Genomic DNA, 56,897 nt, shown 5'->3' with positions numbered 1-56,897 from the left:
TGTCGTACCAGGCCGCGCGTTCCAGTAACGCCATGGTGATGTCTCCTTGTTGGGATGGGAATTGCGCCTGCCCGAAACAACGTCCGTTGCACCGGGCGGTTCCTCTCAGAGCAAGGTGGATGCCAATGCGCGGGGCGCGCTCGCAAAGATGAGGGAAAATCCCGAGATTTTTGGCGCTAGAGCCCTTGTGTGCGCGATGTTGGTGAGACCCAATCGATCATTTTCCGAGGCGTGGTCGCGTCCTTTTGATCGTCTGGTTAAATACTGACGCTGCGTATGAACGAGCAGCGCTTAACCAATTGGTAAAAATATCGATATTCTGTTGTTTTAAACATACCAAACATTAGACTTCCGCATTCATCAGTCGCTTGATGCGAGGACATTACGGCTGGCGGATTCCTTGAATGATTCGGAGTGCGATATAAGTGTTGCGTGGGCTGGAGTTCGTCATGAGCCTCTCGACATCGGCGCAGCCAGCAGGGGGCCGCAGTTGATCCGCATCGCAGAGGTTTTGCCCTGCATACGTCCCAGCGCGAAAGCGGGAAACTGCTGCGAAGGAAGGCAGCCCCGAGAGTGAGCGCGGGTCACCCCGTTGTCGCAACTGCGACACCCCAGCCAACCAGCAGCGCCGCACCCGCGAAAGGAAGCCATCGCGTTTGCGGCAAGATCTTTTCGAGCATCACGTAGATCGACAGCGCAGCCACCCAAAACAGGTTCATGACGCCGAACACAAAGAGCAACGCCATGAGTAGCCCGCAACAGCCAACGCAGTACGCCCCATGGCGGCATCCCATGATCCAGGCACCGAGGGCGCCGTCGCGCCATTCGCTCAAAAGAAAACCGAACGGGGAAGCACACTTGCCAAGGCACGCGTGCTTTAACGGTGTCAGCTGGAAGATTCCGGCAAGGATCAGGAGAGCGCCACCAAGCAGCGGAGTTGCGCTCACCATCATGGGAGTCACGAGGCGGGCCTCGAGCAAGCCCCACTGCGCGAGCGTCGCCAACAGGCCGAAGCCGGACCACACGGCCAGGTAGCCGAGAACAAATACGCTCGTATTGACATAAGGCAGGCGTTGCGCACGCCTCTGGCGGCTCAGGAACGCGAAACTCAGAACCATCGGTACGATCGACGGGAGCATCATGGCGGCCATCATGATGGCCCACATCGCCAGCACCAGCAGCAGATCGAAGGCGCCCCAATGCGTCATGCGCGGCATGATGGCCATAGTTGCGCCCGCGTCCATGTGCTTCATGCCCCAGCTCATGTAAAGCAGATAGGTCCACGCGAGCGTTGCGGCGGCCGTCAATCCCGAAAGTACGATCAAGCGGTCCCACACCGGTAGCCCTCGCGTCACAAACCCGCGGCGAAACCCAGTCTCAGCCATGGTAGGCAAACGGAGAATAAAAGCCGTTTCGGTCTGAGACTTCTCTGGTAAAGCCGTGATCGGTGAAGCTAAAACGCTTCGACTTCCCGACCACCGCCGCGAATCCCGGGACAGGGGTAAACGGGTGGTTGCTGATGGTGACGTCACCTCCATCCTGACCAGACAACGCTTCGATTTCCATGTCCGCGACATCGGGTATGCGAAGGCTACGACGCTTCCCGTCGAGGTGGTAGTCGATCGCGGCTGGCTTGACGCCCATCACTTCACCGATCATTGGACCCAGCGCGGAGAGCGGGCCGCCGGCTTGACCGGAAAAGATCTTGCCCAATGCCTCTTGCTGCACCGGTGTCCCGCGTTCGTCGAGATATAGGGCCACTCTCCACTTGTTTTGCAGCATGTGGCCTGGCGAATACGCGAAGAGAGCGACGTTGAGTCCGTCCAGCGTCACGTCGGCGAACTCGCCCTGATCGACGTGCCAACCGATCAGCACTGCGCAGTCTCCGTCCGATGGGGGACTGACACAAACGCAACTGCACGGGGCATAGCAGTTGCAGCTTTCGAAATACGTACCGGCAACCTTCCAGCTCTCGGCCATGGCATGACCTCCATCGTTTGACACGAGCAGGGCGCGCGCATAGGGTATTCGAGCACGGCTCGTTTGCAGGCGTCTGTGGCGATTCGGGACGCCGAAGCTGGCGAGCGAATCCATTCAAGTCTAGGTCGGAATGGCTGGCGCGTGGGCCGCACTCATTGTGTCAAAGCACCTGCTTTGCGCACCGCACGCGTTTGCAAGGCGGCTTTCGCGGCTCAAAACGACAAAAAATGGTTGAATAATCGCGACATCAATTGCTGAACCCTGCACAACAACAGTATTCGCCCTCGAACCCTGACTTTCACGTCGCGATATCCCCATGACTATCGATTCCGCTGTCGTCAAAACCTTCGCGCCCACGGGCACGTTGCGCGCCTCCATCAACCTCGGCAATCCGATACTCGCGAATCGTGATGCGGCATCGGGTGAACCGTACGGCGTTTCCATCGATCTTGCGCGCGCGTTCGCGCAGCATCTGGGTGTGCCGCTCGAACTCGTCGTGTTCGATGCGGCGGCCAGGTCCGTCGAAGCCGTGAGCGACGGGCGCGCGGACTTCGGTTTTTTCGCCGTCGATCCGAAGCGAGGCGAGACGATCGCGTTCACGGCGCCTTATGTGTTGATCGAAGGCTTCTATATGGTTCGCCACGATTCGCCGGTGCGCACGAATGCCGAAGTCGATCAACCGCATAACCGCGTGGTAGTGGGCAAGGGGAGTGCATACGATCTTTTTCTCACGCGCGAATTGAAGCACGCGCAGATCGTGCGCGCACCGACGTCTCCGACTGTCGTGCAAACATTCCTCGACCAGGGGCTCGAAGTGGCCGCGGGCGTGAAGCAGCAACTCGAAGCCGACGCCGCGAGAGTGGGCGGCCTCCATCTGCTCGACGAGCGCTTCATGGTGATTCGCCAGGCGATGGGCGTTGCGAGGAGCCGGGGAGAAAAGGCCGCAGAAACGTTGCGTGTCTTCGTTGAGGAAATGAAACGCTCGGGGTTCGTGGCGCGCGCGCTCGAGAACCACCGTATCGCCGGTGCGTCAGTCGCGCCGTTGGAGTGACCGTTTGCGGTTCTCAGTGTGCGAGCCTGCAGGGGAAACAGCTGAACAAGCGGTTCCCCGGTGCCTTGTTTGAAGGTTCACTCTATTTTCAAACAGTATATTTTCATATAAACTATAAAAATGTAGATTGAAGGCTCCGCCATGGACCGTCCTCCCTCCATCGTCGACCTCGCCACCATGCAGGCCGCCGCAACCAACGCCTGCGCGCTGCTCAAGGTGCTCGCCAATCCTGACCGTTTGCTGCTGATGTGCCGCCTCTCCGAGGGCGAGCTGTCCGTGGGGGAACTCGAAGAGGAACTCGGCATCAGGCAGCCGACGCTATCCCAGCAGTTGAGCGTGCTTCGCGAAAACGGCCTGGTGGCCACGCGCCGCGAAGGCAAGAACATCTTTTATTCGGTCGCGAGTCCGCAAGCACTCGCTGTCATGACCGTGCTCTACCAACAGTTCTGTACCTAGCTTCAGGGGACGAATCATGCTGATTGACCTCGCCCATTTCACTCCCGGACTGTCCTTGACCGGCGGACTCATCATCGGCGTGGCGGCCGCCGTGTTCGTGATGTTCAACGGCCGCATTGCCGGCATCAGCGGCATCGTCGGCGGCCTGTTGAGCCTGCCGCGCAACGACATCGGCTGGCGCCTCGCGTTCGTCGCAGGGCTTGTCGGCGCTCCCGTCATCGCGGCCCTGCTCGGCAAGCCGGCGCAAGTCGATATCGAGGCGAACTGGAGCATCGTTCTGGTTGCAGGCTTCCTGGTGGGACTCGGCACCCGCTATGCAAGTGGCTGCACCAGCGGTCACGGCGTGTGCGGCCTTTCGCGCGGCTCGCTGCGATCGCTCGTCGCCACGCTGACCTTTATGGCGGCGGGATTCTTGACCGTTTTCGTCCAGCGACACCTCATTGGAGGCTGACATGGCAATCCTCACAGCACTGCTTTCGGGGCTGATCTTCGGCCTTGGCCTGATGGTCTCCGGCATGAGTAATCCGGCCAAGGTCCTTGGCTTCCTCGACATCGCCGGCAGTTGGGACCCGTCGCTCGCGTTCGTGATGGTCGGCGCCATCGTCGTGGCTTCGCTCGCGTTCTTCATCGCGAGACGCCGCAAGCGCTCGTTGCTGGGCTTGCCCATGCAGCTCCCAACGAGCACGGCGATCACGCCGAGACTCATCCTCGGCAGCGCTGCCTTCGGTATCGGCTGGGGCCTCGCAGGCTTCTGTCCGGGGCCCGCGCTGGTCGCCCTGGGTGCGGGCTATCCGAAGGCCATTGGATTCGTGGCAGCCATGGCGGCGGGTATGGCCGTCTTCGAACTCGTCGAACGGGCGAAAGCTGGCGTGCAACGGGCGTAAGCGAGGGGCCGGGCGACAGATCGGCGCCGCCCCGTTTACGGCCCGGGACTCGTTGCCGGCACGGGGTTCATGGAACGTATTGACGCCACCTCGAAAAAATCGCGATACGCACGGCGTCATAGGCGTCGGCCTCGCCTAAAGTTCGCGTAAGCGTTGCCGAAATACCGGTTATGGCGCGCGACCTCCCTGACTATCCCGACAAACTCCCGATCTGGGCAGAGGCGCGCGCGCTCGAGGCCAGCATTCGCGCGATTCGCCGGGCACAAGGCAAGAAAAATCCCGAGGATTTCCCGGCAGGCAGCCCCGAATGCACGGCCGCCATGAACGAGTTCGTGCGCGATGTCTGCCGCGTGCTCGAGATCGATATCGACACACTGGGCAAGCGCGACGACGAGCTTTAGGCTCCCCTGATTTTCGCGGGCGATGCGGCGCAACGCGCTGTCGAACAACCTCCGTTCCAACGACTCCTGGGCACGACGCCCTGGCAAACCTCGCCGGACTAGCCTCGTGCCGGGAATATCACTTGCGCCCCCCCGGACGATCGATGACGAGTCCACGGGGTGCTTCAGTACTGCTTTCGATCGGCATCCCACAATGTGAACGCGCCTTTCGTATCGCGCCGCGACCGACTAGTCTTTAGCGATATCAAATGGACCGGCACGTGACTGACCCGCAGGAAGCGCGGCGCCGGCCTCAAAGGAGACACATATGGAGCTTGAAACCCGCACCATGGCGCGCGTGACCGCAAGGCTCGTGCCGTTTCTGATCGTCTGCTATTTCGTGGCGTATCTCGATCGGGTCAATGTCGGCTTTGCCGCGTTGCAGATGAACAAAGCACTCGATTTATCCGCGAGCGCGTTCGGATTTGGCGCCGGGATTTTCTTCATTGCCTATTTCTTCTTCGAGGTGCCCTCGAACCTGCTGCTCGAACGCTTCGGCGCACGGCGCTGGATCGCGCGCATCATGTTCACCTGGGGCATCATCGCGGGGGCGATGGCGTTCATCCCCGACATCGCCCGCGTGACCGGCATGTCGAACGCGCATGTGTTCTATGGGTTGCGCATCCTGCTCGGGATCGCCGAGGCGGGCTTTTTCCCCGGCATCATCTTTTTGCTCACGCTCTGGTTTCCCGCGAAATACCGCGCGCGCGTGGTGGGCTATTTCATGGCGGCAATTCCCTTGTCAACGGTGATCGGCGGCCCGATTTCCGGCTCGCTGCTCTCGCTCGACGGGAGAGGCGGGCTGGCCGGCTGGCAGTGGGTCTATCTGATCGAAGCGCTGCCCGCGCTCGTGCTCGCGGTGGCCGTGCTGTTCTACCTGACCGACAAGCCCGCGGACGCAAGCTGGCTTGCCGCCGACGAGCGCCGCTGGCTGGTCGATCGTCAGGCGATGGAGCGCCGGCATCGCGAAACGGTGCGTACGTTCAGCGTTCTCGAGGCGCTGATCAATCCGCGCGTGCTTGCCGTCGCGCTGATTTATTTCGGTGCGAACGCAACGAATTACGGACTGAGCTTCTTCCTGCCGCAAATCGTCAAAGCGTTCGGACTCACGAATCTGCAAACGGGTTTCGTCACGGCGCTGCCTTACGCCGTGGGGGTGGTATCGATGGTGCTGTGGGGCCGGCGTTCCGACCGCCGCCTCGAGCGCAAGCGGCATGTCGCGTTCGCGCTTGCCGTCGCCGCGGCCGGCATTGCGGCGTCGGCCGGGCTCGCGAATCCGGTGCTCAAGATGCTGGCGCTCTCCATTGCAGGATTCGGCATCTTCGGATGCTTGCCGGTGATCTGGACGCTGCCTGCCGCGTTTCTCTCGGGCGCGGCGGCTGCCGGCGGCATTGCCGCTGTCAATTCACTCGGCAATCTTGCGGGCTTTTTCGGCCCCTACGCGATGGGCTGGATCAAGGACAGTACGGGCGGCTTCGGCGCGGGCCTGCTTTGCCTGGCGGGAGCCGGGCTCGTGGGTGCGGGCGCGGCGCTTCTCCTCCATCACGACCCGGCGCTTGAAACGCTCGACGAATCCGCTTATAAAGACTCGCGCGACGAGGGCGGCGTGGTCAGGCAGTGAAGATCGCGTCCGCTCACTTCAGGCGGGCAATTGCAACCGTGGCGGCTTTGCGATAAACCCGCTTGACCTGTGCCCACGTGAGCGGAAACTCGATCAGCCGCCCGCGCGGATTGACCACCACGAAACGCGATTCGTGCTGCGTCTCACGATCCGCCCAACGCGCTTTGTACTCGCCGTACAGCGGGCGAAAATCGAAGTCGCGGCCATTGGCGTGGGCCCATCGCGCGAGATATTCGATCAACTGGTTGCCGACTGAATAGGCGCGGAACGCCTCGTCATAGGTGGTGATCAAATATTCGACGGTTCGCGTGTGGACGAGATTGACCGAGGCCGCCACCGGCTGCCCGTTGACCTGCACGCAGGCGACGAGTGGCGTGCTTGCGAGGTCGATGCGTCGCGCGAGGCCGATGAAAAAATCGCGGACGCGGTCATCCATCAGATAGTGCGATTCGATGCCGCGTTTGAGCGCCCATTGGCGTTTGTTTGCGAATAGCCACATGAGCATGCGTTCGCACTCCTCAGGACTCTCACACCATCCCACACGGACTTCGCCTTCGCGCCGCAGCCGCTTCGCGCTCGAACGCAGCGCAGCGCGCAGCGTCGAGCGCCGCGTGGCGAGGTAGTCATTCCATGTCGGGCATGCACGCAGTTTGATCGAATAGCCGGGCATCACACGCCAGCGCGGCGGCAGGGCGGTCTGGATCCACGACTGCGGCGCGGCGTCGAGCGCGCGCTGCAGCATGCCGCCGTTTTCGAGCAACGGAATGTGAAGCACGTCGGCATGAATTCGCATGATCGCGTTGACGGCCGCATCATAAAGCTCGGCACGCCGGCGATCCGCGATCAACGGGCCGCCGTATTCCTCGCCGCATCCGCAGCCCAGCGCCTGCGCGCTTCGCAACGCGCCATTGCGCACGATCGCAACCGGCCATAGCACGAGCGGGCCGTGTGCGTCGTGCACGCTCGCGACTTCAATCCTCGCGCCACATTTCACCGCCGCCTCGACGGCGGCTTCGCAATACGCAAAGCTGATGAACGGCGAATGCGCTTCAGGTGCGGACAAAAGCGTGCGCCATTGCGGCTCGAACATGCGAAACGCTTCGACGCTCTCGCAGGTGTGCAGTGCGTACATGAGGGATGGGGCCGGCAACGACTCGCGCATTGCGGCGAGGGAAGTCGGCACATGCCTTGCCTTCGTAGTTTGTGATTCAGCCATCAAGGGAGGCGCTGAGGCAGTCCTTTGTCGTGATGCGGCGATTGCGGTCCGCGAAGGCATCGGGTCGGGCGCCGCGTGTGCTTTGCCAGATGACGACGGCTTCCTGATCTTCGGGACCGAAGCCCATTTCGTCGCTCGAGCGCGCGGCGGATGATGGTCGGCTGCGAGCCCATATACGGCCTCAACTGACCGGCGAACTGTGCGCCGCCCTTCGGCGCGACGGGCTCGACGAAGCCGCTCGTTTCCGTGCCGTAGTGGAGGTCGATTGGATGGCGGCGCAGGCAGCCGGTGTAAACCGCGCGCACAACCGGCAGGCTAATGCAGACGCTGCGTACGGGTCGCGCGAACATGGCGCGCAGCACGCTGTCGGGCAGCCGCGCCATCGCGTTCAGCAATTGTTGCCTGAGCGCGCGTGCGAGTGTCGATCGCGGGCCGCCGTATGTCGTCGTTTGTATGGATTCGTGGGTCGTGAACATTCCCGGGAACCGTTGTCTTCCATCGCATCATCGCGCCCTTCGCCGCGCGAGCAACGCCATTCATCGGTTGTAATGCGACAAAAGGGCGCGAAGGGTGGCGTTTCGAATGTCCGTCATATAAACAGACTAATATGGGTGGCCGAAAAACGAGGTAGCCATCACGGGTGACTCCGCGCCATACCGTGAAAGCCCTTTCAATCGGCTTGTTTTCGCGATATCCCTGATTTTTCCGCGGATCGTTTCGTGTCTTAATGGGCCTCACCGGAAATCTGCACATGGGCATTTCAGGCTTTGATCTGCGCAATATTCAACCGGACGAGGCGAGACGATGATCGCGCGAGCGGACACTGAAACGCGCCATAAGCGGTATGCCATGCACCGCCTTTGCCAGGCGATGAAGCGGCTGATGAATGCCGAAGGCGTAGCCGAGCGAATGATGGCTACGCGCTGGGTGAATGCCTGGAGCGCCGCCGTTGGCGAGCGCTGGTTCGCGATGAGCGGATATGGTGGTCTGGGCCATGCCGCGAGGGGGCGTGCCTCATTCAGGGGGCACGCCGGCCGGCCCATGTGATGAGTTGCAATCGGGGTGGCAATCGCGGTTGCAATCGGCGATATGAAACAAAACGCATATTTAATTGACCAGAGGCGGTGCGACACGATATTGTCATATTTTAGATAATATCGCGCTCCCCCTTGGCTCTAGCAGAATACGAAACCACGCATCCCATGAGTGTCGAAGTGGACGGCGTGAGATACGCGGGTTCCTACCGCGTGATGGCCGGTAGCGTCATCGTCTACTTCGAGAACGAAATCAAGTTCGCTCAGTACGGAACGAATCGCCCTGAAATCATTGCGCGCTGGCTGTTGACCGATCTGTGCCGCAAAGGGGAATCCCGCAAACGCAAGGCCGGCAAGCGCTGAAGAGCCGTGCGCGTGCGTGGCAGGCACGCTCGCTTTCTGCGGCATTTGTATTGCCTTCCCAAGCGCCTTCACGACCTGTTCGGCGGCTGGCCGCTTTCATCAACGTTCTGCTGGCACACCAAATCGCCCGGTCGCTACTGGCCGGCAATGGGTTTGCGAACGTCGTCGCTTTTATCGTCGTGCCATTGCGTGCGGATTTTCGTCACGACGGCGGCAGGTAGCGGAATATAGTCCAGTGCCTCGATGGTGGGCTCGCCGTGCATGAAGGCCCATTCGAAGAATTTCAGCGTTTCCGCATTGCGTGCCGGTTGATCCGGCGTGGCTTGCAGCAGTACATAGGTCGCACCCATCACCGGCCATGCGTCCTTGCCCGGCTGATTGGTCAGCACGCGAAAGAGCGAGCCGGACCAGTCCGCGTTGGCGGCCGCGGCGCTGAATGTCCGCAGGCCTGGCTCCACGATAACGCCGGCCGCATTGGTCATGGCCGTGTAGGTCAGACGGTTCTGCTTCGTGAAGTCCCAGGCGATATAGCCGATCGCGCCGGGGAGATAGCCCACGAACGTGGCGACGCCTTCATTGCCTTTACCACCTATCCCAAGCGGCCAGTGAACGCTGGTGCCTTCGCCCACCTTGCGCTTCCATTCGGGGCTCACCTGGGAGAGGTAGTGCGTCCAGATCAGCGTCGTGCCTGAGCCATCCAGGCGCCGCACCACGGCAATCGGCGTGTCAGGCATCTTGATGTCCGGATTGAGACGCGCGATTGCCGCGTCGTCCCAGTACAGAATCTTGCCGAGAAAAATCTGGGCGAGCACCTCGCCGGTCAGCATCAACTGGCCGGCCTTGATGCCGGGAAGATTCACGACCGGCACCACGCCGCCAATGGCAACAGGAAACTGGCGCAATCCTTCCTTGCTCAATTGTTCGTCGGTGAGTGGAGCATCGGACCCGGCGAAGTCGACCCTGTGGGCGGCGATTTGCTTGATGCCATCCGTGGAGCCGGTGCTCTGGTAGATGACTTTTCCGCCGCCGGACTTGTGGTATTCGGCGGCCCAGCGCGTGTAGAGCGGCGCGGCCAGCGAGCTGCCGCACCCGGTCACAACTTCGGCGCGGGACGTCACCGCGCAAATGCCGAAAATAAGCGCGACTATCAGAGGGCGCAAGGGTCTCACAGGCCTCTCCCGTTTTTTAGTTGCTATGGGATATCACGAAGCCCGATGGCCCGCAATTTTTCAATTACACGACGATGGCAGCCAGGATTCAAATTGAATCATGCTATCGCGTGGCGGTTGGAGCATGAAATATGGCGCGATTGGCCATTGAATCATTCAATATCGTCCGGACAGACGGCGAATGAATGATGAGGATAACAAACAAAATAATCGAATGCGTCCGGCGTTCGGCATGCAATGACCGGGGATGATAAGCGTGCTCAGCGCCGCATAGGTGCAACGAATCTTTCACAAAATATCGCTACGGTAAGCGGGATTGACCGGGTGTCCGTCTTGACAAAATGCTTTTAACCTCTTACGGAGACGTTACGAATGGCCATCACCACGCTTCGCAGCACATTTTGCGGCCCTCGTTTAGCCGCTCGACCCGCATGTCTTTCCCTTGCCGTTTTTCTCGCCTTTGCCGGTGCAGGCGCGCCTGCGCAAGCTGACGATTCGTTCTTCGGCGATTCGGGTCTTCTCGTCGTGAGTCGCAGTGTTTATGACAATGCGTCGAGTACCGTCACGCCGGGCATGGCCCTGCCGCCCAACTGCAATAGTGCGCAGGCAAGCTGCCCCACGGGCGGCGCGCCCGATGACGGCACCTATCCGACCGTCTGGAACAACGCACTCTACGATGCGAGCTTCGGCATCGCGTCGCGCATTTTCCTCGACGCCATCACGCCGGGCGGCCATGTCGTCCGCACGCTGGAAGTGCCCAATAGTCTGCACCCGGGCCATGACCATGATCAGCTCGTGACGAGCTTCAGTTCCAAGTCCGAACTCTCGCTCAATCTGTCGAGCGACGGTCGTTACCTGACGTTCATGGGCTACGTTGCGCCGGTCAACACGATCGACGTGTCGAACTCGAACACGCCAGGCGCGATCGACCCGACGAATCCGGACGGCCAGGCGTTCTATCGCGCCGTCGCGCGCCTCGACGCCGAGGGGCACTTCTCGTTCACCGAAACGAACGCGTATAGCGGCAACAACGGACGTAGCGCGCTGCTCAACAACGGCAAGGACAACGGCAAGGGCAACGGCTTCTACTACATGGTCGGCAATGCGGGCAACGGCGCGAATCCGCAGCCGGTGGACGTGATTCTCGGCGCAGGTGCGCAATTCATCGAAGCGACGAAGCAGCAAGAGGCGCAGCAAACCCCGGGTACGCCTACGCCGCTCGCGAGTTTCTCGGTCACTCAACTCGGCGCAAAGGCCGACAAGGTGGGCAAGGACGACAACTTCCGCGGTCTCACCGTCTTCAACAACGTGGTGTACTTCACGAAGGGCAGCGGCGGCAACGGCGTGAACACAGTGTACTTCGTCGATACGACGGGCAAGGCGTGCCCCTCGGGCGGCGTCGGCGTGCCGGTCGCGGGCGCGAAACTGCCGGCCAATCCGCTTGCGTACGACGCATCCACCGTGGCGGCCAATGGTTTGCCGAGCAACGTATGCGTGCTCGCGGGCTTTCCGGCCACGCCCAACAAAACGGCGACGAAGCTCGCGTACCCGTTCGGCGTCTGGTTCGCCGATGCGAACACGCTCTATGTCGCCGACGAAGGCGACGGCTATGCGGGCGGCACGGACCTGTACACGCACGCCGCGCAGCAGACCACCGCAGGCCTGCAAAAGTGGGTGTACAACGCGGTAACGAAGTCGTGGAAGCTTGCGTACACGCTGCAAAACGGCCTCGATCTGGGGGCTGCGTACACGGTGCCGGGCTACCCGGTTGGTACGAACAGCGCGACACGCTTGCCGTGGTCGCCGGCCACGGACGGGCTGCGCAACATCACGGGCCACGTCGGGCAGGATGGCACGGTCACGATCTGGGCAATCACGTCCACGGTGAGCGGCAACGGCGACCAGGGCGCGGATCCGAATCGCCTCGTCGCCGTGCGCGATGTGGTGCGCAACACGACCGCCTCGGGCGCTGCGAACGAGCACTTCGTCACGCTGCGCGAAGCCGGGTTTGGAGAAGTGCTGCGCGGCGTGTCGCTCGCGCCGGGCGCGCTGTCCGGAAAGTGGTTCTAATTCGGATAACCAATTAATTCTGCGGGAACGGCTGGGCGCGCGTGATGCCCAGCTTTTTTCATGTCGCGTTTCACATCAACCTTGTGTGCATAGACCGTGGCTGTCACCCGGCCTTGTGGATACCACTGGCACGTTCAAAGCCGCTCGATCAGGCGCTTTTCGCTGTGTGCGCAATAGTCGTGGCATGCCGCGCGTGCGGCGTTTGCCGCGCCGTGCACGAAGAGCGGCGCATCGGTGCGGCGCGACATCGAAACGACGATCGAAGGCGGCGACGGCTGCAGCGGTAATTCGACGACCTCGCCGCGCGCGATCAGGTCGTCGACAAAAAGACGCGGAATGGCGGCAACACCGAAGCCGTCGCGCACCAGTTGCACGATCACCGAGATCGAGGGCGAGCCGGTGATGCGGGTGTCGGAAATGCTCACGCCGTTGGCGAGCGCGAGCTTGCTCACGATGTCTTCGAGCGCGCGATGCGGCGCCGTCCCGCGCCCGAAGGTGAGGATAGGGTGCTGGAGCACGCGCCGCGCCAATCCGCTGCGCGAAGCGGGAAGCAGTCCCGCGCGAGCGATCCAGTGCACGGGATAGTTGGCGAGCGCGTCGCAGACCACGGAAGCTTCATCGCTGCCTTCCACGCGAATGATCAAGTCGAGTTCGCCCGCCATCAGGCGCCGCTGCAAAACGACGCTCACATCCACCGCCAGTTCCACTTCGAGTTGCGGGTAGTCCTGACTGAGCCTGCGCATGTAATCGGCGAGCCAGCTATGCACGACCGTTTCGATCACGCCGAGGCGAAGCTTGCCGCGCATGGCACCTTGCGTCGACGCGGCAGCCTGAAGCCGGCGCGTTGCCTCCACTACCGCCTTTGCATAGCCGAGCAGATATTCGCCGTTGGGCGTGAGCCGGAATTCGCGGCTCTTGCGATCGACCAGCACGGTGTGCAATTCGTCTTCCAGCACCTTGAGGCGCTGCGAAATGGCTGCGGGCGTCGCATGCAGCGCCGTGGCCGTGGTGCGAAAGTTGCGCAGCTTCGCGAGCGTGACGAAGGTTTCCAGAAATCGCGTGTTCATGGCGCTGGCGGGAGAGGATCGCGATGAAATCGGGGGAAACCCGCGATTCCGTTAAGAAATTCTATTCGCCTGACCGAAGAAAAACTAGTTGGCGTCAAATTTTTGTCTTTCCTATGCTTCGTCCTGACAAGTTGGCAAGCGCGCGACAGGCTGCCGTTCACCGCGGCACCTGAGCCGCACGCTTTCCCCGCACTTCTTTCTTTCACGCCGTCCCCAGACCATGACCCCATACGAATTCCGGCTTGCCGTGCGCGCACGTGATTTCCGCGGCCCCACAGCCGGTTACTGCGGCGAGTACGCGCAGGCCAACCTTGCGATCTTGCCCGAGACGCACGCGCACGACTTCCTGCGCTTTTGTCATGCGAATCCCAAGGCATGCCCGCTGCTCGGCGTGGGCGAGCCCGGCGATTTTCGTGTGCCGGCGCTCGGCCGCGACATCGACATCCGCACGGACGTGCCCGCCTATAACGTCTATCGCCACGGGGAGTTGAGCGAATGCGTCCATTCGCTCGAATCGCTCTGGCAGGACGATTTCGTCGTGTTTGCCATCGGCTGCTCGTTTTCGTTCGAGCATATGCTGGCGCTCGAAGGCATTGCGCTGCGTCATGTGGAAGAGCGGTGCAATGTGCCGATGTACCGCACGCGCCGCGCGAACCAGCGCGCGGGGGTGTTCGGCGGCGAACTGGTCGTGTCGATGCGCCCCATGCGCGGTGCCGATGCGATACGCGCGGTGCAGATCACGAGCCGCTTTCCGGGCGTGCATGGGGCGCCGGTGCATATCGGCGATGCGGCGGAACTGGGCATTGCCGACCTCGCGCGGCCCGAATTCGGCGACGCGGTGACCATCCGCGCGGGCGAACTGCCCGTGTACTGGGCTTGCGGAGTGACCCCGCAAACGGCGCTCATGGACGCCAGGCTGCCGCTCGCGATCGCCCATGCGCCAGGCCACATGCTCATGACGGATATCACCAATTCATCGCTAGCGGTGTTTTAGGCGCGCCAACCGCGCACGGTATTCATTAGCACGTCTATCAAAAGGGGAGCAACAGATGGACAGCAAGACAATCGCGTCGCCTGCCACCGACTCTGCACCGTCGTCCATACCAGCGCGGGAGCAGGAGCGTTCGTGGTACGCACACGCGTCGCCTCAGGCGCGGCGGGCGTTCTGGAGCTGCAAGGTCGGCTACATGCTCGACGGCATGGATACGCAAATGCTCTCGTTCGTGATTCCCACGCTCGTGGCGAGCTGGGGTATCAGCCTGGGTAACGCGGGGTTCATCGGCACGCTCACGCTGCTGTCGTCGGCGCTTGGCGGCTGGATTGCCGGCATTCTCTCCGACCGCATCGGCCGCGTACGTACGCTGCAGCTCACCGTGCTCTGGTTCGCGCTCTTCACGGGTCTCTGCGGGCTCGCGCAGAACTATGGGCAACTGCTCGCCGCGCGTGCGCTGATGGGCTTCGGATTCGGCGGCGAATGGACGGCGGGCGCGGTGCTGATCGGCGAGGTGATTCGCGCGAAGGACCGCGGCAAGGCAGTGGGGCTCGTGCAATCGGGCTGGGCGCTCGGGTGGGGGCTGGCCGCTTTGCTCTATGCGGTGCTGTTCTCGGTTCTGCCGCCGGAGTTGGCGTGGCGTTCGCTGTTTCTCGTCGGCGTGGCTCCCGCGCTGCTCGTGCTCGTGATCCGGCGGTATGTCAAGGAGCCCGAAATATTCACGAGCGCGAGGGCGGCGCGGGCCGAGGCGGGCGACAAGCCGCGCTTTACCGAAATCTTCGCGCCGAAGCTGCGCTGGACAACGCTGCGCGCGGCGCTTCTCGCAACAGGTGCGCAAGGCGGCTACTACGCAATCACGACCTGGCTGCCCACGTTCCTCAAGAGCGAGCGCCATCTCACCGTGTTGGGCACGGGCGGTTATCTCGCGATGATCATCGCAGGCTCGTATGTCGGCTATCTAGCGAGCGCGTGGCTCACCGACCGGCTCGGCCGCAAGCCCAACTTCATCCTCTTTGCGGCGGGCTCCATGGCGATTGCGTACGCGTACACGTCGCTGCCGCTCACGAATGGCTCGATGCTGTGGCTCGGTTTTCCACTCGGCTTTTTCGCTTCGGGCATTTTCTCGGGCATGGGCGCGTTCCTCACCGAACTCTTTCCCACACGTGTGCGCGGTTCGGGGCAGGGCTTCTGCTACAACGTGGGCCGCGCAGTCGGCGCGCTGTTTCCCTTCCTGATCGGCGCGCTCGCGAAGCAGTTCGGTCTCGGGCCGAGCATCGGCATCTTCGCCATTGCGGCCTATGGCGTGCTGATCGTCGCGGCGCTTACGCTGCCCGAAACGCGCGGGCGTGAACTCGAATCGGCGTAACGGGGCAATGGCTTGACGGGGCAACGGGGCCGCGCTCTTACGCGAGGTCGCGCGCCTTGATCGTATCGCTGGCGCGCACGAAATTGCCGGCGCCGAGATGGTGGATCGTATGCAGATCCGCATTGCTACGGTCGAGTTCCCAGTGGCCATTGCGGAAGGCGCGCGGGTCGGCGGCGGCGGCGATCACTTCGCCGAAGCACGTGTCGTAAGCCTCTTCGGTATGCCGCTCGGGAATCAGGCGGCATTCCATCCACGCGGCGCAGCCCGCTTCGAGCAACGGCAAACCGAGCTTCGGGCCCGTAATGGCGCCGATACCGAAGCGCTGGAACTTATCCGTGTCGCGGCCGCTCACGCTGCCCACGGCGTAGGTGAGATCGATTGCCGCGGCACCCGGAATGATGACGCCGAACGTGCCGCTTGCGCTGACGAGTTCGCGCGTGAACGTGCGCTTGTCGATCACGATGGCGATGCGCGGCGGCGTGAATTCCACGGGCATCGACCACGCGGCCGCCATGATGTTGCGGCGCTTGCCGTCGCTGCTGGTGACGAGCACGGTGGGGCCATGATTGATGAGGCGGCTGGCGTGTTCGAGCGCCACGGGCGTGAAAGTCGAGAGGGTTTCCATCGGGCGTCAATTCGCGGTGGTTGGAACCCGAGCGACTTTACCTCAGAAACCCGAGGGCTGTGGCGAGCAGCCGTTAGCGCGGGGCCAATGAAATCAGGAAGCCCGAGCGCCGCTCGCATTTCCCGCGCGGCGTCCAAAGGCCTGGCGGACCCAGCCTTGCGCGTTCACCACGAGCAGGCCGAGCAGCACGAGCGCCGAGCCTAAGAGGAACGCGGGTTCCACGCGCTCATTCAGCAGCAGCACGCCGAACGCCACCCCGAACAGCGGCGTCATGAACGAGAGCACGCCAAGGCGCGCGGCCAGATAGCGGCGCAGCATCCAGAACCACACGAGATAGCTCACGAACGAGACGAGCAGCGTCTGGAACGCGAGGCTTGCCCACGCGAGCGGCGTGCCTTGAAAGTGGGTCTGTCCGGTCAGGGCCGCGAACGGCACCAGCACGACGAAGGCGCCGGCCAGTTGATAGAAGAGGGTTTGCGTGGCGGGCGCTTCGCTCAGGCGGCTCGTGCGCACGGCCACGGTGGTCAACCCCCAGGCCGCGCCCGCGCAAAGACCCATGAAGTCGCCGAGCAGCCACAGCGGCGAAGCGGGCGAGCCGCCGCCCAGCAGCGCGGGGCCGACGAACGTGATGGCGATACCCGCGAACGCGATCGCGATGCCGCTCCACTGCAGCGGCGCGAGCCGTTCGTCGGGCAGGCGCAGATGCAGCCCGATGGCGGCGAACATCGGCGCGGTATAGATGAAGACGGCCATATGCGAGGCGTTGGTCCAGCGCAAGCCCATGGCCACGAACACGAATTCCAGCGCGAACAGGCCGCCCGTGACGAGCCCCGCGCCCAGTGCGACGCCCGGCAGCCAGCGCTCGCGCGAAACGAGCCGGTTGAACAGCCAAACGAGGCCCGCCGCCACGCCCGAGCGCAACCCGATCTGCAGCATGGGCGGGATTTCCCCGGCCACCGCCTTGATCGCGACCTGCTGCAGACCCCACGCGAGGCATAGCACCACCATGATGGCCAGGGCTTTTGCATCGACTTGCTTTCTCATTGCGGACTCGCTGACCTGATGATCGGGGATGGAGATGGGTGAAATTTTGCGATTGCGAGCGTAGTATTCATGCGTCGGGATGCACGCATATAGCGCAAAACTGACAATCGATAGCCCCGGACCGCCATGCCCAACCCACGCGTTCGCCCGCGCCCCGCGCGCCATCTGCGCCTGCCGCCTTTCACCGACGTGCTGCCCACGCCGGTGTTCTTCCGCATGGAACACATGCCTTCGCACGCAACCTATCCGCAGATGTGCCACCCGTGGGGCGAGTTCGTCTATGCCTTCAGCGGCACGACCGAGGTCAAGGCGGGCGACGAGCACTACATCACGCCGCCGCATCTCGGGCTCTGGATCGCACCCGGCACGGAGCACGTGGGTTTCAACGAGCAGGAGACGGTGCATTGCTCCGTGTACATCAGCCGCGATCTGTGCACGCGCATGCCCGCTTCGAGCTGCGCGGTGATGGTGTCGCCGCTCGTGCGCGCCATCCTCGAGCATCTGCGCGAGACGCCCGTCGAGGAGGAGGGCGAGGCGGCACGCGCGCGCCTCTTGCGCGTGCTCGTGGATCAGCTTTCGACCTGCGCGACCACGGGCAGCTTCGTGCCGCACACCGATGACGCCGATCTCAACGCGGTCCTCCAGGTGCTGCGCGACAACCCCGCAGACAACCGCTCGCTCGCCGAGCTTGCCGCTGCGTTTTACATGAGCGAGCGCACGCTCATGCGGCGCGCACAGAACCAGCTTGGCATGTCGTTGACGGAATGGCGTCAACGCATCCGGCTCGTGAATGCGTTGCCCATGCTCCACGCGGGGCGCAGCGTCGAAGCCGTGGCGCTGGATCTGGGGTACGCCACATCGTCGGCATTCATCGCCATGTTCCGCCGGCTGACGGGCACGAGTCCTGGCCAGTTCGTGGCGCGCACGCGCTGAGCATCGGGCTGCGCGCAGCGATTAATGAATCCCCGCGAAAACCCACGAAACGCCACACGATGCTAAAGATTCGCGGCACGCGCGCCGTTAGAGGAGGCATGAAAGCCCTCCTCACCCAAACCGACGCGCGCTTCATCCTGTCGATCGCCCTCGAGCTGGCCGAGAGCCAGGCCGCTGCGGCCGGGGTTCAGCTCGAATCGGCGGCGGGAACGGCGATTTACGACGATATGATCGTCGCCACACTCTCGCAATTCGCGCCTACCGTCACGATCGACGAATTCTACGGCTTGCTCGATCGGCCCGAGCTGCTCCACTGAGCGGCGGCGCGGCCCGCAATTGAAGCAGGAGCGGCCGCCGCCTCGTTGCGTACGCAACGAGGCGGGCAGTCGTCCGCAACTTCTCGTGTATCTCCGCGACGTCTTCCGCGCCAACGGGTGCACGGCGTCGCCCCAACTCGCATGCACCACGTCGAACAAATCGGCCGTCTTTCCGGTCGGACAGCCCCTATTCGAACGGCAGCATCGCGCAGAGCGCGCTCCGCACTGACCCAACAAATAAAACAAGTTGTTTGACAACTAAAGGGGGCGGTGCTACTGTGCGCAGTATCGACAACCCTCCATCCCAGCACGAGGCCTCATGAACGTGTCCCCGATTGTCGAGAGCGAATTCGCCTCGACTGTGATGGCAGTGCCGCCGCTCGCACGCCGCCCCGACTTCTCCCTCGACGTCGAACAAAACCGCAAGCTGATCCGCCACATGGAAGCTGGCGGCATCCGCACGCTGCTGTATGGAGGCAACGCGAACCTGTATCACGTCGCCGTCAGCGAATTCCGCGAGTTGCTTGACATGCTCGCCGACCTCACGGCGCCCGCAACGCGCGTGATCCCGGCCATCGGCCCCGACTACGGCAAGATGCTCGATCAGGCGCGCATTTTCGCGCAAACGCAATACCAGACCGCCATGGTGCTGCCGCTGTCCGGCATCACCACGCCCGCAGGCGTGGAAGCGGGCCTCACGCGCATCGTCGACACGGCCGGCATTCCGCTCACGCTCTACATCAAGAGCGAAGACTATGTGGACGTCGACACGCTCGTGCGCCTGATCGACCGCGGCACGCTCATTGCGATCAAGTACGCGATCGTGCGCGAGGATCCGGCGAATGACCCGTACCTGCGCCGCCTGCTGCAAAGCGTGCCGGCGTCGAAGGTGGTTTCGGGCATGGGCGAGCGCCCGGCGCTCGTCCACGTGCGCGATTTCGGTCTGGCCGCATGGACCACGGGCTCGGGCTGTATCGCCCCCGGCGCGATCATGGCGCTGCTGAAGGCCGCGAAAGCGGGCCGTGCGCAAGAAGCGCAACGCCTCTACGATGCGTTCATGCCGCTCGAAACGCTGCGCGACGACATCTCGCTCATTCGCGTGCTGCATGACGCCGTGACGCGCTCGGGCATTGCCGACATGGGCCCGATCCTGCCGCTGCTCTCGCAGTCGCCGGCCGAGGCCTTGCCGGCAATCGGCGAGGCGGCCCAGGCGCTGCTCGCATTCGAGCAGAAGCTTGTTGGCTCGGCACAGACCACCAACGCCTGAGAAAGGCACATCCAGTTCAACGGAGCGAACATGCAGATTACTGGAGCCATGCTGCTGGGCGCGCAAGCGGTGCGCGGCGAGGCGGGCGAGATGCGCGCCTTCGCGCCCGCGCTCGGCCAGGAGATCGAGCCGTCGTTCGGCCTCGGCGGCAAGGCCGAAGTCGCGCGCGCCTGCGAACTCGCGGGGCAGGCGTTCGACGCCTTCCGCGCCGCCCCGCACGAAACGCGTGCGCGCCTGCTCGAAGCGATCGCCGAGCGTATTCTCGGCATCGGCGAAGCCCTCATCGAGCGAGCGTATCTCGAATCGGCGTTGCCCAAGGCGCGCCTCGAAGGCGAGCGCGGCCGCACGGTCGGCCAGTTGCGCCTCTTCGCGTCGCTCGTGCGCGATGGCCACTGGTGCGGCGCCGTGCTCGACTCGGCGCAGCCCGAACGTAAGCCGCTGCCGCGTTCGGACCTGCGCGCGCACCGCATCCCGCTCGGCCCCGTGGCCGTGTTCGGCGCGAGCAACTTCCCGCTGGCGTTTTCGGTGGCGGGCGGCGATACCGCTTCGGCACTGGCCGCCGGTTGTCCGGTCGTGGTGAAGGCGCACCTGGCGCACCCGGGCACCTCGGAACTGGTGGGCCGCGCGATCCAGCAGGCCGTCGCCGAAGTCGGTCTGCCCGAAGGCGTGTTCTCGCTCGTCTTCGGCGGCGGCAACGAAACGGGCGAAGCGCTCGTGGCGCATCCGGCCATCAAGGCGGTGGGCTTCACGGGTTCGCGCCGCGGGGGGCTCGCGCTTTCGCACATTGCCGCGACGCGCGCCGAGCCGATCCCGGTCTATGCCGAAATGAGCAGCATCAACCCGATGTTCGTGCTGCCCGCGGCGCTGGCCGCACGCGGCGAATCGCTCGCGCAGGGTTTCGTCGATTCGCTCACGTTGGGCGTCGGCCAGTTCTGCACGAACCCGGGCCTCGTGCTCGCCATCGACGGCCCTGAACTCGACCGCTTCCTGAAGGCGGCCAGCGCCGCGCTCACGCAGAAGCCCTCGCAAAGCATGCTGACGGCGGGCATCGCCTCGGCGTATGGCGAAGGCGTCGCGGCGCGCAAGCAACTGCCGGGCGTCGAGAACCTCGCCGAGGGCACGAAGACGCAAGCGCATTGCGACGCGCTTCCCGTGCTCTTCAAGGCGAGCGCGGAGCAGTTCCTCGCCCAGCACGCGTTGTCGGACGAGATCTTCGGGCCGACCTCGGTCGTCGTGGCGTGCCGCGACGAAGCCGAACTCGCGCGCGTGGCGGAGCACCTCGAAGGGCAGCTCACGGCAACGCTCCACATCGACCGCGACGACTACGCAATGGCCGCGCGCCTCATGCCGGTACTCGAGCGCAAGGCGGGCCGCATACTCGCGAACGGCTTCCCGACGGGCGTCGAAGTCTCCTATGCGATGGTTCACGGCGGCCCATTCCCGGCCACCTCGGACCCGCGCGCGACGTCGGTGGGCGCGATGGCGATCGAGCGCTTCCTGCGTCCGGTCTGCTACCAGGATCTGCCGGCCGAGTTGCTGCCGGCCACGCTGCAGAACGACAACCCGCTCGCGCTGTGGCGTCTGCGCGACGGCGAGCTGGTGCGCAAGTAATCGCGCGAAAGCGGTCGGAAAAGCGCCTGCAGAAGCCTTCCAGGCGCTTTCTCCCACACCGGGCCGACAAGCGGCTCACGACGGCCTCACAAATACCCTAATGTTGCTTGACAACTTAATGCGTGGTTCGGCATCCTGTGTCCGGCCTGGCAAGATAAGAATCAACGGGTCGCGTTAGAACAATTCCATAAACAGAAGTGAGGAGATGCGATGTTCGATGGACGCTTGAGGGCCAGGGTGCTGGCCGTATGTGTGGCGGCCGCAACGGCGCTTGGCATGAGCGCGGCGAAGGCCGATCCCGTTTCCCTGAACGTAGTCGACGTGGCCGGTAATCTGCAGCTCACGCAGAAGGCGATCGAGGCGTTCAAGGCGAAGTATCCGAATCTCGTTTCCAATATCACTTACACCAACGCGCCCGCGCCGCAACTGCCTGGCAAGATCAAGGCAATGCAGGCCGCCGGCCGCGCCGACATCGACCTCGTGCTGACGGGCACCGACGCGCTCGCCGCCGGCATCGAACTGAACCTGTGGATGAAGCTGCTGCCGGATCAGCAGGCAGGGTTGCCGGGCGTGCTCGACAAGTACGCGCCTGGCCCGCGCAAGATGCAGGATCTCGCACAAGGCTATGGCCTCGAAGTCTCGTATATGCCTGCGGGTCCACTGGTCGAATACAACCCGGCCAAGGTCGCCAGGCCGCCGCAAACGCCGCAGGAACTGCTTGCCTGGTGCAAGGCGAACCCCGGCAAGCTGATCTACGCGCGTCCGGCCAACTCCGGCCCGGGCCGCACGTTCCTGATGGGCCTGCCGTACCTGCTCGGCGACAACAATCCGCAAGACCCCATCAACGGCTGGGACAAGACCTGGGCGTTCCTCAAGGAGCTGAACGCGTGCGTGCCGTATTACCCGGGCGGCACTTCGGCGGTGATGAAGGAACTGGGCGAGGGCACGCGCGACATGACCGTGACCGTGACCGGCTGGGACATCAATCCGCGTGCGCTCGGCATCGTGCCCGCCGACTTCAGGGTCCAGGCGTTCAACAACATGACGTGGGTGAACGACGCCCACTTCATGGTCGTGCCGAAGGGCGTTTCGAAGGAGAAGCTCGCGGTGCTGCTCAAGCTCATGAATTTCATGCTCGAGCCGCAGCAGCAGGCCATGACGTACGACGACGGCTACTTCTATCCCGGCCCCGCCGTGAAGGACGTGACGCTCCAGATGGCGCCGCAGCAAAGCCAGGACGTGATCGCGAAGTACGGCCGCCCCGAGTACGCGAAGTGGCTCGCGGCTTATCCGCATGTCCAGCCGCTTTCGGCGCAGGCGATGGTCGCGGCGTTCCAGAAATGGGACCGCGAAGTCGGCTCGCAGAAGTCGCAGTGAGCGGCGCAAGCATCAGCGATGGACGGACGGCGCGCGCGTGGTGCGGTTCGAGCGCCGTCCGCGATCCCTGTTCATGGAGTTGATCTCGTTGGTCAGGAAGGTGTCATGAAGCATTCTTTCGATCGTTTGCGCCTCGACTCGGTGTGCCGTAGTTTTGCGAACGCGGAGGGGGCGCAGGTCGCGGCGCTGCGCGGTCTCGATCTCGACATTCGCCGCGGCGAATTCATCGCGCTGCTGGGGCCCTCGGGCTGCGGGAAATCCACGGCGCTCAATTGCATCGCAGGTCTGCAACCGCTCACGAGCGGCAGCATCTGGCTCGATGACCTGCGTATCGACGTGCTGCCTCCCGAAAAGCGCGGCTTCGGCATGGTGTTTCAGAATTACGCGTTGTTCCCGCACATGACGGTGCTGGAAAACGTGGGCTTCGGCCTGAAGATGCAGGGCGTGCCGCGCGACGAGGCCAGGCGCCGCGCGCGCGAGGCGCTGCAGCTCGTGCAGCTCGTGGGCCATGAAAACAAGCTGCCGGGCCAGCTTTCGGGTGGCCAGCAGCAGCGCGTGGCGATCGCCCGCGCCATCGTCATCGAACCGCCGCTCGTGCTGATGGACGAGCCGCTCTCTAACCTCGACACGAAGCTGCGCATCGAAATGCGCGCGGAAATCCGCCGCATCCACGGGCAGCTCGAACGCGCCACCCTCTACGTGACGCACGATCAGGACGAAGCGCTCTCCATGGCGGACCGCATCGTCGTGATGAAAGAGGGCGTCGTGCAGCAGGTGGCGAGCCCGAAGGAAGTCTATAGCCGTCCTTCGAATCTCCATGTCGCGCGCTTCATGGGCTTTCGCAATGTGCTGCCGTTCTCGATTACCGGCGAACGCGGCGAGCATATCGCGATGTCCTCGTCGGGCATCACCCTCACCGGTGTGCCGATGGGCGAACTCGAAGGCCGCAACGAGATTTCGGTGGCGATGCGCCCCGAAGATTTCGAGCGCGCCAGCGCGGGCGACGCGAACGCCTTCGACGTCGAAGTGGAGATGGTCGAATACGGCGGCCGCGATTCGCTGCTGCTGGCCAATGCGCCGTTCGGCAAGCTGTGGGCGCGCGTGGAGGGCGAATTCGAAGCGGGGGAGCACGCCACGCTGCGCGTCGCGCCTTCGCACGTGCTGGCTTATGCGGAGCGTGCATCATGAGCGCGCTCGCCTCGCCATCGACGCGCGCGCCGCGCGATTCGCGCGGCTGGCTCGTCACGCCCGCGCTCGGCTTCATCATCGCGCTGTTCCTCTATCCGTTCGCCTACGGTCTCGTGCTGTCGTTCAAGCCGATGAACGGCGGCGGCATGTTCGCCAATTACCTGCAGTTCATCCACGACCTGTCGCTGTGGCCCACGGTGTTCGTCACGCTCAAGCTGGCGGTGCCCGCGACTCTCATCAATGTCGGTCTCTCGCTGCCCGTGGCCTTCGCGCTGCGCCGCAAGTCGCCGTACCAGAAGCTCGTGACGACGCTGCTCGTAATTCCCGTCACGCTCGGCACGGTGCTGATCGCCGACGGCATGCTGAGCTATTTCGGCCCGAACGGCTGGTTCCCGCAGGCGATGCACGCGCTGCATCTGTACACGAGCGAAGAGATTCGTCTCACGCACAACTATTGGGGCGTGCTGATTTCGCTGATCGTCTCGGGTTTCCCGTTCGCGTTTCTGCTCACGCTCTCGTACGTCACCGGCATCGACCCGACGCTCGCACGTGCGGCAGCCACGCTCGGCGCGGGGCCGTGGCAGCAGTTCCGGCAGATCTATCTGCCGCTGCTCGCGCCGGGTCTCACGATGGCCGCGTGCCTGTCGTTCGTGCAGGCGTATTCGGTGTTTCCGTCGGCCGTGCTGCTGGGCGCGCCTGCCGGCCCGACGCGCGTGATCTCCATTGCGGCATCGGAGGCGGCGTTCGAGAGTTATGACTACTCGCTCGCCTCGACGATCGCGATCGTGATGGGCTTCGTGCAACTGGTGGTGGTGGCCGCGATGCTGGGCGCGAAGCGCTACTTCTACTCGGGCCCGGTGAGCGGAGGAAAAGGCTGATGAGCGCACATCAACGCAACGCGGCCGGTCTTCCGGCCGGCGCGCCCGTGCGCGAAGAGCGTCCCGCGCCCGCCGCCGAGGCGCCGCATACCAAAGCAGCCTCGCGACTGCCCGACCTGTTCTGGAAAGTATTCGTCTGGGGCGGCATGGCGTTCTTCCTGCTCAACGTGCTGCTTTTGATCGCCACGGTGGGCGTGAACTCCATCGCCACGCGCTGGTTCGGCACGCCGCTGCCGCAAGGCTTCACGCTGCACTGGTATGCGCAGGCGTGGCGCGACTTCCAGCTGTCGAGCGTGCTGTGGGTGACGTTCGAAGTCGTGGGCTCGGTCGTGCTCCTCTCCATCGCGCTCGGCGTGCCAGCGGCCTATGCCTTGGCGCGCGCGCAATTCCCCGGCAAGCGTTTCGCCATGCTCGTGTTCCTGCTGCCGCTCATGGTGCCGCCCGTCACATACGGCATCCCGATGGCGACCGCGATGTATCAGGTGGGCCTCGCCGGCACGCTGCCCGGCGTGATCCTCGCGAACCTGGTGCCGGCGCTGCCGTTCGTGATCCTCGTGATGACACCGTTCATCGAGCAGATCGATCCCAATCTCGAATCGGCCGCGCGCATTTTCGGCGCCAACACGCTGCGCTATTTCCGCTATGTATTGCTGCCGCTCCTCGTGCCGGGGATGCTGGCGGCGGGGCTGCTCGTGCTCGTGCGCACGATCGGCATGTTCGAACTCACTTTCTTTACCGCCGGGCCCGACACGCAAACGCTGGTGGTCGCGCTGTACTACGCCGTCTTTTCGACGGGCGTGCGCGCGCCGCAATCCATCGACGCGATGGCGATGATCTACATGGCCATCACGCTCGCGTGGGTGCTGGTCGCCCTGCAGTTCGTCAGCCCGACACAGCTCGTGTCGCGCGTGAAGGAGCAGCGCTAGGCGGCGCCGGCGGCTTGACTGGAAACACCTGGAGCAACGCAAGATGAGCAAGAAGCGAAAGACCCCCGAGGAACTGCGCAGCCACCGCTGGTATGGCGTGAACGACCTGCGTTCGTTCGGCCATCGCTCGCGCACCGCGCAGATGGGCTACAGCCGCGAAGAGTACGCGGGCAAGCCGGTGATCGCCATCCTCAACACGTGGAGCGAGATCAACCCTTGCCATACGCACTTCAAGCAGCGCGTGTAGGAGGTCAAGCGCGGCATCTGGCAAGCGGGTGGCTTTCCGGTCGAGCTGCCGGTGCAAACGCTCTCCGAGCCGTTCCAGAAGCCCACCACAATGCTCTACCGCAATTTCCTCGCAATGGAAGCGGAAGAGACGATCCGCTCGTACCCGGCCGACGGCGTCGTGCTGATGGGCGGCTGCGACAAGACCACGCCCGCGCTGCTGATGGGTGCGATCTCCATGGATTTACCGACGATCTTCCTGCCCGCAGGGCCGATGCTCAACGGCAACTGGAACGGCGTGACGCTCGGCTCGGGCTCGGACACCTGGAAGTACTGGGCCGACCTGCGCGCGGGCAAGATCACCGAAGAGGACTGGAAGGGCGTGGAGGGCGGCATCGCGCGTTCGCCGGGCCATTGCATGACGATGGGCACGGCATCGACGATGACGAGCGCCGCCGAAGCCCTGGGCTTCACGCTGCCGGGCTTCGCCTCGATTCCGGCGCCGGATTCGCGCCACGCGCAGATGTCGGCGAAGACGGGCATGCGCATCGTCGAGATGGTGTGGGAGGATCTCAAGCCCTCGGACATCATCACGCGCAAATCGGTCGACAACGCGGTCACCACCTGCCTCGCGCTCTCGGGCTCGACCAACGCGATCGTCCACATGATCGCGCTCGCGCGCCGCGCCGGTGTCGATCTCACGCTCGCCCAGTACGATGAAATCGCGCGCCGCACGCCGGTGCTCGCGAACGTCCGCCCGACCGGCAAGTACCTCATGGAGGACTTCTACTACGCGGGCGGTCTGCGCGCGATGCTCAAGGAGCTCGGCGATCTGATCGACGGCACGCAGACGACCGTGAACGGCAAGACGCTCGGCGAGAACATCGCCGACGCGCAGATCTACAGCGAAGCGGTGATCTATCGCCGCGCGAATCCGCTGATGCCGGATACGGGGCTCGCCGTGCTGCGCGGCAACCTCGCGCCGGACGGCGCCGTGATCAAGCCGGGCGCGGCTCAGAAGCGTCTGCACGTGCACACGGGCAAGGCCGTCGTGTTCAGGGACTACAACGACATGGCCGCGCGCATCGACAGCGAAGAACTCGACTGCGACGAGAACAGCGTGATCGTGCTTCAGCACGCGGGACCGGTGGGCGCGCCTGGCATGCCCGAGTGGGGCCAGCTGCCGATTCCGCAAAAGATCCTCAAGAAGGGCGTGCGCGATATGCTGCGCATCTCGGATGCGCGCATGAGTGGCACGAGCTATGGCGCGTGCGTGCTGCACGTGGCGCCGGAATCGTTCATCGGCGGACCGCTCGCGCTCGTGCGGGACGGCGACATGATCGAGCTGAACGTGCCGGAGCGCCGCCTGAACGTGCTGATCTCCGACGAAGAGCTGGCGCGCCGCAAGGCCGCCTGGGTCGCGCCGGAACCGCGCTTCACGCGCGGCTATGGCGCGATGTACCAGATGCACGTGATGCAGGCCGACAAGGGCTGCGAATTCGATTTCATGCAGCGTGACGGCGTGGGCGGTTCGTGCGCCGGCGCCGGCGGCGAGCCCGAGATTCACTAACGAGACATACAAACCACAACGACTAAAGCTAGGAGTGAAAAAAAACTTGTGCGTGTGCGATAGAGAAGGGCGGCAAATGCAGGGAGGTGGTTCTCTACCCGGGGCTTTCAATGCGCGCGATCCGACAGACCGTGGCATAGTGCACGCACCTCCGTAACCGCGCAGAATCTCCAACTGGCGCAGACCCGATGACGTTGATCGACAAAATTCTTCCGCGTTATGACTTTCGTGAAGTTCACACGACGACGGCTCGCGCTCCTGGAAGCGTCATCCTGGACTGTGCCGCTCGCCAGCGGGCGCAGGATGATCCCGTTGTGCAACTGGCCATCGGGTTGCGAGAGCTTCCGCTTCGATTGATGGGTCGGTCGCGGCCCCGCCCCCTGGATCTCGACGACTTTATTTTCCTCGGCCGTGACGGCGACCGCAGCCTGGCGTTTGGGCTGACAGGCGCCTTCTGGCAAGCCGACTACGGATTGCTTGAAGTTCGGACCCTGGAAGCGTTCAAAACGGTCGACAGGCTGGATGTCTGTCAGCTGGTGATGGGCTTCGAAGTGGAGCCTATGCCATCGGGCGAAACGCTTTTGAGTACCGAAACACGCGTCTTTTGTCCGAACTCCGAAACGCGCCGCAAGTTCGCGCCCTACTGGTACGTCATCCGCCCAGTCAGCGGTCTGATCCGGCGGCGCATGCTCGGTCGCATCCGCAAGCAGTCTGAACGCATTGCTGCGTCCGGGTGAGGCGTACTTCTAGAAGGCGCTCTTTATCACGCCCCCGTCGGCTCGCAACGCCGCGCCCGTCGTCGCCGATGAAAGGGGACTGGCGATATAAGCCACGAGGGACGCAATTTCCCGCGGTGAACCAAATCGCTTGATGAGCGACGTGGGGCGAACCTTCTCGAAGAATTGCTTTTCGAACGCTTCGAACGATTGCCCGTCCGCCTTGGCAAGCGTTGCCACGAACTCGCCCACGCCGCGCGATTTCGTCGGCCCCGGCAAGACGCTGTTGACGGTAATGCCCGTACCGGCAACGGCTTCGGCCAGTCCGCGCGAGACCGCGAGCTGCGCGGTTTTCGTCATCCCGTAGTGGATCATTTCGGCTGGAATCTGCACGCCGCTCTCGCTCGAAATGAAAATAATGCGGCCCCAGTTCGCCTGCCTCATCGCGGGCAGAAACAGGCGAGCCAGGCGGACTCCGCTCAGGACGTTGACGTCGAAGAATCGCTGCCAGTCCGCATCGGGGATTGCTTCAAATGGCTTCGGCTCGAAGATACCCAGGTTATTGACCAGAATTTCCACATTCGGATAGCGCCGTGCGAGCGCTTCCGCTGTGGCAGCGCTACTGAGGTCGCCCGCGAATCCATATACGTCGCCGCCGGTGTCCGCTTTCAGTTGCGCGACCACGTCGTCGACGGATGGCTGGGAGCGGCCATTGACGATGACTCGAGCGCCCTCCCGCGCCAGGGTGCTGGCGATAGCCAGTCCGATGCCTGCTGTGCTTGCGCTGACCAGCGCGAGTTTGCCTTTCAGGTTCAGGTCCATGAGAGATTTCCTTATCCTTGCATGAAGTTGCAACGGCGACATCGCGTGTTGAAGAACCGCATGCCGCCGACTCTGATTTACGTACGTGTAATCGAGGCGCCCCCGTCGACCAGCGAAGCCGTGCCGGTCACGAAAGACGAATCGTCCGACGCAAGATAGAGCACCGAACGCGCGAGTTCCTCCGGCCTGGCGACGCGCTTGAGCGCGTGCAGCCCGGTCACGAACGCTTGCGATTCGTCGGTGTCGTTCATGCCGCGATACATTTCCGTGTCCACGGCGCCCGGCAACACCGCGTTGACGCGCACGCCTTGCGCGCCGTACTCGGCGGCCAGCGCCTGCGTCAAGCCGATCAGTCCGGCCTTGCTCGCCGCGTAGGCCGCGGTGCCGGGAAATGCGAAGGAGTACCCAACGAATGTCGACGTGAAGATGATCGAGCCGCCGCCTTGCTTCAACATCTCGGGAATCTGATGCTTCGCGCCGAGGAAGGCACTGGTCAGATTGGTCGCCAACGCGGCGTTCCAGCCTGTTTCCGAAATCGCGGTGCTCGGGCCCATCTCGCCCAATGTGCCGGCGTTGTTGAAGGCGATGTCCAAACGGCCGAAGCGGCGCACGGCAAGCGCGACCAGCGCCTTCGCGAAGTCTTCCGACTGCACGTCGCCGGCCAGATATGCGGCTTCGCCGCCTTCGCTGGCGATCTCCGCAGCGAGCGTTTCAAGCTCAGCCGCGCGGCGCGCCGCGATGACCACCTTCGCGCCTTCGTTCGCGAACAGCTTTGCCGTTGCGCGGCCAATACCCGAGCTGGCGCCCGTCACGATGGCGACTTTCCCTGTCAAGCGTTGCATTTCCAATCTCCTGATGAACTTGCATCGGCCAGTGCCCAATGCCCCGGCCAGTGAGCGCACTATAGGCTTCACTTTTGATTGCAGAAAGGCACAAAACATGGTCTTATCATTCAGCTTTTGTGAATCATCGGAGAGGAATATGGACCGCTTGCGCGCTTTCGAGGTTTTCGTGACGGTGGTGACTCGCGGTGGCTTTGCGCGGGCGGCGGATGCACTGGGCACGTCGCCCGCCAACGTCACCCGCTACGTGAACGACCTCGAAGCGCATCTGGGCACGCGCCTGCTCAATCGCACGTCGCGCACGCTTTCTCTCACCGAAGGCGGCGAGACGCTTTACGGCCGCTGCAAGTCCATTCTGGACGATGTCGCGGAGACGGAAGGGCTCGTGTCGTCCACGTCGGTCGAACCTCGCGGGCGACTGCGCATCAACGCGCCCGTGAGCTTTGGCATCGTGTATCTGGCGCCGCTGTGGCCCAGGTTCATGCAGAAATATCCCGGGATCGAACTCGACGTTGGGTTGATCGACCGCGTCGTCGATATCGTCGACGAAGGCTACGATATCGCGATCCGCATCTCGCGCGCCGGCTCGGCCAGTCACGCCGCGCGCAAACTGGCAACTTCGCAAAATATTTTGTGTGCGTCACCGGACTATCTGGCTCGCTTCGGACAACCAACTGTACCGGAGGATCTCGTCGAGCATCGCTGCATCGGGTACACCTATGCGGCCACCGGCGACGAGTGGCAGTTGATCGACCGTGGCGGCAAGACCCACGCGGTGAGGGTGGACTGTCCCATGCATACCAACAACGGCGACACCGCGCGCGCAGTCGCGCTCGCGGGGCAAGGCGTGATCTGGCAACCGACGTTCCTGATCGGCGACGATTTGCGCGCTGGCAAGCTCGTTCGGGTGTTGCCCGACTTCCGCCTGCCTGAAATTGACATTCTCGCCATGTATCCAAGCCGTCGACACCTGAGCGCCAGAGTGCGCGTCATGATCGATTTCCTGGTCGACGCGTTCGGCGGAGTGCCCCCTTGGGATCGGGGCGACGGAAATTGGGCGGGTGCCACGCCCGGGACGGATTGAGATCGTCCGGGTTCGGATGGGTGGCGGCAAGTTGGAAACACAAAACGGCCTGCCTATACTGGGCAAGGGAGGAGTCTTTCACTTCCCTGATAGGCGTTTGCAATCCTCATTGACGTACGAATGTCGAAAGATTGGAAAGGCAATGAAGTAATCAAGTTCGGAAACTGAGGGGGCAAACATGAAAGGCTTTAATCTCCCATTTGCTGTTGTTTCCGTAGCTTTGCTAGGTGCCTGTGGTGGGGGCGGTGGTGGTAGTAACGGCGAAGCCAGCCAGAATGTTGAAATTCCATTGCGACAGGCGCTAATAAACCAGTCCAACAAGGGAATATCCGATCTAGTGACCGTCACCGGTACGATCGATGGCAACAGTGCAACGGGATCAGGGACATTGGTCGATCAATCAGCAGTCGCAACTACCATTGCTGAGAATGGCGGGACAATCTCGATTGGCAGTAGCGGCGGTACACCCGTGATGGAATCGATTCATACCGTATCTGAAACTGTAACCGAATCCGGGATGTCACAGCCCGTAACCGTGAGTGATACAACCGTTGTTTTTACCAATCCATCGACGGGTGCAGAAATTGCCGAAATTCACCAGGATACAAATACGGTCGTGGAATTTCCGGCCTATACCATCCCTGAAACGGTGAAACCGGGAGATAGCGGCGTGCTGGGAGTTGGTACGGAGTATAACGATGGGGGAGGCCCAACTGGTAACACGGAAGAAATTGATTATTCAGTTCAGGCGGATACGCCAGGCGATGCCCTCGTTATCATCGAAAAAAAAGAGAAGGACAAAAACGGGAGCGTGATAGATGACAAAAAGAGAGAAGACAAGGTAGACAAAAACGGCAATGATACCTTTGTCTATCAGAATGATAATGGCCAAAAGAATGGTCACGCAGACGATCTAACCGGGCAGAACGAACAATAGTGTGGGCCTTGGGTAAATTGAGCTTCAACCTTGGCAAGATTCCATCTACGCAAGTCAATCAACGAAGGTGCGAACAGAGAATCACCCCGGAAATCTGCGAACAGCCAACAAAAAAGCGCCCAAGGGCGCTTTCCAATTCAACCCGCGAAACGAAGCACTACGACCGCTTGCCCCGCTGTTCCACCGGCGTGAAATCGTAGCTGGCGAAACTGCCGCCCTGATAGCGCTGCGCCGTGGCATCGAGCGGATTCTTCTGCGCCAGAATCTCGGCCGCCCAGTCCTCGGCGTTCTGCCTGGGCGCATAGCCAAGGCGTTTTGCATCGTCGTTCGCGCCTTCCTGAATCCAGTAGCTGCGCGTGTTGTTCGACACGCCCCACACCACGGCGAAGCCGATCTCGTCCACGTTGATCACGCGATCGACGAGCTGGAACAGGTCCTCGTGGCCGAACCACGTGCTCAGATGCCGGAACTCGGTGGGCCTCGGCAGGCAACTGCCGATGCGCACGTTGACGGTTTCGATGCCGTGCTTGTCCCAGTAGAGGCGCCCGAGCGATTCGCCCCATGCCTTGGAAAGACCGTAGAAGCCGTCCGGGCGGAACGCGCAGTCGAGCGTGAGCTTTTCTTCCACCGGATACATGCCGATCGCGTGATTCGAGCTTGCGAACAGCATGCGCTTCGTGCCGTGCCGGCGCATGCCTTCGTAGACTTCGACGAGGCCGCGCAGATTGTTCTCGATGATCTCGGGCAGCGGGCGTTCGACGCTCGTGCCGGCCATGTGGATCAGGACGTCGACGCCGTCGAGCAGGCGGTCGACCACGGCGGGGTCGCGCAGGTCGCCGTGCATCACGTCTTCGCCCGCGACGAGCGGTTCAAGCGGCTTCGATCCGGCTGCCGAGCGCAGGTTCACGCCACGTTCGAGCAGGCCCTTGCGCAACACGGTGCCGAGCTGGCCGGCCGCGCCGGTCAGTGCAACTTTCTTCACAGTGATTTTCCTCACGTTGGAACGCCGAAAGCCGGCACCGTTGCGGGCGCCAGTGGATAGGTCAATCAGGCTTCCACTTTATGCGATGGCTGGAGCGCTGGGGCAAACGGGCTGTCCGTTTGCTCGATCGAGATCAGTCGCCATGCGACGCAGGCGCCGATTGATTACGTCGAACAGCATCAGGCACACGAACACCTGGCCGCGTCGAGGGTCTCACGCTGGTCGGTCTGAAAGCCCGGTGCCGGTGCATGCCGCGCTTTCATGTAAGACATCATTCTATTTTGCGCGCAGTTGTAAAGCAAATAATGGTGCGCTGGGGATTTCCCTGATGTACCCCGCGATGCGCGCCTTGAAGCCGGGATCGGGTGACGGGGCTCACTGCTACGCCCAAGGCCCGAGACCTTGGAATAAGGGAAGCGCGCGCCGGCCCGGGACGTCGTCGTACGTCCGCGCCTGGCCCACGGCGCAATGGCGGGTTGACAATTTTCTTGTTGTATTACAACAATGCGACCGATCCGCTCGACACTTTGTCGAGCCGCCGCCCCGCACCCCGCGCCCCGCGCCCCGAGACACGACAACGGACGAGACACGATGAATTCACCCGCCATCCCCGTGAGCGAAGCCGCGCTCGAACAATTGCGCCACGTTTCCAACGCCACGCTCACCACGCAGCTTTTCAAGCGCGGCCTGCGCAACGTCTTCATGCAAGGCGTGAAGCCGCTCGCTACACCCGCCCCCGGTGCGCCGAACCTGGTCGGGCCAGCCTTCACGATGCGCAACATCCCGGCTCGCGAGGACCTGGACCAGCTGGGCGCTTTCCAGAACCCCGAGCATCCGCAGCGCAAGGGCGTGGAAACCGTGCCCGCTGGCGCGGTGCTCGTGCAGGACTGCCGCGGCGTGACCGACGCCGCCTCGATGGGCTCGATTCTCGCCACGCGGATGAAGGTGCGCGGCGTGGCGGGCATGGTCTCGGACGGCCCCGTGCGCGACAGCACGACCATCGCCGCGCTCGGCATCCCCGTGTTCTGCGCCGGCGCCTCGGCCCCGCTCAATCTCTGCAAGCACCACACGGTGGATCTGAACGTGCCGATCGGCTGTGGCGGCGTCGCGGTTTATCCGGGTGACATCATCGTCGGCGATGCGGACGGTGTGGTCGTGATTCCGCGTCATCTGGCCGAGGAAGTCGCGCGCGACGCCACCGAGCAGGAAACGCTCGAACGCTTCATCACCGGGCGCATCGAAGCGGGCGCGGCGCTGCCGGGCACCTATCCGCCGAACGAGGCAACGCTTGCAGCCTATGAGGCATGGAAGAAGGAGCAACGTTGAGCTGGCAGGCGTTGCATGATCGGACTTTTACTGTGTCGAGCCGTGGCTCGGCTTGCCCGACGCGATTCACACCGCGCTCGGGCTGCGCTGGCTAAAACCAGGGGAGACGGAGCGCCGCACTGCGCGTGAGCGCCATGCGACTCGCGTGAAGTCCGTGGTCGCGCTCGCGGAAATTGGTAATCAGCAGGTAAAGGCGGGCTCGAATGGGCTGAAACACGCACGAAACGGGGCTTGCGCGGGGCGCAAGCACGCTATCGGCGCGCCATATGACTTACAATCGACGACACTCCTGACAACCCAAAGTTCACCGTCCGATCATGTCTGAGCAGAAAGCGCCGAATATGCCGGCGCGGATTTACAGCGATATCCTCAATCGCATCATCGAAGGCGAATACAAGGAAGGGGAGCGCCTGCCGACCGAGCACATGCTCGCCGAGCGCTTCTCGACCTCGCGCCCGACGGTGCGCGAGGCGCTCGCGCAGCTGCGCGCGGACGGCATCATCGCAACGCGCCATGGTTCGGGCACGACGGTCATGCGGCGTCCGGACCCGGACGTGCGCCGCTTCGCACCGCTCGAAACGCTGTCTGACATTCGGCGTTGCTACGAGTACCGCGTGGTGGTCGAATCCGGGGCGGCCTCGCTGGCGGCCCAAAAGGCCGACGACGAAGACATTGCCGCGATCCGGCGCGAGTGGGACAACCTTCAGACCATCATCGAGACTTCGGGCATCGGCGCGAAGGACGACTTCGCATTCCACATGGCCGTAGCGCGCGCCTCGAAGAACCAGTTCTTCATCACCGCGCTCTCGGGCATCCAGGAGCAGATGGTCTTCAGCATGAATCTTTCGCGCAACCTCTCGCTCGTGAAGTCGATCGAGCGGCAGCGCCTCGTGCAGCAGGAACACCTCGAAGTGCTCGAGGCAATCCAGGCGCGCGACGCCGTGCGCGCCTCGACCGCCATGCGCGCGCACCTGGAGCGCGCCGTCAACCGGATGTTCGGCTCCTGAGCGGCGCACCGGTTTCGCGTGAAGGCGGCGTACGCGTGCGCCGCTTTACGCGGTCGCTGACTTCCACGCACGCGGCCCGAACCTGACGTTCCATTCCGTTGCCGGCACGAGGCGCGGCGGCGCCCACACACGATCGCAACGACCTTCGGCAACCCCCATAGCAAACGGGCGCGAGCCTCGCTTTGCACGAGAACTCACGCCCGTCTTCGTTCCGGCTGGCGCCAGGCACGAGGCCCTGCGCGCCAGCGGAAGGGAACTTACGCAGCCTGCTTGGCGGCGCGTGCCGACGCTTGCGCGACAGCCTTCGTCGCGGCCTTGCCGGCGGCGTCGAAGTTGCTTTCCGCGACTTCCACAGCTTGCTTCGCAGCCTTGTTCACCGACGCATACGCGCTGGTGGCGGCGGTCAGCGCCGACTTGATCGCGGCGATGGCGGCTTCCGAGCCAGCCGGCGCGTTCTTCGCGGCGTTGTCCACGAACGTTTCGATCGCGCGCTGCTGCGATTCGAACTGCGACTGGGCGGCAGTGGCGAATTCGGCCTGCGTGGCCGACACGATGCCGTAGACGCTGCGGCCATAGGCAAGCGCCTTTTCGGCGACGGGCTGGGCCGAGCCGACCTGTGCAGCGAAGAAGCCTTGCGGGTCCTTGGCCGACAATGCGCGGTGGGCCTGTTCCTGGCCTTCGGCGAATGCCGAGCGGGCGGTTTCGATGTTGAGTTCGGCGAGCTTGATTGCGCCTTCGAATGCCTTGCTCGTCAGGCCGAAAAGGGCCTCGAGACCGGCTTTCTGGGTGGCGGCGAATTGTTCGGGAGTCGGCAGGTTCATGTCTCTTTCCTTTTGGGGACGCTACGCGTCGGTTTCGGTTGCGAAAATGGAGGACTTTCGGATCGATCACCGGTTCGCGCAGAAATGTTTTGTGCGATGCAGCAATCGAGGTCATCTTAGCGCAACCATAAATCGTGTCAAGAACTTTTTTGTGCGTCGCAGCAACTATGTAAACGCCTGATTTTTGGTGGAAATTTTCAGGCGGCCGGGCGGGGTCGCGGCGGATCCCCGGACGCGTGAACCGCTTGAGCGCAACGCTTCGCTTGCGCGGGCAAAATGGCCTTCCCCGGGCGGCGAAGACAGTGCCGAGGCGGCTTACGACGCAGCCTGTGTGGTTCCCCAATCGAGTAGTGGCGGCCATCGATGCGGCTCAAATGAGCAATGTGCGAGGCCGCCACCGCGTTTCCATCAGGAGAGCGGTAATGGGTGCATCGAACGACAAGTCTCGCGGTCAATCCACGACGAGCACGGGCGCGCCGGTTGTCAGCGACCGCAACTCGCTCACGGTCGGTCCGGACGGCCCGATCCTTCTGCATGATGGCATTTTCTCGAACAGATGGCGCATTTCAACCGCGAGAAGGTGCCCGAGCGCCAGCCGCACGCGAAGGGCGCCGGCGCATTCGGCGAGTTCAAGGCGACCGAGGACGTCTCGCGCTACACGAAGGCGGCCGTGTTCCAGAAGGGCGCTGTCACGGAAATGCTGGCGCGCTTTTCGACCGTTGCGGGCGAAATGGGCAGCCCCGACACCTGGCGCGACGTGCGCGGTTTTTCGCTGAAGTTCTATACGACCGAGGGCAACTACGACCTGGTCGGCAACAACACGCCGGTGTTCTTCGTGCGCGACCCGATGAAGTTCCCGCACTTCATCCGCAGCCAGAAGCGTCTACCCGATTCGGGCCTGCGCGATGCCGAAATGCAGTGGGACTTCTGGACGAACAACCCGGAATCGGCACACCAGGTCACCTACCTGATGGGCGAGCGCGGGCTGCCGAGAACATGGCGCCATATGAACGGCTACGGCTCGCATACCTTCATGTGGGTGAATGCGGCGGGCGAGAAGTTCTGGGTCAAGTACCACTTCCACACCAACCAGGGCATGCAGTTCTTCACCAACGCCGAGGCCGCGGCGATGGCGGGCGAGGACGCCGACTTTCATCGGCGCGATCTGTTCGAAGCGATCGCGCGCAGCGAATTTCCGTCGTGGACGCTCTCCGTGCAGGTCATGCCCTATGCGCAGGCGAAGCATTACCGCTTCAATCCGTTCGATCTCACGAAGACGTGGTCGCACAAGGACTATCCGCTCATCAAGGTCGGCACGATGACGCTCAACCGCAATCCGGAGAACTTCTTCGCGCAGATAGAACAGGCCGCGTTCTCGCCGGGCAATACGGTGCCGGGCATCGGCCTCTCGCCGGACAAGATGCTGCTGGGCCGCGCGTTCGCCTATAACGATGCGCAGCGCGCGCGCATCGGCACGAACTTCAATCAACTGCCCGTGAACCGTCCGAAGGTGCCGGTGCAGACTTACCAGTTCGACGGCAACATGGCCTACGAACATACCGGCAATGCGCCGACCTATGCGCCGAACAGCTTCGGACGCCCGTGGGCGGACACGACCGGCCCCGCCGACGACGGCTGGGAAGCCGATGGCGACATGGTGCGCAGCGCCTACACGCTGCATGCAGAAGACGACGATTTCGGCCAGGCGGGTGCGCTGGTGCGCAACGTATTCAACGACAGGCAGCGTGAGTCGCTCATCCAGCAGGTGGTGGCGAGCCTGAACGGCGTGCGCAGTCCCGTGCGCGAGCGCGTGTTCGAGTACTGGAAGAAGATCGACTCCGACGTGGGCGCGCAGATCGAAAAGCAGGCGGGCAGCGGCAAGTAAGCCGCCGAACCCGCGATGGCGCAGCGGCGGCGCAGTAGTGCGCCGCGCCTCGAGAGAACCGGAACGGTCCTGAGAAACCGCTCCGGTTTTTTTGCGCCCGGCAATGTGAAGGCCATTGCACGTGAGCCGCCTGCGGACTAACTGGCAGAACCGCCATCTGGCGGATTCTGCAGCGTCAGGAACGAGCGGGCATAATGCGCGAGTCGCTGGGTGGGAAGCGTTGCGCAAGCCCGCCGGCTTGCGGCGCCTAGCGGGAATAAAACCGCCGCGCCGTGCGCTATCCCAACTGATCCGCAACGGTCGAGCTCACGTGAAAACTTCCCTCTCAGCCGAATCCGCTTTTGCCGATGCCGCCGCCGGCGCGCAAAAGTACTCGCGTGTAGCAGTGCTACTGCACTGGATGATCGCGCTGCTGATTCTCGCGAACGTCGCCCTTGGCCTGACTGTCGCGTTGATGCCCGACGGCTCGCTTTCGGACACCGCCATCCGCTTCGTGATCGACACGCACAAGTCGATTGGCATAACCGTGCTCGGCCTCGCCATTGTTCGCGTCCTGTGGCGTCTCACGCACCGGCCGCCGCCACTGCCCGCCGAATTCCCCAGCTGGGAGCGCGCGGCGGCCCATGCCGCGCACGTCGTGCTCTACGTGCTGATCTTCGCGATGCCGCTTTCGGGCTGGCTGCACGACTCCGCCTGGGTCGCCGCCGCCTCGCATCCGATGTATCTCTATGGGCTCGTGCCATGGCCGCGCATCGGCTTCATCATGAATCTCGATGCGGGCACGAAGGAGCAGTTGCACGCCCAGTTCGGCGCGCTGCATACCGCATGCAGCTATGCGCTCTATGGCGTGCTCGCGCTGCACATTGCGGGCGCGCTCAAGCATCAATGGGTCGATCGTCATTCGGTGCTGCGCCGGATGATGCCGTGAGCAACACGTAAAGGTACGACTTGAACAACACGCTCGATGAGGCGCTGGCCCGCACGTCGCCGCGCCTCGTGCCGCCTCCCACGCCTTTCGCGAGCATCGCGATTCACTCCAGCGTCATGGTGCTCTGGTTCGTGCTGTTCGCGCGCGCGTTCTTCCTGCAGGGCGTGGTCGCGTGGTCGACGGGCATTGCCTATGTCGTCTACGACACCGTGTTGCTGCTGTTCGTCGCGTGGAAGGCGCGGGTGCTGCTCGCACCTTCGCGCGCGGCCGAAAGCGCCGCGGCGAGCGAAGCAAGGCTGCCGACCCTCGGCGTGATCGTGGCCGCCCACAACGAAGCGGCGGTACTGCCGATTACCCTCGACGCGCTGTTCGCCCAGACCCGCGCACCGCAGCAGATCGTGATCGCCGACGACGGCTCGACCGACGGCACAGCCGCGCTGCTCGCGCAACGCTATGGCCTCGCCGATCCAGGCATTGGGCAGTTGAGCGCGCCTGCGCCGCAGTATCCGAATCTGCGCTGGCTGAGGCTCGCGCACGGCGGCAAGGCGCGCGCACTCAACGCCGCCTTGCTTGCGCTCGCAACGGAAACGGTCATGACCGTGGACGCCGATACGCTGCTCGAACCCGACGCCTGTGCGGCGATGGCGGGCGCGTTCGGCCGCGAGCGCGAACTGGTTGCGGCGGCGGGGCTGCTCACGCCGGTTTGCGACCATACGTTGAGCGGTCGTTTCTTTCAGTGGTTCCAGACCTACGAGTACATCCGCAATTTCATCTCGCGCTTCGCATGGATGCGCGCCGACAGTCTATTGCTCGTCTCCGGCGCGTTCGCGGGTTTTCGCCGCGACGCAGTGATGGCCGTGGGCGGCTTCGATGCCAATTGTCTTGTCGAGGACTACGAACTGATTCACCGTCTGCGCCGGTATTCGGCGCGCGAGGGGCTGGGCTGGGACGTGCGCGTGCTCGGCGCGGCCCGCGCGCGCACCGACGCGCCGGGCACGCTCGCGAGCTTTCTGCGCCAGCGCCGCCGCTGGTTCGCGGGCTTCCTGCAAACGCAATACTGGTATCGCGACATGACGGGCAATCGCCGGTATGGGAAGCTCGGCCTCATGATGCTGCCCGTCAAGGCGTTCGACACCGTGCAACCCATTTATGGGCTGACGGCGTTCGCACTGCTGATCGGATTCCTGTTCGACGGGCGCTTTACGATCGTGTTGCCGGTACTCGGCGTGATCGTCGGCAAGATCGCGATCGACCTCGCGTTTCATTTGTACTCCGTCCATCTTTACCGCCGCTGGAGCGGAGATCGCACGCACTCGAGCTTCGGCATGGCATTGCTCGCCGCTATCTTCGAGCCGTTCTCTTTCCAGTTGATGCGCCACAGTGGCGCGGCGCTCGGGTGGCTCCATTTCCTGCTCGGGCGGCGCAAGTGGGGCGTGCAGAAACGGGCCGGGCTGGCTGCGGCGCGCAGCCGCGAGAGCAGGGCTTCCCAATGATCTGATTTCCGTGGCACTCCAATTGCTCCCTGGGCGTATAGGGCCTTTGGTCCTCAGGGCCGCGCCATGCGCGCGGCGATGGCCTTTTAGCCGGTCAGGGAGAGTCTCATGCTTCGATTCAGCGTTTTCGCTTTTCTACTGCCGTTCGCTTTTTCGGGTTGTCTTTCGTTCAGCAGCAGCGATCCGAATCCCCCGCCCAGAGAGACTGTCGTCGTGCCGCAGTCGAGCCCCCCGCCCGCCGCGGCCGTCGCGCCGCCGCCGCCGGGTACGAGCTGCGTCGCGCCTTGCTGAGTCATTCGCCGGCGGTTGCGTTACGCGTCGTGTTGTCCGGCCTGGTCGCTTTCAGTGCGGCGCGGACTTCACGCATCAGGCTGCCGGCAAACAGCACGTCCTGGGCCTCCATGAGGCCCGCGGAGCGCAATGCTCGCGCGGTCCACGTGTTGCAGGTGTGAAAGGCGTCGTAAGTTCCGGACGCCGCGAAATAGACGCTGCCCGCATAGGGCCCGTTTGCGAGGATTTGCGTCGCGCCTGACGCGTCGGTTTCGAACGACGCGCGCAGATATCGCTGGAGGCCGGCGAGACCACCGCTGTCGACGGGCACTTCCACGACGTTCGGGGCGCCAAACGCGTCCTGCGGGGACGCGCGCAGGACGGTCATCAGCACGGCCGCCTTGCTGGGCAAGAGTGCGCCCATCATCGTCAGCGGATCGTGGCGGCGTTCCACCACGAACTGTCTTTCCCCGAAGCCGAAGCAGAGCATCGCCGCGCCCTCGAAACCGCGTGCGAGCGAGGCGACCCATGGATCGGCGTCGCCCATGCGCAGGCAGATGTCGGTGTGCCAATCGCGCTGAACTACGGCGACAGATGTGCTCGCCGGGCCACTGGTCATCGGCTCGATCGCCGTGGGCAAGGGATCTTGCGGGCTCGCGCACGCGGCGAGCACGAGCACGAGCGCAGCTGCACAGTGCCTTTGTGCCACCCTGGTCCGCATGAGACATCGACGCGCGTCGGCAGCTTCGTTCATCGGAAGCGCTCTTTCCATCGAGAAGCCCCTATGTCTGCATATGCCATGCCGCGTCGGGGGCCTGCACCATCTTGACGCGGGCATTCCGTGCCGCCACTGCGTGCCCCGTTTCGAGGCCACGGATCCTGCACCTGTTGCACCAATTGAGCGCATTCGACGCGCTGCCCGCGATGGCATATCACTTGCTTTTTTGCAGTACCCCAACGTCTCCCGTCGCAAACATGTGACGAAACGCTGGATGTCGCTGCATGCAGTTGCCTAAACGCCCGAGAACGAACCGATGCAAGTCCATGACGAGATGCGCGACGAGGGCGCGGTGCGCCCGCACTACGAACGCTTCCAGCACTGGCTGGAGAGGCAGACTGGCGAGACGATGGCGCACAAGCGCGCCGAGGCGGACCTGCTGTTCAGGCGGGTCGGCATCACGTTCGCGGTGAACGGCGACCTCTCCGGCACCGAGCGGCTGATTCCCTTCGACCTCATTCCGCGCATCATTCCCGCCGACGAGTGGGAATTGCTCGAGCGCGGACTGCGTCAGCGCGTGCAGGCGCTCAACCTGTTCCTTCACGACGTCTATCACGATCGCAACATCGTGCGCGCGGGCGTGATTCCCGCCGAGCAGGTCTACACGAATGCGCAGTACCGGCCCGAGATGCAGGGGATCGACCTGCCGCTGGGCGTGTACGCGCATATCGCAGGCATCGACATCGTGCGCGACGGGCGCGACGGCGCGTTCTATGTGCTCGAGGACAATTTGCGGGTGCCGTCGGGCGTCTCGTACATGCTCGAGAACCGCAAGATGATGATGCGGCTCTTTCCCGAGCTGTTCGTCCAGCACAAGGTGGCGCCTGTTGCGCACTATCCCGACCTGCTGCTCGATACGCTGCGCTCGGTGGCGCCCGACGGCGCCGACGATCCGACCGTCGTGGTGCTCACGCCCGGCATGTACAACTCCGCGTATTTCGAGCATACGTTCCTCGCGCAGCAGATGGGCGTCGAACTGGTGGAGGGCAAGGATCTGTTCGTAGAGGATAACTATGTATTCATGCGCACGACGCAAGGGCCGCGGCGCGTAGACGTGATCTACCGGCGCGTGGACGACGATTTTCTCGATCCGCTCGCGTTTCGCGCCGATTCCGCGCTCGGCGTGCCGGGGCTGCTCACGGCTTACCGCGCGGGCCGCGTCGCGCTCGCGAACGCCATGGGCACCGGCGTGGCCGACGACAAATCGATCTATCCGTACGTGCCCGACATGATCAACTTCTATCTCGGCGAAAAGCCGATCCTGAAAAACGTGCCGACGTGGCAATGCCGCCGCCCCGACGATCTCGCCTGGACGCTCGAGCATCTCCCCGATCTCGTCGTGAAAGAGGTGCACGGCGCGGGCGGCTACGGCATGCTGGTCGGTCCCGCTTCCACACGCGAGGAGATCGAGGCGTTTCGCGCGCGCCTCGTCGCGCGGCCGGGCAACTACATCGCGCAGCCCACGCTGTCGCTCTCGGCTTGCCCGACCTTCGTCGAAGCGGGCATCGCGCCGCGCCATATCGACCTGCGGCCCTTCGTCCTCTCCGGCAAGACGATCCAGATGGCGGCGGGCGGTCTCACGCGCGTCGCGCTCAAGGAGGGCTCGCTCGTCGTCAACTCGTCGCAGGGCGGCGGGACCAAGGACACGTGGGTACTCGAATGATTTCACAGGCCAATCCGCACGCTAAAAACGAGGTTCGAACATGCTGAGCCGTACCGCCGATCATTTGTTCTGGATGGCCCGCTACATGGAACGCGCGGAGAACACCGCGCGCATGCTGGACATCAACATGAAGGCGCTGCTGCTGCCGGGCAGCGCGAACGCCGAGGCGCGCACCCATCGCGCGATGCTGCGCATCTCCGAACTTGAGCCCGCCTTCGACGCCCGCCACGAGGAAACGACGAGCAGCAACGTGCTCAAGTTTCTCGTTGCGGACCCAACGAATCCATCGAGCATCTATTCGTGTCTGCACGCGACACGCGAGAATGCGCGCGCCGTGCGCGGCACGCTCACGACGGAGTGGTGGGAAACGGTCAACGACACCTGGCTGCAATTCGTCGAGCGTCTGCGCGAAGGCGAGCTGGAATCCCATCCCGATGCGTTGTTCGAGTGGGTCAAGTTCCGCTCGCATCTGTCGCGCGGGGTGCGCCTCGGCACGGCATTGCAGGACGACGCGCTGTTCTTCACGCAGCTCGGCACGTTCCTCGAACGCGCGGACAATACGGCGCGCATTCTCGACGTGCGCTTCGTCGAAGTGGAGAACGCCGACTCGCGCTCGGCCGCGCGGCAGCTCGAGGACTTCTATTACTGGACCTCGATTCTCAGCTCGGTCTCGGCGCTCGAAATCTATCGCAAGGTCTATCGCGACGTGGTGACGCCCGCGCGCGTGGTGGAGCTGCTGATTCTCAACCAGCAAATGCCGCGCTCGCTGCTGGCCTCGCTGGACGGCGTATGCACCAATCTCGCAATGCTGCGCACCGGGACTTCGCGCGAAGTCGAGCGCACCGCGGGCAAGCTGCGCGCTGAACTGCTTTATGCCGATCTGCGGCAGATCTTTTCGATGGGCGTGCATACGTTTCTCACGCAGTTTCTCGCGCGCGTATACGAGCTGGGCAACCAGGTCGCACGCACCTATCTGATGTTGCCGGTAGGCTAACGATCCCGCGCTGTTCGATATCCCAATCGTCTAGATGGAGAGGTCACGTCATGCAGCTCGCAATCCGGCACGACACGGTGTACCGCTACGAAGCGCCCGTGCATTATTCCATCCAGCAATTGCGGCTTTCGCCGCTCACTACGCCCACGCAGATCGTCACGCAGTGGCAGGTCGAGGCGCCGGGCAAGCTGGATGCGGGCCGCGATGCCTACGGCAACGCGCTGATGACCTTGGTGCTCACGCGTCCACATACGGAAATTCGCTTGCGCGTGCGCGGCGAAGTGGAAACCGTGGCGCTGCCCGATGGCCGCCTGCCCGAAGGCGAGGGCCCCGTGCCGATGCATCATTTCACCTCGCCCACGCGGCTCACGGAAGCGGACGAGGCGCTCGCGGATTTCGCGCACAGCCTGCCGCCGCTGGACGATTCGGCGGCCATTCTCCAGGCGGCGGCGCGCATCGTGGAGCGCGTGCGCTACGAACCCGGCGTCACGGACGTGACGCACACCGCGGCGGACGCGCTGGCGCTGGGTCGTGGCGTGTGCCAGGATCATGCGCATGTGATGCTGGCGGTGTGCCGCGCGCGCGGCGTGCCGGCGCGCTACGTGAGCGGCTATATCGACCCCGGCGACGTTCCGGAGATGGCGAGCCACGCGTGGGTCGACGTATGGCTCGACAACGGCTGGGTCACCGTGGACGTCACGCACGCGTGCTTCGCAAGCGAGAAGTACTGCCGGATCGCCGTGGGGCGCGACTACGACGCTGCCGCGCCGGTTCGTGGCCGCCGTATCGGCGGGGCAGGGGAGTCGCTCGATGTCAGCGTGCACGTGAGCGCGCAGCAGTCGCAGCAATAGCTTTCCCGGGATGGCAAAGAAAAAGGAAGAAGGCGCATGACGTACTGTGTGGCAATGGGGGTGGAGGAGGGACTCGTATTCCTTGCGGATACGCGCACGAACGCGGGTGTCGATCACATCAGCACATCGCGCAAGATGGCGGTGTTCGAGGAGCCCGGCGAGCGCGTGCTGGTGCTGCTCGTCGCGGGCAATCTGGCCATCACGCAGGCCACGCTGCAGGTGCTAACCGAGCCGCAGGACGCGGCGCGTACCACGCTCTGGAACGCGCCTACGATGGTCGAGGCCGCGCGCGTGGTGGGCGAAGCGGTGCGCGAAGTGCATCGGCGCGACGCGGAAGCGCTCAAAACCTTCAACGTCGATTTCAACTGCAGTTTCATCCTCGGCGGCCAGATCGGCAGCCATCCGATGCGGCTCTTCCAGATCTACGCGGCCGGCAATTTCATCGAGACGTCTAGCGTCAATCCGTATTTCCAGATCGGCGAATCGAAGTACGGCAAGCCGATCATCGACCGCGTCCTCACGCCGCGCACGCCGCTCGACGAGGCCGCGAAGTGCGCGCTCATCTCCATGGACTCGACGCTGCGCTCGAACCTCTCGGTCGGCCTGCCGCTCGATCTGCTCGTGTATGAGCGCGACGCGCTGCGCGTCACGCGGTATGCGTCGCTCGACCAGTCGAACGCGTACTTCGAGATGATTCATTCGACTTGGGGCGCGCGGCTGCGCCAGGTGTTCGGCGAGATACCCGATCCGCTCTGGACCGACGAAGGCGACGTGCCGCGCCACGAACGCGCGACGCTGCCCATTGCGCCGCGCGCCGCGCACGAGGGCAATGTGCCGGAGCCGCGCCCCGCGCAGACGCTCGCGCAAGCCCAGCCGGACGCCGCGGTGCTGATGCCGCACGCCGCGCCGCGCGTGCCGCGCGACGGCTAGCGCGCGGCCGGCGCAGCGCTTGCAAACGTCCTTTCTGCCTCGCCGGGTGGGGAACCGGTATCCTCCTGCGTAGATGCTCGGTGCATCGCGCACTGGCGCGCGTTCCCCCGACACAGGAGGCAGGCTGATGAAGCAGAACGATGACCCGAAGCACGGGCGCCCCGATGACGATTCCGTGTCCTGTGGCCCCGACGATCCCGCGCGTCGCCGGGTGCTCGGTGGGCTTGCCGCGGTCGGCGTGGGGCTCGCGCTCGGCGGCTGCGAGACGCCGGCGCAGAGCGCGGCGAGCATGCCGCGCAGCGCCGCCGACACGCGCGTCGATGCCGCGCTGCGCGACCAGGTCCGCCAGATCGTCGTGATCTACGCGGAGAATCGCAGCTTCGTCAATCTGTACGGCAACTATCCCGGTGTGCAGATGCCGCTCGCCAGCGTGAACGCCGAGCGCTACGTGCAGCTCGATCGCGACGGCAAGACGCCGTTGCCGCAGCTGCCGAAGATCTGGGGCGGCCTCGTGCCCCAGGCGCAGGAACTGCACGGCAAGCGTTACATGATTGCCGAGCAAGACATCACCGGTCTTCCGAACCAGCCGTTCCGCATCGCCGACGCGCATGGCAAACCGTTGCCGAACGGCATCATCACGCGCGATCTCGTCCATCGCTTCTATCAGAACCAGATGCAGATCAACGCGGGCCGCAACGACCAGTTCGCCGCGTGGGGCGACTCGGGCGGCCTCGTCATGGGCTATTACGAGAATTCGGCGCAGACGCTGCGGCTCTGGAATATCGCGACGCAGTACACGCTTTGCGACAACTTCTTCATGGGCGCGTTTGGCGGCTCCTGGCTGAACCACATCTTCCTGATCTCGGCCCAGGTGCCGCGGTACGCGGATATCCAGACGAGCGCGGCGAAGGATCTCGCTTCGGTCGTGGAGGGCGACGATCCCACCGGCACGCGCCTGAAGGTCGCGCCGAACTCGCCTGACTCGGCGCTCGACGGTGCGCCGAAGTTCGTGAACGACGGCCTCTTCACGCCCGACGGCTTTGCCGTCAACACGATGGCGCCGCCTTATCAGCCGAGCAACGTGCGCCCCTCGGAGGACGGCAACCCGTCGCTCGCCGATCCGTCCAATCCGCGTGTGCTGCGCCCGCAGACCTACGCGACGATCGGCGACCGGCTCTCGGCGAAGGGCGTCGACTGGGCCTGGTACAGCGGCGCGTGGCAGTACGCCCTCGATCATCCCGACATGGGTTCGAGGCCCGACTTCCAGTATCACCATCAGCCCTTCAACTACTTTGCCAACTTCGCGCCGGGCACGGCAGAACGGGCACGCCGTCTGCGCGACGCGGGCCTCGGCGACGATCCGGCCACGAACCGTCTGCTCGCCGACATCGATGCGGGCCGGCTGCCCGCCGTCACGTTCTACAAGCCGCAGGGCACCCTGAACATGCACGCCGGGTATGCCGACGTCGAATCGGGCGATCGCCACATCGCGAACGTGATCGAGCATATCCAGCGCGGTCCGCAGTGGGCCGGCACGATGATCGTGGTGACGCACGACGAGAACGGCGGCTGGTGGGATCCCGTCGCCCCGCCCGTGGGCGACCGCTGGGGCCCGGGCTCGCGCGTTCCGGCGCTCGTGATCGCGCCGTTCGCGAAGAAGGGCTACGTCGATCACACGTTCTACGACACCGTTTCGATCCTGCGCTTCATCAGCCGTGTGCACGGCCTCGCGCCGCTCGACGGCGTGGCGGCACGCGACCGGGCGTTCCTGTCGCGGGACCAGATGCCGCCCGGCGATCTCACGGCAGCGCTCGACCTTGCGTGAACGTTTGCGGGCGAGGAAGGCGCCGGCGATTGAAAGCATCGGCGGCGCCTTCCGGTGCCCATCTGAAACGCAAATTGATGCAACGGCGACACAAGCGACGAACTCTCCATCCGATCAATGAGTTGGCGCAATCGCCAGGCGGTTATCAACAGGTTTTTCCCCGAAATCTGTGGACAACTTCGCCGCGCGGGCGAACTGCATCTTGTGTAACGTTTGCCCGCTTCCTCTTTCCAATCAGGGACTTGGTCCAGCTGTCCAGAAGTTGCCAACAGAGCTACCCACCAAATCTGTGGAAAACCGCGCACGCGTTTGTTCTGCCGAGCGCCCTCGCTGCAACAATCGGCAACGCTGCGCATATTCCCAGTCGCATCAAGGACTTGGTGTGACCGTCCCGCGGTTACGCACAAGGCTGTCCACCAAAGCTGTGGATATCGCGCCCAGATGTTGATCGTGGCGGAGTCAACCTTGCAGAGGGCGGAAGTTCGGCCCGATAATCTCCGTCGATATGACCGTCGCGTGACCTCGCGTGCACGGGCAACTCACCTCTCGCCACTCCCCGCTGCGCCGTGCTCAAAAACTCGCGCTTCGCCGGTCTTCTGCGTATTCCTGGCTTCCTGCCGCTCGCCGGCGCGACTCTCATGCTCGGCGTGGCGATGTCCTTCACCGCGCCTTACCTTTCGCTCTTCGGCGTCGAGCGCGCCGGCATGACGCCGTTCCGGCTCGGCGTGTTCATGACCGCCATTGCCACGAGCGGCGTGATTGCGAGCACCGCGGCGGGGCGCAGGAGCGACGCCACCGGCAAGCACCGCACGCTGCTGCTCGTCTCGCTGTGCGCCGCGACGCTCGGCTATCTGAGCCTGTGTGTGGTGCGCGACTACCGGTGGCTGCTTCTCGTTGGCATCGCGTTCATCGGCGCGGGCGGATGCGCGATGTCGCTCGTGTTCTCGTTCAGCCGCGCGGCGCTGCCCGCGCGCGACGACGCGGAGCGCACCTTCGCGAGCGCGACCTTGCGCACCATCCTTTCCGCGGCGTGGGTGTTCGGGCCTGCGGTCGGCGCGCTCGTGCTCGCGGCCACGGGCTTCTATGGGCTCTTCCTGTTCGCGGCGGCGAGCTTCGCGGCGTGCGGCACCATCGTCTGGCGCATGCGCGAGCCGCGCTCCGACGAGCACGCCACCCAGCATTTGATGGCGCGCCCGAGCGCCGGCGACGTCGCGCAGCAGAGGGGCGAGGAGCGCGCGGCGCAGTACGAGGGCCAGCCGCTCACCCAGGCCGAGGTGCAGCCGGGCGCGCCGCGCGATCGGGCATCGCTCGCGGTGCCTGCGAATGCGGCGGCGGCGAAGGCGAAGGCGGCGCGAGCGCCCGCAGAGGAGGGCTCGCAGAAAGACATCATGCGCGCGATCGTTGCGCTGACACTCATCGGTCTCGCCGCCAACGCGACGATGATCGTGCTGCCGCTCTTCATCGTTCACGGCCTGCAAGGCACGAGCATCGACGTTTCGATCATGCTCGGCCTCGGCGCGTTCATGGAGATACCGATGATGCTCGCGCTCGGCGCGCGCGCTTCCGTGCTCGACAAGCAATGGTGGCTGGCCGCGTGCGCCGTGGTGCATGCGGTCTACTTCGTCTCGATGTCACTGGCGCCCGGGGTTCACGCGCTGATTCCGATGCAGATCCTCAACGCCTTCGTGGTGGCCGTCACCTCGTGTCTCGGCATGACCTTCATGCAGGACCTGATGCCCGCATCGCCGGGGCGGGCGACGGCGTTATTCTTCAACGCGGCGCGGCTCGGTTCGATCCTGTCCGGGGTGCTCTCGGGCCTGCTCGTGCAGGCGTTCGGTTATCGCGGCACGTTTGTCTTTTGCGGCGTGCTCGCGCTTTGCGCACTCGTGTTGTTTGCCGTGCCCGGCGAGCAATACCCGAAGATGGCGCGCGCGGCCCGGCGTTATCTGCGCGAGCGGATCTCGCCTTCGCGCAGCAAGGAAAGCACTCTTCCAGCCAAAGGACTTAATGAAGGGGACACAAGACGCTAAAGTCCCGGCCGTGCGTGTTCCAGTCGTCTGGCGCGACGTGAGAGTTGACCCCGGCCCCATGAGGGCCGGGTTTTTTTGCGTCGCGCGAGGGGCGTGGGCGCGCGCCGTGGCCTACGCGACAGGCCAGATTTCAATGCATAAGTCATTGAACCGAAAGAAACAAGTAAGGTATTATTCGGGCCGCGCAGCGTGACAGCCTGCCGCGCGTCATGGCGCCCCAAATGGGAAAAGCGCTGTTGATGCGATCAAAAATCGGCTGTAGCAGCCCGTGTGTTGTTTTTTCTCCTGGTGCGTTTTGAAATAAAAACAATGACTTGTGTCAGTCTTCGATCCGGCCCGTGTTGTTGCGCTGCAAAACTTCCGTATTCCGTTTACCCTCGTTAACCCTTGAACGTGTGTTGCATTTCGCCTCATAGCTGACAAATACATTACAGCCAGCCAGGTTCGATTTTCACCCCGCGTCAATCTTTCAAGTTGCTTGCGCACCTGATCGTGCGCCGTGGAAGCCATTTGCTCCGCATTTTTGAGGTCCTGTTGAAATGCAATCCGTTCCATTCCTGAGTCTGGCGATCTGGATTCCCATCCTGTTCGGCGTGGCCGTGCTGCGCCTCGGGTCGGATCGTCATCCGCAGCGTGCCCGCTGGCTGTCGCTCATTGGCGCCGTCGTCGGTCTGCTGCTGACCCTCCCGCTCATCTCCGGCTTCGACAACCATCAGGCCGGCATGCAGTTCGTCGAGTTCCGCGAATGGCTGCCTGAGTTCGGCGTGGCGTGGCGACTCGGTGTCGACGGCATTTCGATGTGGCTCGTGGTGCTCACCGCGTTCACGACGCTCGTGATCGTGGTCGCGTCGTGGGAGTCCATCACCGTGCGCGTCGCCCAGTACTTCGGCGCGTTCCTGATTCTTTCGGGTCTGATGGTCGGCACGTTCGCGGCGACCGACGGCATGCTGTTCTTCGTGTTCTTCGAAGCCACGCTGATTCCGCTGTACCTGCTGATCGGCGCGTGGGGCAATGCCCGCCGCACCTACGCCGCGGTCAAGTTCTTCTTCTTCTCGCTCGCCGGCTCGCTGCTGATGCTGGTGTCGATGCTGTACCTCTACAGCCAGTCGCACACGTTCGACATGTCCGCGTGGCACGGCCTCACGCTCGGCTTCATTCCGCAGATTCTCGTGTTCATCGGTTTCTTCGCGGCCTTCGCCGTGAAGGTGCCGATGTGGCCGTTCCATACCTGGCTGCCCGACGTCCACCTCGAAGCGCCGACCGGCGCCACCGTCATGCTGGCCATGCTGAAGCTGGGCGGCTACGGCTTCCTGCGCTTCACGCTGCCGATCACGCCCGACGCCGCGCACTTCTTCGCCCCGGCGATCATCACGCTCTCGCTCGTGGCCGTGGTCTATTCGAGCCTGCTCGCGCTCGCGCAGACCGACATGACCAAGCTGCTCGCGTACTCGACGGTCGCCCACATGGGCCTCGTCACGCTGGGCCTCTTCCTCTTCAACCAGATCGGCACCGAGGGCGCGATCGTCCAGATGATCTCGTACGGCTTCGTCTCGGGCGCGATGCTGCTCTCGATCGGCGTGCTGTTCGACCGCACGAAGACGCGCACGATCTCGGCCTATGGCGGTGTCGTCAACGTGATGCCGCGCTACGCGGCGTTCATGATGCTGTTCTGCATGGCCAACCTCGGCCTGCCGGGCACGTCGGGCTTCGTGGGCGAGTTCATGGTCATCATGGGCGCGATCCGCGTGAACTTCTGGGTCGGCGCGATCGCCGCGACGACCGTCATTCTGAGCGCTGCGTACACCCTGTGGATGTACAAGCGCGTGATCTTTGGCGCTGTGGCGAACAAGGGCGTGGCAAAGCTGGCCGACATCGGCCGCCGCGAAACGCTGATCTTCGCTTCGCTCGCAGCGTTCGTGCTGGCAATCGGCCTCTATCCGAAGCCGATGACCGACGCGATCGAGCTCTCGGCGGCGAACCTCGTCACCCAGGCCGGCCGCAGCAAGCAACCTGTCGACGATGCGGCGCCTGCTGACGCAGTGCGCGCGGGCACGGACGTTCGTGCCGCGCAGCCGCACTCGCCGACTTGATCAAAGAAGATTGACAACGCAACCAGCGCGCCGTACCGCCCCAAGGCGGTACGGCGCGCTGCTGCGTGGAAGGGTTTTCGAATTTTGAAATTCGAGAAGTAGCCGCGGCGGGCCGCTGTCAAGAGCAGAGTGGGGCGCGATGTGCGTGTGTTTCCGAGGCGCGACAAACCTCGCGAACACATGCGGCAAAGTGTCTCGATCTGCTTTTGACAAAGGTCATTTTCCACATTCATTGATTGCGAAATATCAAAGCGGCTGTATGATGCGGACGCGCTTCCTTTGTCGGATGTCAGGGGATGTGTCCGGAACTATTCAATGAATGAAATTCAGGCAAACGTGATGAAAAGAACGACCTTTCAAAGGTTACTGCTTCCCGTAAGCGCCGGATTGGCCTTGTGTCTTTCCGGATGCAACATGGAGCTCCTCGACCCCAAAGGAAGTGTGGGCGTGGCGGAAAAGTCGCTGATCGCGACTTCCACCTGGGCCATGCTGATTGTTGTGATCCCCGTGATCGTCCTGACGCTGTGGTTCGCGTTCCACTATCGGGCGTCGAACCGTAGCGCCACCTATGCGCCGAAGTGGTCGCACTCGACGGCGATCGAAGTCGTCGTCTGGACCATCCCGACGCTGATCATTCTGTTCCTCGGCGTGCTCACGTGGAACACCACGCACGAGCTCGACCCCTACAAGCCGCTCGAATCGAACGTCAAGCCGATCAACGTCGAAGTGGTCGCGCTCGACTGGAAGTGGCTCTTCATCTACCCCGATCTCGGCATCGCGACGGTGAACCAGCTGGCCGTGCCCGTTGGCACGCCGGTGAATTTCAGCATCACGTCGGACTCGGTGATGAACTCGTTCTTCATCCCGCAGCTTGGCACGCAGGTCTACGCGATGGCTGGCATGCAGACGCGTCTGCACCTGATCGCCGACCACGCTGGCGACTACGCCGGCCTCTCGGCGAACTTCAGCGGCAAGGGCTTCTCGGACATGAAGTTCCGCACCCTCGCCACGAGCCAGCAAGACTTCGACGCGTGGGTCCAGAAGGTGAAGGCTTCGCAGACGCAGCTTTCCATGGATCAGTACGCGACGGTCGCCAAGCCGAGCGAGAAGGCTCCGGTTGAATACTTCTCGACGGTCGACCCGAAGCTCTTCAACAACATCATCGCGAAGTACAACAACGGCCACGTCACGAATTTCAGTGACCCGTCGTGCGTGACCAAGGGGTAAAAGGCATGTTCGGAAAACTTACACTGGATGCGATTCCGTACCACGAGCCAATTATCGTGGTGACGGCGCTCGCCATGGCGCTGGGCGGGGCAGCCCTGCTCGGCGCGATCACTTACCTGGGTAAGTGGAAATATCTCTGGACGGAGTGGCTGACGAGCGTCGACCACAAGCGTCTGGGCGTGATGTACATCATCCTCGCGCTCGTCATGCTGCTGCGCGGCTTCGCCGACGCGATCATGATGCGCACCCAGCTCGCACTCGCGTACAACGCGCCGGGCTATCTGCCGCCGCATCACTATGACCAGATCTTCACTGCACACGGCGTGATCATGATCTTCTTCATGGCGATGGCTTTCATGGTGGGCCTGTTCAACATCATCGTGCCGCTGCAGATCGGCGCGCGTGACGTTGCGTTCCCGTTCCTGAACAACCTGTCGTTCTGGATGACGGCCGTCGGCGCGGCGCTGATGATGATCTCGCTCGTCGTCGGTGAGTTCGCGATGACGGGCTGGCTCGCGTATCCGCCGCTCTCGGAGCTGGCGTACAGTCCGGGCGTCGGCGTCGACTATTACCTGTGGGCACTGCAGATTTCGGGCGTGGGTACGCTGCTGACCGGCGTGAACTTCTTCGTCACGATCATCAAGATGCGCGCTCCGGGCATGACGATGATGAAGATGCCGGTGTTCACGTGGACGGCGCTCTGCGCGAACGTGCTGATCATGGCCGCGTTCCCGATCCTGACCGTGACGCTCGCGCTGCTCGGCCTCGATCGCTACATCGGCACGCACTTCTTCACGAACGACGGCGGCGGCAACGTCATGCTGTACCTGAACCTGATCTGGGCATGGGGTCACCCCGAGGTGTACATCCTCGTCCTGCCGGCGTTCGGTATCTTCTCGGAAATCGTCGCGACGTACGCAAAGAAGCCGCTGTTCGGCTACAAGACCATGGTGTACGCATCGTGCGCGATCATGGTGCTCTCGTTCCTCGTGTGGCTGCACCACTTCTTCACGATGGGTTCGGGCGCTGACGTCAACGCGTTCTTCGGCATCATGACGATGATCATCGCGATCCCGACGGGCGTGAAGATCTTCAACTGGCTGTTCACGATCTATCGCGGCCGTGTGGAATTTTCGGCACCGATGCTGTGGACGATCGGCTTCATGGTCACGTTCACGATCGGCGGTATGACCGGCGTGATGCTGGCAATCCCGGGCGCCGACTTCGTGCTGCACAACTCGCTGTTCCTGATCGCGCACTTCCACAACGTGATCATCGGCGGCGTGCTGTTCGGTTACGTCGCGGGCATGAACTACTGGTTCCCGAAGGCGTTCGGCTTCAAGCTCAACGAAAAGATCGGCAAGCGTGCGTTCTGGTTCTGGCTCACGGGATTCTGGCTCGCGTTCACGCCGCTGTATGTGCTCGGCTTCATGGGTGCAACCCGCCGCCTGAACCACTACGACAATCCGGCATGGCAGCCGTGGATGATCGCCGCCTGGGTCGGCGCCGTGCTCGTGGCCATCGGCATCGCGCACCAGCTGCTGCAGATCTACGTTTCGGTCCGCGACCGCAACCTGCCGGGCAACCGCGACCTGACGGGCGATCCGTGGGGTGGCCGTACGCTCGAATGGTCGATCTCGTCGCCGCCGCCGTCGTATAACTTCGCAATCATTCCGCACGTGAGCGAGCTCGACGAGTTTGCGCACCTGAAGGAAACCGGTCGCGAAACCGTGGACGTCGCGAACACGAAGTACACCGACATCCACATGCCGTCGAATACCAGCGCAGGTGTCTTTACCGGCATCTTCACGCTCGCGTTGGGCTTCGCAGGTATCTGGCACATCTGGTGGCTCGCGATCGCCAGCTTCGTCGGGATTCTCGGCACGGTCATCGCTTATAGCTTCCAGAAGAACGAAGGCTATTACATCCCGGCCGCCAAGGTCCGGGCAGACGAAGAAGCGCGCAATCGCGCACTGGTCAAGGCGTTTGCTGACAAGCAACGCGGTGGCAAGGTTGAAGCAGCACTGGAGGCCAACTGATGTTGACGAAGACAAGTGCGGCCGCACTCGCGGAGCACGATCACCACGATCACCCGCCGTCACACTCCGTGTTCGGCTTCTGGCTGTACCTGATGACGGACTGTATTCTGTTCGGCTCGCTGTTCGCAGTGTTCGCCGTGATGCAGAACCAGTTCGCAGGCGGCCCGACGGGCAAGGACCTGTTCGACATTCCGGGCGTGGCCCTGGAAACGGCAGTGCTGCTGCTGTCGTCCATCACGTACGGTTTCGCGATGATCGGCGCGCACAAGAAGCGCACGGGTCAAGTGCTGTTCTGGCTGGCCGTCACGTTCCTGCTGGGCGCGACGTTCCTGTATTTCGAACTGCATGAATTCGCGCACCTGATCGAAGAAGGCGCGGGCCCGAGCCGCAGCGCGTTCCTCTCGTCGTTCTTCACGCTGGTCGCCACCCACGGTATTCACGTGACGTTCGGCATGATCTGGATGATCGTCCTGATGGTGCAGATCGCGGTTGCTCCCAAGCTGGACGAGCGCGAAATCCGCCGCCTGACGTGCCTGAGCCTCTTCTGGCACTTTCTGGACATCGTCTGGATCTGCGTGTTCTCCTTTGTTTATCTTGCGAGCGTGATCTAAATGAGTGCTCATTCCATCCACGAAGAAGAAAGCCACGGCAGCGTAGGCAGCTACCTGGTCGGTTTCGTCCTGGCGGTGGTGCTCACGGCCGCTTCGTTCTGGCTCGTGCTGCACGGCGGCTTCGCGCGCGAAACCGCGCTGATCGGCCTCGGCGTCCTGGCGGTCGTGCAGATCGTCGTGCACCTCGTGTTCTTCCTGCACATGAATGCGTCGTCGAGCCAGCGCTGGAACGTGACTGCATTCAGCTATACCGTGCTGACGGTGCTGATCCTCGTGATCGGCACGCTGTGGGTCATGCACAACGTCACGATGAACATGATGTCGCGTTAAGCGCATCTTGGTCGGGGGGCCTTGCTGCATGAGGCTCTCCGGCCTTTTCCCCCGCTGTTCCCCCTCCAGTTGCCAGCCTGGCTAGCATTCCCCACCAACAACGTGTGTGAGGCGATGAAGTCGCAGAGACTGTCATCCGCAATCGCCGATGCGCGCGTGCCCCAGTTTCACCAGCGTTAATTTCCCCGCACGAACCAGGCGATAGGTCGTCAATCGTGACACGGCCGGCATTTGCGTGGCCGTCTCAAATGGCTCACGCACCTATGCCGATACAAGATGGATCGCACTCACCGCGCTGATGCGAACCACGCACGGTCTTGCCGTCAATGGCCACCCCCTGCCGAGCCAGCGCCGAGCACAGGCGGCTCATCCAGCGTATGGTCGCTTTCCTGCGCAATCCTGTCGAACGCCGGGCAGGCAACCAGGACTGGCCACCCCCGGAGCCGCGCAAGCGAACGCCTTATGAAGATCTCATCCTCTCGGCGTGGGACAATGCCTCTGCCGTGCCGCCTGCCGTGGATAGCCTGCTCGCGGAACATGTCCACGATTCCGTGGCGCACTTCACTTCGTGGCCGTGCACCCTGTACGAGCCACGCGGCGTCTATTGTGACAAGGCGCACTACTACGCCGCCAGGCCGTGGCTCGGTCGTCGCCCGGATGTCATGGCCTGTTGACCAACCTGCGCTTCGCTCCTCGAGCGAAGCGCAAAGAAATCTATGGTCAGCCTGACTTTTGCAAGCGAGTCGG

Annotated in this window: 52 protein-coding genes and 2 pseudogenes (1 of these 54 running past the window's edge); 39 read left to right on the top strand and 15 right to left on the bottom strand. The window is 63.5% G+C overall.

Annotated elements, in window-relative coordinates:
- From BMI01S_RS20780 to BMI01S_RS20770, 3 genes are all read right to left on the bottom strand, one after another.
- A protein-coding gene (locus BMI01S_RS20780) for a ferritin family protein (protein ID WP_028210934.1) crosses the window boundary here: on the bottom strand, positions 1 to 34 show its start. Its footprint begins 1,472 nt before the window's first position; 34 of the gene's 1,506 nt are visible here — the first part of the coding sequence; its start codon is at positions 32 to 34; the stop codon falls past the left edge of the window.
- A 550-nt stretch (positions 35 to 584) separates the two neighbouring features.
- Positions 585 to 1,226, bottom strand: coding sequence for a DUF2182 domain-containing protein (locus tag BMI01S_RS20775; RefSeq protein WP_202905074.1), 642 nt, complete (start codon positions 1,224 to 1,226; stop codon positions 585 to 587).
- Positions 1,227 to 1,377: 151 nt separating this feature from the next.
- Positions 1,378 to 1,980: a DUF1326 domain-containing protein gene (locus BMI01S_RS20770; RefSeq protein ID WP_028231646.1), complete on the bottom strand. Its 603-nt coding sequence runs from the start codon at positions 1,978 to 1,980 to the stop codon at positions 1,378 to 1,380.
- Between the two features lie 316 nt (positions 1,981 to 2,296).
- Between BMI01S_RS20770 and BMI01S_RS20765 the strand changes: the two genes are divergently transcribed.
- The 6 genes from BMI01S_RS20765 to BMI01S_RS20740 all read left to right on the top strand — a co-directional run bounded on the left by BMI01S_RS20765 (position 2,297) and on the right by BMI01S_RS20740 (position 6,432).
- Positions 2,297 to 3,031, top strand: a complete 735-nt coding sequence (locus BMI01S_RS20765) for an ABC transporter substrate-binding protein (RefSeq protein WP_028210937.1) — start codon at positions 2,297 to 2,299, stop codon at positions 3,029 to 3,031.
- Between the two features lie 141 nt (positions 3,032 to 3,172).
- A complete protein-coding gene (locus tag BMI01S_RS20760) occupies positions 3,173 to 3,487 on the top strand; it encodes an ArsR/SmtB family transcription factor (protein WP_028210938.1) in 315 nt (104 codons plus the stop codon).
- 16 nt (positions 3,488 to 3,503) lie between these two features.
- Positions 3,504 to 3,938 (top strand): YeeE/YedE family protein, encoded by a 435-nt coding sequence (locus BMI01S_RS20755; protein WP_028231647.1) that lies wholly within the window; start codon positions 3,504 to 3,506, stop codon positions 3,936 to 3,938.
- A 1-nt stretch (position 3,939) separates the two neighbouring features.
- Complete coding sequence (locus BMI01S_RS20750) at positions 3,940 to 4,371, top strand: YeeE/YedE family protein (protein WP_028231648.1); 432 nt, start codon at positions 3,940 to 3,942, stop codon at positions 4,369 to 4,371.
- A gap of 170 nt (positions 4,372 to 4,541) precedes the next feature.
- On the top strand, positions 4,542 to 4,772 hold the full coding sequence (locus BMI01S_RS20745) for a hypothetical protein (RefSeq protein ID WP_028210941.1): 231 nt from the start codon (positions 4,542 to 4,544) through the stop codon (positions 4,770 to 4,772).
- 307 nt (positions 4,773 to 5,079) lie between these two features.
- Positions 5,080 to 6,432, top strand: coding sequence for an MFS transporter (locus BMI01S_RS20740; protein ID WP_028210942.1), 1,353 nt, complete (start codon positions 5,080 to 5,082; stop codon positions 6,430 to 6,432).
- A gap of 13 nt (positions 6,433 to 6,445) precedes the next feature.
- Here BMI01S_RS20740 and BMI01S_RS20735 read toward each other — a convergent pair whose 3' ends face one another.
- The 3 genes from BMI01S_RS20735 to BMI01S_RS40950 form a co-directional block, all read right to left on the bottom strand.
- On the bottom strand, positions 6,446 to 7,615 hold the full coding sequence (locus BMI01S_RS20735; protein WP_161635539.1) for a GNAT family N-acetyltransferase: 1,170 nt from the start codon (positions 7,613 to 7,615) through the stop codon (positions 6,446 to 6,448).
- 25 nt (positions 7,616 to 7,640) lie between these two features.
- Positions 7,641 to 7,775, bottom strand: a complete 135-nt coding sequence (locus BMI01S_RS43100) for a hypothetical protein (RefSeq protein ID WP_255217817.1) — start codon at positions 7,773 to 7,775, stop codon at positions 7,641 to 7,643.
- A 656-nt stretch (positions 7,776 to 8,431) separates the two neighbouring features.
- Positions 8,432 to 8,644 carry a hypothetical protein gene (locus BMI01S_RS40950; RefSeq protein ID WP_154671318.1) on the bottom strand — a complete coding sequence of 71 codons (213 nt, stop codon included), beginning with the start codon at positions 8,642 to 8,644 and terminating at the stop codon, positions 8,432 to 8,434.
- Positions 8,645 to 8,850: 206 nt separating this feature from the next.
- On the opposite strand from BMI01S_RS40950, the gene BMI01S_RS20720 reads away from it, so the two are divergent.
- A complete protein-coding gene (locus BMI01S_RS20720) occupies positions 8,851 to 9,045 on the top strand; it encodes a hypothetical protein (protein ID WP_028210945.1) in 195 nt (64 codons plus the stop codon).
- Positions 9,046 to 9,179: 134 nt separating this feature from the next.
- Here the strand turns inward: BMI01S_RS20720 and pstS are convergent, their stop codons facing one another.
- Entirely contained in the window at positions 9,180 to 10,214 is a 1,035-nt protein-coding gene (gene pstS / locus BMI01S_RS20715) for a phosphate ABC transporter substrate-binding protein PstS (RefSeq protein WP_028210946.1), read from the bottom strand.
- Positions 10,215 to 10,739: 525 nt separating this feature from the next.
- Between pstS and BMI01S_RS20710 the strand changes: the two genes are divergently transcribed.
- Positions 10,740 to 12,284: a hypothetical protein gene (locus BMI01S_RS20710; RefSeq protein WP_244145384.1), complete on the top strand. Its 1,545-nt coding sequence runs from the start codon at positions 10,740 to 10,742 to the stop codon at positions 12,282 to 12,284.
- 134 nt (positions 12,285 to 12,418) lie between these two features.
- Here the strand turns inward: BMI01S_RS20710 and BMI01S_RS20705 are convergent, their stop codons facing one another.
- Positions 12,419 to 13,351 carry a LysR family transcriptional regulator gene (locus tag BMI01S_RS20705; RefSeq protein ID WP_028231650.1) on the bottom strand — a complete coding sequence of 311 codons (933 nt, stop codon included), beginning with the start codon at positions 13,349 to 13,351 and terminating at the stop codon, positions 12,419 to 12,421.
- Between the two features lie 220 nt (positions 13,352 to 13,571).
- Between BMI01S_RS20705 and BMI01S_RS20700 the strand changes: the two genes are divergently transcribed.
- Positions 13,572 to 14,345: a putative hydro-lyase gene (locus BMI01S_RS20700; RefSeq protein WP_028210948.1), complete on the top strand. Its 774-nt coding sequence runs from the start codon at positions 13,572 to 13,574 to the stop codon at positions 14,343 to 14,345.
- 55 nt (positions 14,346 to 14,400) lie between these two features.
- Entirely contained in the window at positions 14,401 to 15,708 is a 1,308-nt protein-coding gene (locus tag BMI01S_RS20695; RefSeq protein ID WP_028231651.1) for an MFS transporter, read from the top strand.
- Between the two features lie 37 nt (positions 15,709 to 15,745).
- Here BMI01S_RS20695 and BMI01S_RS20690 read toward each other — a convergent pair whose 3' ends face one another.
- The gene (locus tag BMI01S_RS20690; RefSeq protein WP_028210950.1) at positions 15,746 to 16,333 is read right to left on the bottom strand and encodes a flavin reductase family protein; all 588 of its coding nucleotides are present in this window, start codon (positions 16,331 to 16,333) and stop codon (positions 15,746 to 15,748) included.
- 93 nt (positions 16,334 to 16,426) lie between these two features.
- A complete protein-coding gene (locus BMI01S_RS20685) occupies positions 16,427 to 17,377 on the bottom strand; it encodes a DMT family transporter (protein WP_028210951.1) in 951 nt (316 codons plus the stop codon).
- A 126-nt stretch (positions 17,378 to 17,503) separates the two neighbouring features.
- Here BMI01S_RS20685 and BMI01S_RS20680 point away from each other — a divergent pair, with 126 nt between their 5' ends.
- The 10 genes and pseudogenes from BMI01S_RS20680 to BMI01S_RS20635 all read left to right on the top strand — a co-directional run bounded on the left by BMI01S_RS20680 (position 17,504) and on the right by BMI01S_RS20635 (position 28,406).
- Positions 17,504 to 18,310: an AraC family transcriptional regulator gene (locus tag BMI01S_RS20680; RefSeq protein ID WP_028210952.1), complete on the top strand. Its 807-nt coding sequence runs from the start codon at positions 17,504 to 17,506 to the stop codon at positions 18,308 to 18,310.
- Positions 18,311 to 18,408: 98 nt separating this feature from the next.
- Positions 18,409 to 18,627, top strand: coding sequence for a hypothetical protein (locus tag BMI01S_RS20675; RefSeq protein ID WP_028210953.1), 219 nt, complete (start codon positions 18,409 to 18,411; stop codon positions 18,625 to 18,627).
- Positions 18,628 to 18,946: 319 nt separating this feature from the next.
- On the top strand, positions 18,947 to 19,894 hold the full coding sequence (locus tag BMI01S_RS20670) for a dihydrodipicolinate synthase family protein (protein WP_028231652.1): 948 nt from the start codon (positions 18,947 to 18,949) through the stop codon (positions 19,892 to 19,894).
- 30 nt (positions 19,895 to 19,924) lie between these two features.
- Complete coding sequence (locus tag BMI01S_RS20665) at positions 19,925 to 21,505, top strand: aldehyde dehydrogenase (NADP(+)) (RefSeq protein WP_028231653.1); 1,581 nt, start codon at positions 19,925 to 19,927, stop codon at positions 21,503 to 21,505.
- A 276-nt stretch (positions 21,506 to 21,781) separates the two neighbouring features.
- Positions 21,782 to 22,882, top strand: coding sequence for an ABC transporter substrate-binding protein (locus BMI01S_RS20660; RefSeq protein ID WP_244145386.1), 1,101 nt, complete (start codon positions 21,782 to 21,784; stop codon positions 22,880 to 22,882).
- Between the two features lie 105 nt (positions 22,883 to 22,987).
- Entirely contained in the window at positions 22,988 to 24,070 is a 1,083-nt protein-coding gene (locus tag BMI01S_RS20655) for an ABC transporter ATP-binding protein (protein WP_028231655.1), read from the top strand.
- A complete protein-coding gene (locus BMI01S_RS20650; protein ID WP_028210958.1) occupies positions 24,067 to 24,948 on the top strand; it encodes an ABC transporter permease in 882 nt (293 codons plus the stop codon). Before BMI01S_RS20655 ends, BMI01S_RS20650 begins: the two co-directional genes overlap by 4 nt.
- The gene (locus BMI01S_RS20645; RefSeq protein ID WP_028210959.1) at positions 24,948 to 25,874 is read left to right on the top strand and encodes an ABC transporter permease; all 927 of its coding nucleotides are present in this window, start codon (positions 24,948 to 24,950) and stop codon (positions 25,872 to 25,874) included. The genes BMI01S_RS20650 and BMI01S_RS20645 overlap by 1 nt, the downstream gene beginning before the upstream one ends.
- Before the next feature lie 43 nt (positions 25,875 to 25,917).
- A pseudogene (gene araD / locus BMI01S_RS20640) lies at positions 25,918 to 27,669 on the top strand (L-arabinonate dehydratase).
- Between the two features lie 188 nt (positions 27,670 to 27,857).
- Complete coding sequence (locus BMI01S_RS20635) at positions 27,858 to 28,406, top strand: hypothetical protein (RefSeq protein WP_028231656.1); 549 nt, start codon at positions 27,858 to 27,860, stop codon at positions 28,404 to 28,406.
- Positions 28,407 to 28,415: 9 nt separating this feature from the next.
- Here BMI01S_RS20635 and BMI01S_RS20630 read toward each other — a convergent pair whose 3' ends face one another.
- Both BMI01S_RS20630 and BMI01S_RS20625 read right to left on the bottom strand, forming a co-directional pair.
- Complete coding sequence (locus tag BMI01S_RS20630) at positions 28,416 to 29,207, bottom strand: SDR family NAD(P)-dependent oxidoreductase (protein WP_028231657.1); 792 nt, start codon at positions 29,205 to 29,207, stop codon at positions 28,416 to 28,418.
- A 77-nt stretch (positions 29,208 to 29,284) separates the two neighbouring features.
- Positions 29,285 to 30,049: an SDR family oxidoreductase gene (locus BMI01S_RS20625; RefSeq protein ID WP_028210963.1), complete on the bottom strand. Its 765-nt coding sequence runs from the start codon at positions 30,047 to 30,049 to the stop codon at positions 29,285 to 29,287.
- Positions 30,050 to 30,188: 139 nt separating this feature from the next.
- Between BMI01S_RS20625 and BMI01S_RS20620 the strand changes: the two genes are divergently transcribed.
- A complete protein-coding gene (locus BMI01S_RS20620; protein ID WP_028231658.1) occupies positions 30,189 to 31,133 on the top strand; it encodes a LysR family transcriptional regulator in 945 nt (314 codons plus the stop codon).
- Between the two features lie 178 nt (positions 31,134 to 31,311).
- A complete protein-coding gene (locus BMI01S_RS40945; protein WP_154671319.1) occupies positions 31,312 to 32,070 on the top strand; it encodes a hypothetical protein in 759 nt (252 codons plus the stop codon).
- Positions 32,071 to 32,227: 157 nt separating this feature from the next.
- Here BMI01S_RS40945 and BMI01S_RS20615 read toward each other — a convergent pair whose 3' ends face one another.
- Positions 32,228 to 33,052, bottom strand: a complete 825-nt coding sequence (locus BMI01S_RS20615; protein ID WP_028231659.1) for an NAD-dependent epimerase/dehydratase family protein — start codon at positions 33,050 to 33,052, stop codon at positions 32,228 to 32,230.
- A 591-nt stretch (positions 33,053 to 33,643) separates the two neighbouring features.
- On the opposite strand from BMI01S_RS20615, the gene BMI01S_RS20610 reads away from it, so the two are divergent.
- Positions 33,644 to 34,378: a ribonuclease activity regulator RraA gene (locus BMI01S_RS20610; RefSeq protein ID WP_028210967.1), complete on the top strand. Its 735-nt coding sequence runs from the start codon at positions 33,644 to 33,646 to the stop codon at positions 34,376 to 34,378.
- 341 nt (positions 34,379 to 34,719) lie between these two features.
- Positions 34,720 to 35,385: a FadR/GntR family transcriptional regulator gene (locus tag BMI01S_RS20605; protein WP_409372322.1), complete on the top strand. Its 666-nt coding sequence runs from the start codon at positions 34,720 to 34,722 to the stop codon at positions 35,383 to 35,385.
- A gap of 257 nt (positions 35,386 to 35,642) precedes the next feature.
- Here BMI01S_RS20605 and phaP read toward each other — a convergent pair whose 3' ends face one another.
- Positions 35,643 to 36,206 carry a TIGR01841 family phasin gene (phaP, locus tag BMI01S_RS20600; protein WP_028231660.1) on the bottom strand — a complete coding sequence of 188 codons (564 nt, stop codon included), beginning with the start codon at positions 36,204 to 36,206 and terminating at the stop codon, positions 35,643 to 35,645.
- Between the two features lie 422 nt (positions 36,207 to 36,628).
- Here phaP and BMI01S_RS20595 point away from each other — a divergent pair.
- From BMI01S_RS20595 to BMI01S_RS20585, 3 genes and pseudogenes are all read left to right on the top strand, one after another.
- Positions 36,629 to 38,091 (top strand): annotated as a pseudogene (locus BMI01S_RS20595) (catalase).
- Between the two features lie 310 nt (positions 38,092 to 38,401).
- On the top strand, positions 38,402 to 39,019 hold the full coding sequence (locus tag BMI01S_RS20590; RefSeq protein WP_028231661.1) for a cytochrome b: 618 nt from the start codon (positions 38,402 to 38,404) through the stop codon (positions 39,017 to 39,019).
- A 20-nt stretch (positions 39,020 to 39,039) separates the two neighbouring features.
- Positions 39,040 to 40,512: a glycosyltransferase family 2 protein gene (locus BMI01S_RS20585; RefSeq protein WP_028231662.1), complete on the top strand. Its 1,473-nt coding sequence runs from the start codon at positions 39,040 to 39,042 to the stop codon at positions 40,510 to 40,512.
- Positions 40,513 to 40,804: 292 nt separating this feature from the next.
- Here the strand turns inward: BMI01S_RS20585 and BMI01S_RS20575 are convergent, their stop codons facing one another.
- Positions 40,805 to 41,536: a DUF2459 domain-containing protein gene (locus BMI01S_RS20575; protein ID WP_051381464.1), complete on the bottom strand. Its 732-nt coding sequence runs from the start codon at positions 41,534 to 41,536 to the stop codon at positions 40,805 to 40,807.
- Positions 41,537 to 41,816: 280 nt separating this feature from the next.
- Between BMI01S_RS20575 and BMI01S_RS20570 the strand changes: the two genes are divergently transcribed.
- From BMI01S_RS20570 to BMI01S_RS20515, 12 genes are all read left to right on the top strand, one after another.
- Positions 41,817 to 43,223, top strand: a complete 1,407-nt coding sequence (locus BMI01S_RS20570) for a circularly permuted type 2 ATP-grasp protein (RefSeq protein ID WP_028210974.1) — start codon at positions 41,817 to 41,819, stop codon at positions 43,221 to 43,223.
- 40 nt (positions 43,224 to 43,263) lie between these two features.
- On the top strand, positions 43,264 to 44,217 hold the full coding sequence (locus tag BMI01S_RS20565; RefSeq protein ID WP_028210975.1) for an alpha-E domain-containing protein: 954 nt from the start codon (positions 43,264 to 43,266) through the stop codon (positions 44,215 to 44,217).
- A gap of 50 nt (positions 44,218 to 44,267) precedes the next feature.
- Positions 44,268 to 45,068: a transglutaminase family protein gene (locus tag BMI01S_RS20560; RefSeq protein WP_028231664.1), complete on the top strand. Its 801-nt coding sequence runs from the start codon at positions 44,268 to 44,270 to the stop codon at positions 45,066 to 45,068.
- A gap of 36 nt (positions 45,069 to 45,104) precedes the next feature.
- On the top strand, positions 45,105 to 45,998 hold the full coding sequence (locus BMI01S_RS20555) for a proteasome-type protease (protein WP_042290362.1): 894 nt from the start codon (positions 45,105 to 45,107) through the stop codon (positions 45,996 to 45,998).
- 127 nt (positions 45,999 to 46,125) lie between these two features.
- On the top strand, positions 46,126 to 47,823 hold the full coding sequence (locus BMI01S_RS20550; RefSeq protein ID WP_036045613.1) for an acid phosphatase: 1,698 nt from the start codon (positions 46,126 to 46,128) through the stop codon (positions 47,821 to 47,823).
- A gap of 566 nt (positions 47,824 to 48,389) precedes the next feature.
- On the top strand, positions 48,390 to 49,853 hold the full coding sequence (locus BMI01S_RS20545; protein WP_028231666.1) for a sugar efflux transporter: 1,464 nt from the start codon (positions 48,390 to 48,392) through the stop codon (positions 49,851 to 49,853).
- Between the two features lie 539 nt (positions 49,854 to 50,392).
- Positions 50,393 to 51,943 (top strand): NADH-quinone oxidoreductase subunit M, encoded by a 1,551-nt coding sequence (locus BMI01S_RS20540; protein WP_028210979.1) that lies wholly within the window; start codon positions 50,393 to 50,395, stop codon positions 51,941 to 51,943.
- Positions 51,944 to 52,282: 339 nt separating this feature from the next.
- On the top strand, positions 52,283 to 53,170 hold the full coding sequence (cyoA, locus tag BMI01S_RS20535) for a ubiquinol oxidase subunit II (protein ID WP_028210980.1): 888 nt from the start codon (positions 52,283 to 52,285) through the stop codon (positions 53,168 to 53,170).
- 5 nt (positions 53,171 to 53,175) lie between these two features.
- The gene (gene cyoB / locus BMI01S_RS20530) at positions 53,176 to 55,209 is read left to right on the top strand and encodes a cytochrome o ubiquinol oxidase subunit I (RefSeq protein ID WP_028210981.1); all 2,034 of its coding nucleotides are present in this window, start codon (positions 53,176 to 53,178) and stop codon (positions 55,207 to 55,209) included.
- Positions 55,209 to 55,820 carry a cytochrome o ubiquinol oxidase subunit III gene (gene cyoC / locus BMI01S_RS20525; RefSeq protein WP_028210982.1) on the top strand — a complete coding sequence of 204 codons (612 nt, stop codon included), beginning with the start codon at positions 55,209 to 55,211 and terminating at the stop codon, positions 55,818 to 55,820. Before cyoB ends, cyoC begins: the two co-directional genes overlap by 1 nt.
- A complete protein-coding gene (cyoD, locus tag BMI01S_RS20520; protein ID WP_028210983.1) occupies positions 55,821 to 56,150 on the top strand; it encodes a cytochrome o ubiquinol oxidase subunit IV in 330 nt (109 codons plus the stop codon).
- A gap of 326 nt (positions 56,151 to 56,476) precedes the next feature.
- Complete coding sequence (locus tag BMI01S_RS20515; protein ID WP_174480121.1) at positions 56,477 to 56,824, top strand: hypothetical protein; 348 nt, start codon at positions 56,477 to 56,479, stop codon at positions 56,822 to 56,824.
- Positions 56,825 to 56,897 lie beyond the last annotated feature (73 nt).

Origin of the sequence: Paraburkholderia mimosarum LMG 23256 = NBRC 106338, assembly GCF_000739815.1 — a bacterium.
Lineage (GTDB): Bacteria > Pseudomonadota > Gammaproteobacteria > Burkholderiales > Burkholderiaceae > Paraburkholderia > Paraburkholderia mimosarum.
Note: the sequence above shows the minus strand (reverse complement) of the source record. Positions and strands in the feature narration are given on the sequence as shown.

Excerpts from the sequence above, each read along its gene's own strand:
- BMI01S_RS20565 (WP_028210975.1), top strand. The coding sequence starts at position 43,264 with ATGCTGAGCCGTACCGCCGATCATTTGTTCTGGATGGCCCGCTACATG.
- BMI01S_RS20675 (WP_028210953.1), top strand. The coding sequence starts at position 18,409 with ATGAAAGCCCTCCTCACCCAAACCGACGCGCGCTTCATCCTGTCGATC.
- cyoB (WP_028210981.1), top strand. The coding sequence starts at position 53,176 with ATGTTCGGAAAACTTACACTGGATGCGATTCCGTACCACGAGCCAATT.
- BMI01S_RS20620 (WP_028231658.1), top strand. The coding sequence starts at position 30,189 with ATGGACCGCTTGCGCGCTTTCGAGGTTTTCGTGACGGTGGTGACTCGC.
- BMI01S_RS20760 (WP_028210938.1), top strand. The coding sequence starts at position 3,173 with ATGGACCGTCCTCCCTCCATCGTCGACCTCGCCACCATGCAGGCCGCC.
- BMI01S_RS20740 (WP_028210942.1), top strand. The coding sequence starts at position 5,080 with ATGGAGCTTGAAACCCGCACCATGGCGCGCGTGACCGCAAGGCTCGTG.
- BMI01S_RS20635 (WP_028231656.1), top strand. The coding sequence starts at position 27,858 with ATGACGTTGATCGACAAAATTCTTCCGCGTTATGACTTTCGTGAAGTT.
- BMI01S_RS20650 (WP_028210958.1), top strand. The coding sequence starts at position 24,067 with ATGAGCGCGCTCGCCTCGCCATCGACGCGCGCGCCGCGCGATTCGCGC.
- BMI01S_RS20610 (WP_028210967.1), top strand. The coding sequence starts at position 33,644 with ATGAATTCACCCGCCATCCCCGTGAGCGAAGCCGCGCTCGAACAATTG.
- BMI01S_RS20630 (WP_028231657.1), bottom strand. The coding sequence starts at position 29,207 with ATGGACCTGAACCTGAAAGGCAAACTCGCGCTGGTCAGCGCAAGCACA.
- BMI01S_RS20755 (WP_028231647.1), top strand. The coding sequence starts at position 3,504 with ATGCTGATTGACCTCGCCCATTTCACTCCCGGACTGTCCTTGACCGGC.
- BMI01S_RS20720 (WP_028210945.1), top strand. The coding sequence starts at position 8,851 with ATGAGTGTCGAAGTGGACGGCGTGAGATACGCGGGTTCCTACCGCGTG.
- BMI01S_RS20570 (WP_028210974.1), top strand. The coding sequence starts at position 41,817 with ATGCAAGTCCATGACGAGATGCGCGACGAGGGCGCGGTGCGCCCGCAC.
- BMI01S_RS40945 (WP_154671319.1), top strand. The coding sequence starts at position 31,312 with ATGAAAGGCTTTAATCTCCCATTTGCTGTTGTTTCCGTAGCTTTGCTA.
- BMI01S_RS20705 (WP_028231650.1), bottom strand. The coding sequence starts at position 13,351 with ATGAACACGCGATTTCTGGAAACCTTCGTCACGCTCGCGAAGCTGCGC.
- BMI01S_RS20700 (WP_028210948.1), top strand. The coding sequence starts at position 13,572 with ATGACCCCATACGAATTCCGGCTTGCCGTGCGCGCACGTGATTTCCGC.
- BMI01S_RS40950 (WP_154671318.1), bottom strand. The coding sequence starts at position 8,644 with ATGGCCCAGACCACCATATCCGCTCATCGCGAACCAGCGCTCGCCAAC.
- cyoC (WP_028210982.1), top strand. The coding sequence starts at position 55,209 with ATGTTGACGAAGACAAGTGCGGCCGCACTCGCGGAGCACGATCACCAC.
- BMI01S_RS20555 (WP_042290362.1), top strand. The coding sequence starts at position 45,105 with ATGACGTACTGTGTGGCAATGGGGGTGGAGGAGGGACTCGTATTCCTT.
- BMI01S_RS20750 (WP_028231648.1), top strand. The coding sequence starts at position 3,940 with ATGGCAATCCTCACAGCACTGCTTTCGGGGCTGATCTTCGGCCTTGGC.
- BMI01S_RS43100 (WP_255217817.1), bottom strand. The coding sequence starts at position 7,775 with ATGGGCTTCGGTCCCGAAGATCAGGAAGCCGTCGTCATCTGGCAAAGC.
- BMI01S_RS20655 (WP_028231655.1), top strand. The coding sequence starts at position 22,988 with ATGAAGCATTCTTTCGATCGTTTGCGCCTCGACTCGGTGTGCCGTAGT.
- BMI01S_RS20685 (WP_028210951.1), bottom strand. The coding sequence starts at position 17,377 with ATGAGAAAGCAAGTCGATGCAAAAGCCCTGGCCATCATGGTGGTGCTA.
- BMI01S_RS20680 (WP_028210952.1), top strand. The coding sequence starts at position 17,504 with ATGCCCAACCCACGCGTTCGCCCGCGCCCCGCGCGCCATCTGCGCCTG.
- BMI01S_RS20670 (WP_028231652.1), top strand. The coding sequence starts at position 18,947 with ATGAACGTGTCCCCGATTGTCGAGAGCGAATTCGCCTCGACTGTGATG.
- BMI01S_RS20550 (WP_036045613.1), top strand. The coding sequence starts at position 46,126 with ATGAAGCAGAACGATGACCCGAAGCACGGGCGCCCCGATGACGATTCC.
- BMI01S_RS20695 (WP_028231651.1), top strand. The coding sequence starts at position 14,401 with ATGGACAGCAAGACAATCGCGTCGCCTGCCACCGACTCTGCACCGTCG.
- BMI01S_RS20665 (WP_028231653.1), top strand. The coding sequence starts at position 19,925 with ATGCAGATTACTGGAGCCATGCTGCTGGGCGCGCAAGCGGTGCGCGGC.
- BMI01S_RS20605 (WP_409372322.1), top strand. The coding sequence starts at position 34,720 with ATGCCGGCGCGGATTTACAGCGATATCCTCAATCGCATCATCGAAGGC.
- BMI01S_RS20560 (WP_028231664.1), top strand. The coding sequence starts at position 44,268 with ATGCAGCTCGCAATCCGGCACGACACGGTGTACCGCTACGAAGCGCCC.
- phaP (WP_028231660.1), bottom strand. The coding sequence starts at position 36,206 with ATGAACCTGCCGACTCCCGAACAATTCGCCGCCACCCAGAAAGCCGGT.
- BMI01S_RS20745 (WP_028210941.1), top strand. The coding sequence starts at position 4,542 with ATGGCGCGCGACCTCCCTGACTATCCCGACAAACTCCCGATCTGGGCA.
- BMI01S_RS20575 (WP_051381464.1), bottom strand. The coding sequence starts at position 41,536 with ATGAACGAAGCTGCCGACGCGCGTCGATGTCTCATGCGGACCAGGGTG.
- BMI01S_RS20775 (WP_202905074.1), bottom strand. The coding sequence starts at position 1,226 with ATGGCCATCATGCCGCGCATGACGCATTGGGGCGCCTTCGATCTGCTG.
- BMI01S_RS20645 (WP_028210959.1), top strand. The coding sequence starts at position 24,948 with ATGAGCGCACATCAACGCAACGCGGCCGGTCTTCCGGCCGGCGCGCCC.
- BMI01S_RS20690 (WP_028210950.1), bottom strand. The coding sequence starts at position 16,333 with ATGGAAACCCTCTCGACTTTCACGCCCGTGGCGCTCGAACACGCCAGC.
- BMI01S_RS20770 (WP_028231646.1), bottom strand. The coding sequence starts at position 1,980 with ATGGCCGAGAGCTGGAAGGTTGCCGGTACGTATTTCGAAAGCTGCAAC.
- BMI01S_RS20625 (WP_028210963.1), bottom strand. The coding sequence starts at position 30,049 with ATGCAACGCTTGACAGGGAAAGTCGCCATCGTGACGGGCGCCAGCTCG.
- cyoA (WP_028210980.1), top strand. The coding sequence starts at position 52,283 with ATGAAAAGAACGACCTTTCAAAGGTTACTGCTTCCCGTAAGCGCCGGA.
- cyoD (WP_028210983.1), top strand. The coding sequence starts at position 55,821 with ATGAGTGCTCATTCCATCCACGAAGAAGAAAGCCACGGCAGCGTAGGC.
- BMI01S_RS20765 (WP_028210937.1), top strand. The coding sequence starts at position 2,297 with ATGACTATCGATTCCGCTGTCGTCAAAACCTTCGCGCCCACGGGCACG.
- BMI01S_RS20660 (WP_244145386.1), top strand. The coding sequence starts at position 21,782 with ATGAGCGCGGCGAAGGCCGATCCCGTTTCCCTGAACGTAGTCGACGTG.
- BMI01S_RS20540 (WP_028210979.1), top strand. The coding sequence starts at position 50,393 with ATGCAATCCGTTCCATTCCTGAGTCTGGCGATCTGGATTCCCATCCTG.
- BMI01S_RS20515 (WP_174480121.1), top strand. The coding sequence starts at position 56,477 with ATGGCCACCCCCTGCCGAGCCAGCGCCGAGCACAGGCGGCTCATCCAG.